The 57335-nt window shown below is 72.2% G+C and carries 45 protein-coding genes, 5 tRNA genes and 1 pseudogene (2 of these 51 running past the window's edge); 32 read left to right on the top strand and 19 right to left on the bottom strand.

Annotated elements, in window-relative coordinates; all coding sequences use genetic code 11:
* The 3 genes in view from CSC66_RS02060 to lolD are tightly spaced (at most 46 nt apart) and all read left to right on the top strand, a layout consistent with a single transcriptional unit that may run on beyond the window.
* Positions 1-179: the 3' end of a hypothetical protein gene (locus tag CSC66_RS02060; RefSeq protein WP_338016010.1), read on the top strand. The gene continues 199 nt to the left of window position 1, outside the view; only the last 179 of its 378 coding nucleotides appear in the window; its start codon lies beyond the left edge, outside the window; the stop codon is at positions 177-179.
* 46 nt (positions 180-225) lie between these two features.
* A complete protein-coding gene (locus tag CSC66_RS02055; RefSeq protein ID WP_162375698.1) occupies positions 226-1467 on the top strand; it encodes a lipoprotein-releasing ABC transporter permease subunit in 1242 nt (413 codons plus the stop codon).
* A complete protein-coding gene (gene lolD, locus CSC66_RS02050; protein ID WP_162375697.1) occupies positions 1460-2206 on the top strand; it encodes a lipoprotein-releasing ABC transporter ATP-binding protein LolD in 747 nt (248 codons plus the stop codon). Before CSC66_RS02055 ends, lolD begins: the two co-directional genes overlap by 8 nt.
* Before the next feature lie 174 nt (positions 2207-2380).
* Here the strand turns inward: lolD and CSC66_RS02045 are convergent, their stop codons facing one another.
* Together CSC66_RS02045 and CSC66_RS02040 are read right to left on the bottom strand one after the other, a co-directional pair.
* Positions 2381-2611 (bottom strand): PspC domain-containing protein, encoded by a 231-nt coding sequence (locus tag CSC66_RS02045; protein WP_162375696.1) that lies wholly within the window; start codon positions 2609-2611, stop codon positions 2381-2383.
* A gap of 131 nt (positions 2612-2742) precedes the next feature.
* Positions 2743-3030, bottom strand: coding sequence for an Rdx family protein (locus tag CSC66_RS02040; protein WP_162375695.1), 288 nt, complete (start codon positions 3028-3030; stop codon positions 2743-2745).
* 345 nt (positions 3031-3375) lie between these two features.
* Between CSC66_RS02040 and CSC66_RS02035 the strand changes: the two genes are divergently transcribed.
* The 13 genes from CSC66_RS02035 to CSC66_RS01975 all read left to right on the top strand — a co-directional run bounded on the left by CSC66_RS02035 (position 3376) and on the right by CSC66_RS01975 (position 16510).
* Entirely contained in the window at positions 3376-5745 is a 2370-nt protein-coding gene (locus CSC66_RS02035) for a DNA internalization-related competence protein ComEC/Rec2 (RefSeq protein ID WP_238394209.1), read from the top strand.
* A 297-nt stretch (positions 5746-6042) separates the two neighbouring features.
* Positions 6043-6738 (top strand): MotA/TolQ/ExbB proton channel family protein, encoded by a 696-nt coding sequence (locus CSC66_RS02030; RefSeq protein ID WP_202935578.1) that lies wholly within the window; start codon positions 6043-6045, stop codon positions 6736-6738.
* Positions 6739-6745: 7 nt separating this feature from the next.
* Positions 6746-7189 carry an ExbD/TolR family protein gene (locus tag CSC66_RS02025; RefSeq protein WP_162375693.1) on the top strand — a complete coding sequence of 148 codons (444 nt, stop codon included), beginning with the start codon at positions 6746-6748 and terminating at the stop codon, positions 7187-7189.
* The gene (msbA, locus tag CSC66_RS02020; RefSeq protein ID WP_162375692.1) at positions 7186-8934 is read left to right on the top strand and encodes a lipid A export permease/ATP-binding protein MsbA; all 1749 of its coding nucleotides are present in this window, start codon (positions 7186-7188) and stop codon (positions 8932-8934) included. The genes CSC66_RS02025 and msbA overlap by 4 nt, the downstream gene beginning before the upstream one ends.
* Before the next feature lie 22 nt (positions 8935-8956).
* On the top strand, positions 8957-9961 hold the full coding sequence (lpxK, locus tag CSC66_RS02015) for a tetraacyldisaccharide 4'-kinase (RefSeq protein WP_162375690.1): 1005 nt from the start codon (positions 8957-8959) through the stop codon (positions 9959-9961).
* A gap of 264 nt (positions 9962-10225) precedes the next feature.
* Complete coding sequence (gene kdsB / locus CSC66_RS02010) at positions 10226-11005, top strand: 3-deoxy-manno-octulosonate cytidylyltransferase (RefSeq protein ID WP_162375689.1); 780 nt, start codon at positions 10226-10228, stop codon at positions 11003-11005.
* Positions 11002-11505: a low molecular weight protein-tyrosine-phosphatase gene (locus CSC66_RS02005; RefSeq protein ID WP_162375687.1), complete on the top strand. Its 504-nt coding sequence runs from the start codon at positions 11002-11004 to the stop codon at positions 11503-11505. Before kdsB ends, CSC66_RS02005 begins: the two co-directional genes overlap by 4 nt.
* Complete coding sequence (locus tag CSC66_RS02000; protein WP_162375685.1) at positions 11502-12914, top strand: redoxin domain-containing protein; 1413 nt, start codon at positions 11502-11504, stop codon at positions 12912-12914. Before CSC66_RS02005 ends, CSC66_RS02000 begins: the two co-directional genes overlap by 4 nt.
* Positions 12911-14800 (top strand): excinuclease ABC subunit UvrC, encoded by a 1890-nt coding sequence (uvrC, locus tag CSC66_RS01995; RefSeq protein WP_162375683.1) that lies wholly within the window; start codon positions 12911-12913, stop codon positions 14798-14800. The genes CSC66_RS02000 and uvrC overlap by 4 nt, the downstream gene beginning before the upstream one ends.
* A gap of 10 nt (positions 14801-14810) precedes the next feature.
* Positions 14811-15449, top strand: a complete 639-nt coding sequence (pgsA, locus tag CSC66_RS01990) for a CDP-diacylglycerol--glycerol-3-phosphate 3-phosphatidyltransferase (protein ID WP_162375682.1) — start codon at positions 14811-14813, stop codon at positions 15447-15449.
* A 37-nt stretch (positions 15450-15486) separates the two neighbouring features.
* Positions 15487-15562: transfer RNA gene (locus tag CSC66_RS01985), tRNA-Gly, on the top strand.
* A gap of 122 nt (positions 15563-15684) precedes the next feature.
* Positions 15685-15758: transfer RNA gene (locus CSC66_RS01980), tRNA-Cys, on the top strand.
* 158 nt (positions 15759-15916) lie between these two features.
* Positions 15917-16510, top strand: coding sequence for a hypothetical protein (locus CSC66_RS01975; protein WP_162375680.1), 594 nt, complete (start codon positions 15917-15919; stop codon positions 16508-16510).
* 78 nt (positions 16511-16588) lie between these two features.
* On the opposite strand, the gene CSC66_RS01970 is transcribed toward CSC66_RS01975, so the two are convergent.
* Positions 16589-17602, bottom strand: a complete 1014-nt coding sequence (locus CSC66_RS01970; RefSeq protein ID WP_162375678.1) for a LacI family DNA-binding transcriptional regulator — start codon at positions 17600-17602, stop codon at positions 16589-16591.
* A 107-nt stretch (positions 17603-17709) separates the two neighbouring features.
* Between CSC66_RS01970 and CSC66_RS01965 the strand changes: the two genes are divergently transcribed.
* From CSC66_RS01965 to CSC66_RS01930, 8 genes are all read left to right on the top strand, one after another.
* Positions 17710-17793 (top strand) — tRNA-Leu (locus CSC66_RS01965).
* Between the two features lie 23 nt (positions 17794-17816).
* On the top strand, positions 17817-19112 hold the full coding sequence (locus CSC66_RS01960) for a nucleotide sugar dehydrogenase (protein WP_162375676.1): 1296 nt from the start codon (positions 17817-17819) through the stop codon (positions 19110-19112).
* 147 nt (positions 19113-19259) lie between these two features.
* Positions 19260-20894 (top strand): FMN-binding glutamate synthase family protein, encoded by a 1635-nt coding sequence (locus CSC66_RS01955; RefSeq protein WP_162375674.1) that lies wholly within the window; start codon positions 19260-19262, stop codon positions 20892-20894.
* 188 nt (positions 20895-21082) lie between these two features.
* A tRNA-Val gene (locus CSC66_RS01950) sits at positions 21083-21157 on the top strand.
* Positions 21158-21321: 164 nt separating this feature from the next.
* Positions 21322-23136 (top strand): sensor histidine kinase, encoded by a 1815-nt coding sequence (locus CSC66_RS01945; RefSeq protein WP_162375672.1) that lies wholly within the window; start codon positions 21322-21324, stop codon positions 23134-23136.
* Entirely contained in the window at positions 23133-23576 is a 444-nt protein-coding gene (locus CSC66_RS01940; protein WP_162375670.1) for a response regulator, read from the top strand. Before CSC66_RS01945 ends, CSC66_RS01940 begins: the two co-directional genes overlap by 4 nt.
* A 2-nt stretch (positions 23577-23578) precedes the next feature.
* On the top strand, positions 23579-25093 hold the full coding sequence (locus CSC66_RS01935; RefSeq protein WP_162375669.1) for an ATP-binding protein: 1515 nt from the start codon (positions 23579-23581) through the stop codon (positions 25091-25093).
* A 114-nt stretch (positions 25094-25207) separates the two neighbouring features.
* Positions 25208-30121, top strand: coding sequence for an alpha-2-macroglobulin family protein (locus CSC66_RS01930; RefSeq protein WP_202935574.1), 4914 nt, complete (start codon positions 25208-25210; stop codon positions 30119-30121).
* Between the two features lie 267 nt (positions 30122-30388).
* Here CSC66_RS01930 and CSC66_RS01925 read toward each other — a convergent pair whose 3' ends face one another.
* Complete coding sequence (locus CSC66_RS01925) at positions 30389-31684, bottom strand: alpha/beta hydrolase (RefSeq protein ID WP_162375665.1); 1296 nt, start codon at positions 31682-31684, stop codon at positions 30389-30391.
* 194 nt (positions 31685-31878) lie between these two features.
* Between CSC66_RS01925 and CSC66_RS01920 the strand changes: the two genes are divergently transcribed.
* Positions 31879-32670: an alpha/beta hydrolase gene (locus tag CSC66_RS01920; protein ID WP_202935573.1), complete on the top strand. Its 792-nt coding sequence runs from the start codon at positions 31879-31881 to the stop codon at positions 32668-32670.
* A gap of 680 nt (positions 32671-33350) precedes the next feature.
* Here the strand turns inward: CSC66_RS01920 and cspE are convergent.
* The 6 genes from cspE to CSC66_RS01890 form a co-directional block, all read right to left on the bottom strand.
* Positions 33351-33557: a transcription antiterminator/RNA stability regulator CspE gene (gene cspE / locus CSC66_RS01915; protein ID WP_052629532.1), complete on the bottom strand. Its 207-nt coding sequence runs from the start codon at positions 33555-33557 to the stop codon at positions 33351-33353.
* 142 nt (positions 33558-33699) lie between these two features.
* A complete protein-coding gene (locus CSC66_RS01910) occupies positions 33700-34440 on the bottom strand; it encodes an S-methyl-5'-thioinosine phosphorylase (RefSeq protein WP_162375663.1) in 741 nt (246 codons plus the stop codon).
* A 7-nt stretch (positions 34441-34447) separates the two neighbouring features.
* A complete protein-coding gene (locus tag CSC66_RS01905) occupies positions 34448-35032 on the bottom strand; it encodes a hypoxanthine-guanine phosphoribosyltransferase (protein WP_162375662.1) in 585 nt (194 codons plus the stop codon).
* A 40-nt stretch (positions 35033-35072) separates the two neighbouring features.
* Positions 35073-36071: a beta-N-acetylhexosaminidase gene (gene nagZ / locus CSC66_RS01900; RefSeq protein ID WP_162375660.1), complete on the bottom strand. Its 999-nt coding sequence runs from the start codon at positions 36069-36071 to the stop codon at positions 35073-35075.
* Between the two features lie 195 nt (positions 36072-36266).
* Positions 36267-36953 carry a DsbA family oxidoreductase gene (locus CSC66_RS01895; RefSeq protein ID WP_162375658.1) on the bottom strand — a complete coding sequence of 229 codons (687 nt, stop codon included), beginning with the start codon at positions 36951-36953 and terminating at the stop codon, positions 36267-36269.
* Positions 36954-37096: 143 nt separating this feature from the next.
* The gene (locus CSC66_RS01890) at positions 37097-37609 is read right to left on the bottom strand and encodes a CYTH domain-containing protein (RefSeq protein ID WP_162375798.1); all 513 of its coding nucleotides are present in this window, start codon (positions 37607-37609) and stop codon (positions 37097-37099) included.
* 172 nt (positions 37610-37781) lie between these two features.
* On the opposite strand from CSC66_RS01890, the gene CSC66_RS01885 reads away from it, so the two are divergent.
* Positions 37782-39848, top strand: coding sequence for a GGDEF/EAL domain-containing response regulator (locus CSC66_RS01885; protein ID WP_162375656.1), 2067 nt, complete (start codon positions 37782-37784; stop codon positions 39846-39848).
* 49 nt (positions 39849-39897) lie between these two features.
* On the top strand, positions 39898-41553 hold the full coding sequence (locus CSC66_RS01880; RefSeq protein ID WP_162375654.1) for an acyl-CoA dehydrogenase family protein: 1656 nt from the start codon (positions 39898-39900) through the stop codon (positions 41551-41553).
* Between the two features lie 93 nt (positions 41554-41646).
* Here the strand turns inward: CSC66_RS01880 and CSC66_RS01875 are convergent, their stop codons facing one another.
* The 4 genes from CSC66_RS01875 to CSC66_RS01860 are packed head-to-tail and all read right to left on the bottom strand — an operon-like array spanning position 41647 to position 45742.
* The gene (locus CSC66_RS01875) at positions 41647-43425 is read right to left on the bottom strand and encodes an ABC transporter transmembrane domain-containing protein (protein ID WP_162375653.1); all 1779 of its coding nucleotides are present in this window, start codon (positions 43423-43425) and stop codon (positions 41647-41649) included.
* Entirely contained in the window at positions 43425-44027 is a 603-nt protein-coding gene (locus tag CSC66_RS01870) for an IMPACT family protein (RefSeq protein ID WP_162375651.1), read from the bottom strand. Before CSC66_RS01870 ends, CSC66_RS01875 begins: the two co-directional genes overlap by 1 nt.
* 45 nt (positions 44028-44072) lie before the next feature.
* Positions 44073-45188 (bottom strand): hypothetical protein, encoded by a 1116-nt coding sequence (locus CSC66_RS01865; protein WP_162375649.1) that lies wholly within the window; start codon positions 45186-45188, stop codon positions 44073-44075.
* A complete protein-coding gene (locus tag CSC66_RS01860; protein ID WP_162375647.1) occupies positions 45185-45742 on the bottom strand; it encodes an RNA polymerase sigma factor in 558 nt (185 codons plus the stop codon). Before CSC66_RS01860 ends, CSC66_RS01865 begins: the two co-directional genes overlap by 4 nt.
* 192 nt (positions 45743-45934) lie before the next feature.
* Between CSC66_RS01860 and CSC66_RS01855 the strand changes: the two genes are divergently transcribed.
* The 3 genes from CSC66_RS01855 (at position 45935) to CSC66_RS17535 (ending at position 50907) form a co-directional block, all read left to right on the top strand.
* Positions 45935-48838, top strand: a complete 2904-nt coding sequence (locus tag CSC66_RS01855) for a bifunctional diguanylate cyclase/phosphodiesterase (protein WP_162375645.1) — start codon at positions 45935-45937, stop codon at positions 48836-48838.
* A 106-nt stretch (positions 48839-48944) separates the two neighbouring features.
* The gene (gene ispG, locus CSC66_RS01850) at positions 48945-50213 is read left to right on the top strand and encodes a flavodoxin-dependent (E)-4-hydroxy-3-methylbut-2-enyl-diphosphate synthase (RefSeq protein ID WP_162375644.1); all 1269 of its coding nucleotides are present in this window, start codon (positions 48945-48947) and stop codon (positions 50211-50213) included.
* Positions 50194-50907, top strand: a complete 714-nt coding sequence (locus tag CSC66_RS17535) for a phosphatase PAP2 family protein (RefSeq protein WP_162375642.1) — start codon at positions 50194-50196, stop codon at positions 50905-50907. The genes ispG and CSC66_RS17535 overlap by 20 nt, the downstream gene beginning before the upstream one ends.
* Positions 50908-50978: 71 nt before the next feature.
* Here the strand turns inward: CSC66_RS17535 and CSC66_RS01840 are convergent.
* The 3 genes and pseudogenes from CSC66_RS01840 to rnd form a co-directional block, all read right to left on the bottom strand.
* Positions 50979-52028: pseudogene (locus CSC66_RS01840) on the bottom strand (SGNH/GDSL hydrolase family protein); the annotation flags it as partial.
* 106 nt (positions 52029-52134) lie between these two features.
* Positions 52135-52210 (bottom strand) — tRNA-Ala (locus CSC66_RS01835).
* Between the two features lie 35 nt (positions 52211-52245).
* Positions 52246-53340 carry a ribonuclease D gene (gene rnd / locus CSC66_RS01830; RefSeq protein ID WP_162375638.1) on the bottom strand — a complete coding sequence of 365 codons (1095 nt, stop codon included), beginning with the start codon at positions 53338-53340 and terminating at the stop codon, positions 52246-52248.
* 90 nt (positions 53341-53430) lie between these two features.
* On the opposite strand from rnd, the gene CSC66_RS01825 reads away from it, so the two are divergent.
* Both CSC66_RS01825 and CSC66_RS01820 read left to right on the top strand, forming a co-directional pair.
* Positions 53431-55290 carry a formylglycine-generating enzyme family protein gene (locus CSC66_RS01825; protein ID WP_238394208.1) on the top strand — a complete coding sequence of 620 codons (1860 nt, stop codon included), beginning with the start codon at positions 53431-53433 and terminating at the stop codon, positions 55288-55290.
* A 16-nt stretch (positions 55291-55306) separates the two neighbouring features.
* Entirely contained in the window at positions 55307-56200 is an 894-nt protein-coding gene (locus CSC66_RS01820) for a M48 family metallopeptidase (RefSeq protein WP_162375636.1), read from the top strand.
* 182 nt (positions 56201-56382) lie between these two features.
* Here the strand turns inward: CSC66_RS01820 and phaR are convergent, their stop codons facing one another.
* Both phaR and phbB read right to left on the bottom strand, forming a co-directional pair.
* Positions 56383-56901: a polyhydroxyalkanoate synthesis repressor PhaR gene (phaR, locus tag CSC66_RS01815; protein WP_162375634.1), complete on the bottom strand. Its 519-nt coding sequence runs from the start codon at positions 56899-56901 to the stop codon at positions 56383-56385.
* Positions 56902-56987: 86 nt separating this feature from the next.
* Positions 56988-57335, bottom strand: the 3' portion of a protein-coding gene (phbB, locus tag CSC66_RS01810; RefSeq protein WP_162375632.1) for a beta-ketoacyl-ACP reductase. Its footprint extends 393 nt past the window's final position; only the last 348 of its 741 coding nucleotides appear in the window; the start codon falls outside the window, past its right edge — the gene reads right to left on this strand; its stop codon occupies positions 56988-56990.

Genomic DNA, 57335 nt, shown 5'->3' with positions numbered 1-57335 from the left:
ACGACTGCTGGGTACGGTGGCGAGGACCGCTGGCGTTCGTCCATGCCGTGCAAGCCGATGGCCGCCACGCGCGCCTGGTGTGGTGGCCGGACACGCTGCCGCCGCCGCTGCGGCGTGAACTGCGGCTGGCCGTCGCCGCGCGCGCCGCTTCGCGCGGCGACCGGGCGATGGCACCATAGCGGCCATCGACCGCCGGGGTGAGCCGGCAACGGACACCCTCGGCCCATGTTCAAACCCGTCCCCGTGGCCATCGGCCTGCGCTACCTGCGGGCCAAGCGCCGCAACGGCTTCATCTCCTTCATCTCGCTGGCCTCGATCCTCGGCATCGCCTTGGGCGTCACCGTGCTGATCACCACCATGGCGGTGATGAGCGGGTTCCAGAAGGAGATCCGCGACCGCCTGCTGCAGTTCGCCGCCCACGCGACCGTAGTCGCCGACGGCGTGCCGATGCAGGATTGGCAGCACGCGCTGGACGTGGCGGTCGCCGACCCGCGCGTGGCGGGCGCGGCGCCGTTCATCGAGACCGAGGCGCTGCTGTCGGGCCCGCGCAAGCAGCCGGCGATGGTGCGTGGCATCGTGCCGGCGCTGGAGGACCAGGTGTCGGTGCTGTCCGAGAAAATGAAGCGCGGCTCGGCCACCTCGCTGGCCGACGGCAGCTACAACATCCTGCTCGGCCAGGAGCTGGCGTTGTGGCTGGGCGTGGACGTGGGCGACCAGGTCACGGTGATGCTGCCGGAGTTCCAGGGCTCGCCGATGGGCGCGATGCCACGCTACAAGCGCTTCACCGTCAGCGGCGTGTTCGAGGCCGGCTACAACGACATCGATCGCGGCCTGGCCGTGGTCAACATGGCGGACCTGCAGCGGGTGCTGCGCATGGACGGCGCCAGCGGCGTGCGCTTGATGCTGCACGACATGAACCAGGCCTACGAGGTGGCGCGCGACCTGGCGCTGAAGCTGCCCGGCTACTACCGGGTCAGCGACTGGACCCGCGAGAACGCCAACCTCTACCAGTCGCTGAAGATGGAAAAGACGGTGATGGGCATCCTGCTGTCGCTGATCATCCTGATGGGCGCCTTCACCCTGGTGAACTCGCAGGTCATGCTGGTCACCGACAAGCAGGCCGACATCGCGATCCTGCGCACGCTCGGCCTGACCCCGGGCGGGGTGATGCAGGTGTTCATGGTCCAGGGCACGCTGATCGGCATCATCGGCACGGTGCTGGGCTTCATCGGCGGCGTGACCCTGACCTGGAACCTGGAACGGATCCTCGACGGCATCGAAGCGCTGTTCAACGTGACCCTGCTGCCGGAGGACGTGTACTACATCACCGGCCTGCCGACCGACATGCAGACCAACGACGTGGTCCTGACCCTGGTGGTGGCGCTGGTGATGAGTTTCCTCGCCACCCTGTACCCGGCCTGGCGCGCCGCGCGCACCCAGCCGGCGGAGGCGCTGCGCTATGAGTGAGAACCCCAACGCCACCGGAGCGGGCACCGTGCACGAATCCAGCGAGGCGCTGCGCGCCGAAGGCCTGGGCAAGACCTACGCCGAAGGCAGGATGAAGACCCACGTGTTCGACGGCCTGGACCTGCACGTGAACGCGGGCGAGACCGTGGCGATCGTCGGCGCCTCGGGCGTCGGCAAGAGCACCCTGCTGCACCTGCTCGGGGGCCTGGACACGCCCAGCGCCGGCGAGGTCTACGTGGCCGGGCAGAAGATGTCGACGCTGTCGGACGCGCAGCGCGGCCGCCTGCGCAACCGCGCGCTGGGATTCGTCTACCAGTTCCACCACCTGCTGCCGGAGTTCACCGCGCTGGAGAACGTGATGATGCCGGTGCTGCTGGCAGGCGGCGAAGTCGACGATGCGCGCGCGCGCGCCGGCGCGCTGCTCGAGGCGGTGGGCCTGGGGCATCGCCTCGGCCACAAGCCCGGCGAGCTGTCCGGCGGCGAGCGGCAGCGTGCGGCGGTGGCGCGCGCGCTGGTCAACCGTCCGGCCTGCGTGCTCGGCGACGAGCCGACCGGCAACCTCGACGAGAAGACCGCGGCCACGGTGTTCGAGCTGATGCTCGAGCTCAACCGCGCCCAGCGCACCAGCCTGGTCCTGGTCACCCACGACCGGCGCCTGGCGCGCCGGCTCGATCGGGTGCTGGAGCTGCACGAGGGCAAACTGCGCGAGCTGTCGCCGCACGACCTGCAGGCCGCCTGACTGTCCGGGCGGCGCCCCGATGCCGGGGTGGAACGCTTCGGCGGCAGTCCGCTTGCCAGGCGCCCGCGCTGCGACGGGGCCATCGCGCGTGGCCTGGCCCGAAGTCGCACGACGCTCCCGCCGCGTCCGCCGCAATCCTGGTAGCCGGGGAGCAGGCGGCCCGCGCCGGCATCGCTAGGGGGCCGGCTCGTCCGCCACCACCACCGGCGCCACGGGCGCGCGTGGCATCAGGATCCACAACGCCACGTAAGTCACCAGGCCACAGCCCAGGCCCACGGTGGTGGCGATGAACGCCACCCGCCACAGCCAGGAAGGCACGGGCGTGTGTTCGCCCAGGCCGCCGCACACCCCGCCGAACCATGCGTCGCGTCGCGACCGCTGCAGTTCCCTGAAATTCCACTCCATCGCCGCCTCCCGCCGGCGGCGTGGCGCCGGTCCGCAGACAGCGTGGCCGCTCGCGCGGCCGCCCGCCGTCGGACGATGCCGCGACGCGGCGTAGGAAACGGCGCATCGGCGTGCCAACCGCCGCGCACGCGTCAGCCCGGGCCCGCGTCCGAGCGATCCAGGTGGCCCAGTGGCCGCCCGGGTGCCACCCGGTCGCGCACGCGCCGCTTGAGTTCGGCGATGTCCGGGAAGCCGCCGTCGGCTGCCCGCGACCAGACCGCCGCCCCGTCGACCCGTACCTCGAAGATGCCGCCGTCGCCGGGGCATAACGAGAGCGAAGCGATCTCCCGCTCGAAGGTGGTCAGCAGTTCCTGCGCCATCCACGCCGCGCGCAACAGCCAGCGGCAACGGGTGCAATAGACGATCTCGATCCGGTGCATCAGGTCGGGTCCTCGGGGGCGTCGGCGGCCGCCGGCGCCTGCGACCCACGGCCGCCGCGCCCGATGGTCGCCGCGGGCCCGCCAGCGCGTCCAGTGGGAAGCCCGCGGAGAAGTCCGAGCCATCGGCACAGGCTTGTCCGATCGCCGGCGCCGGGCCGGCGGCGGCACGATGGAACACGACGGCTTCAGGGACGAAGCGGCGATGAACGATCCGGGCGAGGGCAGGAGTGCGGGCGTGTGGCCGTGGTTGGGCGATGGCTGCGGCCGGCGCCTGCCGGTCCGTGCGCCGCGGGCACGCACCAGGCGGCCGCAGGCGGGAGGCGCGCGGGAGGCCGGAGGGTGGTCGTGAGCGCCGCTGGCTCGCTCGACCATAGGTCGAGCGATCGCGCTACCGCGGCCGCCACGGTGCCGCCTGCCCTGGGCCCGGCCTGCGTGTGCGGCCTGCTCGCCGGAACGGTGACCTGCCTGTTCCTCCCCTGGCTGGTACCTGCGGCAGCGGGTGGGCTCCTGCTGCTCGCCGGCCTGGCCGGCTGGGCGGCGCGCTGGCGCGGACGCGCGTTGGCCGCGGGATTGGCAGGTGCCGGCTGGGTGGTGCTGCACGCCGGCTGGGCACTGGGCAGCTGGCTGCCGCCCGCCTGGGAGGGACGCGAGTTGAAAGTGACCGGCCAGGTGCTGGGCCTGCCATCGCACGAGGCCCGGCGGACCCGCTTCGAGTTCCGGATCGATGGGGACGCACCCGCCCCGGTCGCGGGACGGCGGGTGCGACTGGCCTGGTACGACGACTTCGGCGCGACCGGTCCTGGGCCGCGGCTGGGCCTGGAGCCGGGCGCGCGCTGGAGCTTCCCGCTCAAGCTCCGCGCGCCGCACGGACTGGCCAATCCCGGGGGCGCCGACGCCGGTCGCCACGCCCTGGCCCAGCGCATCGCCGGCACCGGCTACGTGCGCAACCCGCAACTGGCGCGCGAACTGGCGCCGGCAACGGGGCTGGATGCCTGGCGTGCGCGGATCGCCTCCCGGATCGACGCGCAGGTGCCAGCGGCCTCGTCGCCATTCGTGCGCGCGCTCGCGCTGGGCGATACCCGCGGCCTGGATGACGGTGACTGGGAAACGCTGCGCGCGGTGGGGCTCACCCACCTGGTCGCGATCTCCGGTTTCCATGTCGGCCTGGTCGCCGGGTTCTGCGCCTGGCTGGCGATGGCCGGGTGGTGGCTGTGGCCGCGGCTGGGCCTGTTCCTGCCGCGCCCGCATGCCGCTGCGCTGGCCGCGATGGCCGGTGCCGCCGGCTACGCGGCGGTCGCCGGCTTCGCCCTGCCGACCGTGCGTACCGCGCTGATGATCGCGGTGGTGGCCGGCGCGCGCCTGGCGCGCCGGCCGCTGGGCGCCTGGCAGGCGCTCGCCCTGGCGCTGCTGGCAATCCTGCTGTTCGATCCGCTGGCCGTGCTGCAGGCGGGCTTCTGGCTCAGCTTCGCCGGGGTGGCCTGGCTGGTCTGGTGCCTGCCCACCGAAGGCGGCCGCCGTTGGCTGCGCGATTTCCTCTCGGCGCAGGGCGTGGCCACCCTCGGCCTGTTGCCGCTGGGGGCGGTGCTGTTCCTGCAGGCGTCGCTGGCCGGACCGCTGGCCAACCTGCTTGCGGTGCCGTGGTGGAGCCTGGTGGTGGTGCCGCTGTCGCTGCTGGGCACGGCGCTGGAAGCCGTCCATGACGGCGCGGGAGCATGGGCCTGGCGTGCGGCCGGCGCGTGCTTCGCGCCGAGCTGGCAGTTGTTCGAACGCATGGCGGCCAGCCCCTTCGCCCTGTGGTGGCTGCCGGAGGCCGAAGCGTGGGCGCTGCCGGTGGCGTTGCTCGCGGCATTCTGGCTGATGTTGCCGCGCGGGGTTCCGGGCAAGGGCCTGGCGCTGCTGCTCTGGTTGCCGCTGCTGTGGCCGCCGCGGGAGCTGCCCGCCCCGGGTGGGGTCGAGTTGCACGTGCTGGACGTGGGGCAGGGGCTCGCGCTGGTGGCGCGGACCTCGCGCCACGTGCTGCTCTACGACGCCGGGCCGGCCGTGCACGATGGCTGGGATGCCGGTGAGCGGGCGGTGGTGCCGGCCCTGCGCGCGCTCGGCATCACCCGCGTGGACCGGGCGGTGCTCAGCCACGGCGACCTCGACCATGCCGGCGGCTGGCCCGCGATCCAGCGGACGCTGCCGACAGGGTCGTCGTCGGGGCCTGAAGGGGGCCCGGTGCAGGTGGATCGTCCCTGCAGGGCAGGAGAAGGCTGGGAATGGGATGGGGTGCGCTTCGCCTTCCTGCACCCCACCGCGCATTTCCCGTACCTGCGCAACGAGTCCAGCTGCGTGTTGCGGATCGAATCGGCCCACGGCGCAATGCTGCTCACCGGCGACATCGGCGAGGTGGTGGAGCGGCGCCTGCTGCGCGACCCGCGGCGCCTGCGCGCCGAGGTGGTGGTGGTCCCGCACCATGGCAGCGACGAATCGTCTTCCGGCGCCTTCGTCGCCGCCACCGGGGCACGCCTTGCTCTGGTCTCGGCCGGCCGCGGCAACCGCTTCGGGCACCCGCGCGAAGCGGTGGTCCGGCGCTGGCGCCACCACGGCGCCGAGGTGCTGGCGACACCGCGATCCGGTGCGATACGGGTCTGGCTCGACGCCGATGGCCTGTCGCTGCGGGAGCGCCGCGCCTGGCGTCGCCGCCTCTGGTATCCCGACGACCCGCCGCCCTAGCCGCCGATGCACAACCGGCCGTGCCTGCCCGGCCTTCGCCTGCGCGCCGTCGCCAGCTCCCGTGTCGGCGAACCCCGGAAGCCGCGCCGGATCGGGCCAGGCGACTGCCGGCGGACGTCCCATGTGGCGCCGCGCCCGGTCGCGGATGCCCGACGCGCCCCTGCCGCGGCGGCGCATGCGCCGTCCACGGTTAACGTGCGCCGGTCCTCAGCCCCGGCGCGCCGGGCTGGCGCCGGGGCCGTCTTTGCCGTCATCCTTACGCCTCGTCGATAGGGCCCGGTGCCGGAGGTGGTTCAGGTGTGGGAGCTGGTCAAGGCCGGTGGATGGCCGATGCTGCCGTTGCTGCTGCTGGGCGTGGCGGCCCTGGCGATCATCCTGGAACGGCTCTGGAGCCTGCGTCGCGCCGAGGTCATGCCGCCGAAGCTGGGCGAGGAAGTCCGCAACTGGGCCGCGCGCGGCCAGCTCGACCCGGCCCACATCGAGTCGCTGCGCCGCAACTCGCCGCTGGGCGCGTTGCTGGCCGCGGCCCTGGACGTGCGCCACAAGCCACGCGAGGTGGTCCGCGAGCGGCTCGAGGACACCGGCCGGCACCTGGTCTTCAGGATGGAAAAGTTCCTCAGCGCGCTCGGCACCATCGCCTCGGCCGGTCCGCTGCTGGGACTGCTGGGCACCGTGGTGGGCATGATCCAGATGTTCCTGGGCATCCTCGACCATGGCCTGGGCGACGTGAACCAGCTGGCCGGCGGCATCGGCAAGGCGCTGGTGTGCACGGCGACCGGCATGATCATCGCGGTGCCGGCGCTGATCTTCCACCGCTTTTTCCGCAGCCGCATCGCCGGCTACGTGATCGAGATGGAGCAGGAGGCCACGGCACTGCTCGATGCCCTGGACACCGCCCGCCCGGCGCCGCAGGTGTCGCCGGCCGCGGCCGCGCAGGCGGCGGCCCGCGTGGCCGGCGCGCGCCCGGCGCCGCCCGCACCGGCCCGCGGCTGAGCCTGCCATGCGCATCCGCGACCAGCGCGCCTACGACGAGCCCGGGATCGACCTGGTCCCGCTGATCGACGTCATCCTGGTGCTGATCATCTTCTTCGTGATCACGACCACCTTCGACGTGCGCTCGACCCTGCAGCTGCAGTTGCCGGTGGCCAGTCCCCAGGCACCGCCGCCGGCGCGCACGCTCAACATCATCGTCAACGCCGACGGGCGCTACTTCGTCGGCGAGCGCGAAGTGCTGCAGACCGGGATCGAGGCGGTGAAGCAGGCGATCGTGGAGTCGGCCGGCGAGGACCGCGAACTGCCGGTGATGCTGCGCGCCGACGCGCGCACGCCCTACCAGGCCGTGGTCACCGCGCAGGACGCGCTGGCGCAGCTGGGCTTCCGCCGGATCGCCATCGCCACCGCTCCGGAGACGACATCCGCGGCGTCGCCGGAGCCGCAGCCTTGAGCGACCGGCATCCCCCGGTCTGGCCGATCTACCGGCGCCTGCTGGGTTACACGGGCCGCTACTGGCCGTTCCTGGCCGCGGCGCTGGTCGGGATGGTCATCGAGGCGATCGCCGGCGGCAGCTTCGTGCGCCTGATGAAGCCGCTCACCAACAATTTCGTCGAACCCTCGGCCCGCGACGCGGTGTTGCTGCCGCTGGCCATCGTCGGCCTGTTCGTGCTGCGCAGCCTGGCCACGTTCGTCACCGACTACGGCATGGCCCGGACCGGCCGCAGCGTGGTGCGCGACCTGCGCGAGCAGGTCCTGGCCAAGTACCTGCGCCTGCCGTCGACCCAGTTCGACGCCGAGTCCACGCCGGTGATGGTGAGCCGGCTCAATTTCGACACCGAACAGGTCACCCAGGCCAGCTCGGACGCGCTCAAGACCCTGGTCACCGACAGCCTGACCATCGCCTACCTGCTGGGGTTGATGCTCTGGGCCAGCGTCAAGGTGACCATCGCCATGCTGCTGGTGACGCCGCTGATCGGCGTGATCGTGTGGTACGTGGGCAAACGCTACCGCCGGATCAGCGGCGGCATCCAGGATGGCATGGGCCGGATGGCGGCCAGCGCCGAGCAGTCCCTGTCGGCGCAGCAGGACGTCAAGATCCATGGCGCGCAGGCGCTGGAGATCTCCCGCTATGCCGCCCTCGCCAACCGCATCCTCGGCCTGAACATGAAGGTCGAGAGCACCCGCGCCGGCGCCTCGGCGATGACCCAGCTGCTGGCGGCGCTGGCGCTGGCGGCGATTGTCTGGGTCGCCGCGCACGAGGCCCAGGAGGGGCGGCTGGACGCCGGCGATTTCGTGATGCTGATGACGGCGATGATGGCGATCATCCCGTCGCTGCGGCGGATCACCAGCGTGCAGACCGCCATTTCCCGCGGGGTGGCCGCGTCCGAGCGCCTGTTCGCGATCCTCGACGCCGAGGAGGAGGCCGACGCCGGCACGCGCACCCTTGGCCGAGCGCGTGGCGAGCTGGTGTTTGACCGCGTGAGCCTGCGCTACCGCGACCAGCCCGGTTTCGCCCTGGACGACATCAGCTTCACCGCCAAGCCCGGCACGGTCACCGCGATCGTCGGCCGCTCCGGCAGCGGCAAGACCAGCCTGGTGCGGCTGGTGCCGCGCTTCTACGAGCCCAGCAGCGGCCATATCACCCTCGACGGGGTGGAGCTGCACGACTACCGCATGGCCGACCTGCGCCGGCAGATCGCCCTGGTCGGGCAGAAGGTGATGCTGTTCGATGACACCGTGGCGGCCAACATCGCCTATGGCGCCGAAGCCAGCCGCGAAGCGATCCGCGCGGCGGCCGAGGCCGCCAACGCCTGGGAATTCATCGAGCGGTTGCCGCACGGCCTCGACACCCACATCGGCGAGAACGGCGCGCTGTTGTCCGGCGGCCAGCGCCAGCGCCTGGCGATCGCCCGGGCGATCCTGCGCGACGCGCCGATCCTGATCCTTGACGAGGCGACCGCCGCCCTGGACAACGAGTCCGAGCGCCTGGTCCAGGATGCGCTGCACCGGCTGATGCCCGAACGCACGACGCTGGTCATCGCCCACCGTCTTTCCACCATCGAGCATGCCGACCAGGTGCTGGTGCTGGACCACGGGCGGCTGGTCGAGCGCGGCAACCACGCGCAGTTGCTGGCCGCGGGGGGACTGTATGCCCACCTGCATGGCGCGCAGTTCCGCGAGCGCGGCGCCGGATGAGGCCGGGGGCGAGGCGGACGGCATGAACAAGGGGGCTCCACGGACACCAGGCTGGTGGTTCGGCGACGCCGCGGTGCCCGCGTGGGCACGCCTGCTGGCGCCGCTCTACGCCGGCGTGACCGCACTCAGGCGGCGGCTGTACCGCCGCGGCCTGCTGCGGCAGCGCAGGGCCGAGGTGCCGGTGGTGGTGATCGGCAACCTGGCCGCCGGCGGCGCCGGCAAGACCCCGTTGACGATCGCGGTGGTGCAGAAGCTGCGCGAGGCCGGCTGGCGGCCGGGCGTGGCCAGCCGCGGCTACGGCCGGCGCGACGATGCGACGCCGCTATGGGTCACCGCCGAGACCCTGCCGCAGGACGGCGGCGATGAACCGGTGCTGGTCGCGCGGCGCCTGCCGGTCCCCGTGCGCGTGGACCGCGACCGCGCCGCGGCCGCGCGCGCGCTGGCCGAAGCCGGCTGCGACATCGTCGTCTGCGACGACGGCCTGCAGCACTACCGCCTGGCGCGCGACATCGAGATCGAGGTGATCGATGGCAGCCGCCGCTACGGCAACGGCCGGATGCTGCCGGCCGGACCGCTGCGCGAGCCGGTCGAGCGCGGTCGCTGCTGCGATTTCCGCGTGGTCAACCTGGGCCATGGGGCCGGGCAGGGCGGCACCGGCTTCGGCGAGTGGCCGATGCACCTGCAGGCGCGCGCCGCGCTGCCGATCGCCGGCGGGCGCCCGCGCGCACTGGCCTCGTACATCGGCATCCGCGTGCATGCGGTGGCCGGCATCGGCAACCCGCAGCGGTTCTTCGACATGCTGCGCGCGCTGGGCGTGGGCGTGGTGCCGCACGCGTTCGCCGACCACCATGCGTATCGCCCCGAGGACCTGCAGTTCGGCAACGACCTGCCAGTGCTGATGACCGAGAAGGATGCGGTCAAGTGCGCCCCGTTCGCCGATGCGCGCTGTTTCGCCGTGCCGGTCGACGCGGAACTGCCCGCGGCCTTCTGGGTGGCGCTGCTGGACCGGCTCGACCGGCTTCGCTGACAGGCCCTCTGCTGCGGGCAAGAGGGGAGAATCCGAGAGGGGAATCGGCGCCCGACCGAGCCCCTGGTCGCCGGCGCATTGCCGGCCCTCGTCGTTCCTTCGGTGGATTCTGCCGGGCAGGTTCTGCAGCGGATGTGTCGTGGCACCCGCCGCCCGGGGGCCGATGTGGGCCCGTGCCCCCGGAAGGCGGCGCGCCAGCGCCGCCCTGGCGGGGGGAGGCCCGCCGCCACGCCCCTACAATGCCGCTTCGCCATGGAGGATCCGATGGACCCGCAGATCGATTTCGTCGTCGCCGTGCCGGCGCGCTATGCGGCCAGCCGCCTGCCCGGCAAGCCGCTGCGCCTGCTCGGCGGCGAGCCGCTGGTGCTGCACGTGGCCCGGCGCGCGCTGGAGGCCGGCGCGCGCGAGGTGTGGCTGGCCACCGACGACGAACGCGTGGCCGCGGCGGTCGCCGGCACCACGGGCGTGCGCGTGGCGATGACGTCGCCGGCCCATGCCTCCGGCACCGACCGCCTGGCCGAGTGCGCCGCGATCGCGGGCTGGGACGACGATACCGTGGTGGTGAACCTGCAGGGCGACGAGCCCTTCGCCCCGGCCAGCGGTATCACCGAAGTGGCGCGCGCACTGGTCGGCAGCGGCGCGCCGATGGCGACCCTGGCCGAGCCGGTGGCGGAGGTGGAAACCCTGTTCGATCCGAACACGGTCAAGCTGGTCCGCGCCGCGTCCGGCGATGCGCTGTATTTCAGCCGGGCGCCGCTGCCCTGGCCGCGCGATGCCTTCGCCCGCGACCGCAGCGTGTTGCCGGCCGGCGGCCACTGGCTGCGCCACATCGGGATCTACGCGTACCGTGCGGGTTTCCTGCAGGTGTTCGCGCGGATGCCGCCGGGCCGACTGGAACAGGTCGAGTCGCTGGAGCAGTTGCGGGTGCTGGAAGCCGGGCACCGCATCGCGGTCGCGCTGGCGCCGGCACCGTTCCCGCCGGGGGTCGACACGCCCGAGGACCTCGATCGCGCCGAGGCGCGCCTGCGCGGCGCCGCCGCATGAGTGCCGGGCCGACGCGCCTGCTGGTGGTATGCCTGGGCAACATCTGCCGTTCCCCGCTCGCCGAAGGCGCGTTGCGTGCCCGCATCGAAGCGTCGCCGCTGGCCGGGCGGGTGATGGTCGATTCGGCCGGCACCGGCGGCTGGCACGCCGGCGAGCCGCCGGACCGCCGCGCGATCGCCTGCGCGCGCGGGCATGGCGTGGACATCGCCGGCCTGCGCGCGCGCCAGTTGCGCGCGCGCGACTTCGAGGACTTCCACTGGCTGCTCTGCGCCGATGCCGACAACCTGCGCGACGTGCGCGCCCTGGCGCCGCCAGGAGCACGCGAGCGCACCGCGCTGCTGCTGGACTGGGCCGGTACGGTGCCGCATGGCGAGGTGCCCGACCCGTACTACGGCGACGGCAGCCACTTCGAAGGGGTCTGGCAACTGGTCGATACGGCGGCACGGGCGGTCGTGGACCGCCTGTCCGCGCGGCCGGCGTCCGGCATAATCAGGCCATGAACGCGGCCATCCTCCAGGAACTGCCCCGCGAACTGCCCTGGCTCAACGCCCCGGCGGCCTCGCTCCACGAGTTGCGCGGCCGGCCGGTCGTGCTGGCCTTCGTCAACGCCGCCTCGGCCTGGTGCGCGCAACGCCTGGCCGAGCTGGCGCAGTGGCAGGCGCGCAATCCCGGCCGCCTGCAGGTGCTGGTGGTGCAGGTGCCGCGCTTCGACAGCGAACGGGTGCCGCAACGCTCGCTCAAGCTGCTGCGCCGGCTGGGGGTGGCATCGCCGGTCCTGCTCGACGCCGACTGGGCCGCCTGGCAGCGCTACGGCATCGAGGCCTGGCCGACGCTGCTGCTGGTCGATGCCGACGGGCGCGAGCGCGAACGCATCGTCGGGCTGGGCGGGGACATGGAGCGGGCGCTCTTCGCCCTGGTGGAGGGCCTGCCCCCTCCACTCGAGGAGGACCTGACCACGTCCGAGACCGCGCCCGAGCCGCGCCTGACCCTGCGTTTCCCGGCGGGCATCGCCGCCAGTGCCGACCGGCTGTACATCGCCGACAGCGGCCACCACCGCATCCTCGAATGCAGCCACGGCGGTCGCATCCTGCGCCAGTTCGGCCTGGGGACCGCCGACTTCATGGACGGCCCCGGCGACCAGGCCGCGTTCCACCGCCCGCAGGGCCTGGCCCTGGAGCGGGAGCAGCTGTTCGTCGCCGACACCGGCAACCATGCGTTGCGCCGGATCCAGTTGCGCACCGGGCAGGTCGACACGCTGTGCGGCAACGGCCGCCCGGGCGATCCGGTCGAGGGTCCGGTCAATCCGGCCGCGCGCGGGCCGCTCAACCACCCGCTCGCGCTGGCCGTGGCCGGCAACCAGGTGCACATCGCCAGCGCCGGCGACAACCGCATCTGGAGCTGCGACCTCGGCCGCACCGAGCTGCACCTGCGCGCCGGTTCCGGGCGCCTGGACGTGCGCGACGGCAACGCGATGATGGCCGCGTTCGCCCAGCCGGCGGGCCTGGCCGCGGTGCAGCAGGCGCTGTACGTGTGCGATGCGCTGGGCTCGGCGGTGCGCTCGCTGCAGTTGCGCAACGACCTGGTGCAGACCCTGGTCGGGCAGGGGCCCTGGGAGTTCGGCGACGCCGATGGTCCGCGCTCGAGCGCGCGCCTGCAGCACCCCCTGGGAATCGCGCTGAGCGCCGATGCGCCGCTGCTGTGGATCGCCGACAGCGGCAACGGGATGCTGCGGACCCTGCGCCTGGGTGGCGGCGAATTGAGCACGGTCGAACTGCCGCGACGCCTGCACGGGCCCACCGGGCTGGCGATCGCCGGCGGTGCGGTCTGGATCGCCGAGACCGACGCCCACGGCATCCTGCGCTACGACATCGCCGGCGGCACCCTGGAAGACGTGTCGATCAGCGAATGAGCGAGGCGGTGGGCGATGCGGCGGCGGGCGGGTTCGACGGCAAGGCGTTCGTCGCGCAGCTGAGTACCGCCCCGGGCGTGTACCGCATGTACGCCGCCGACGGCAGCCTGCTCTACGTGGGCAAGGCCGGCGCCTTGAAGCGCCGCGTCGCCAGCTACTTCGGCAACACGCCCAAGACCGCGCGGATCCACGCCATGGTCGCGCAGGTGGCGCGGATGGAGGTCACGGTCACCCGCACCGAGGCCGAGGCGCTGCTGCTGGAGAACCAGCTGATCAAGTCGCTGGCGCCGCGTTACAACGTCTCGCTGCGCGACGACAAGAGCTATCCGTACGTGCTGCTCACCCAGGAACGCTGGCCCCGGCTGGCCTTCCATCGCGGGCCGCGCGCGGTGCCAGGGCGCTATTTCGGTCCTTACGCCAGCGCCGGCGCGGTGCGCGAGACCATGGACCTGATGCACAAGCTGTTCCGCCTGCGCAGCTGCGAGGACAGCGTGTTCCGCAACCGCAGCCGGCCGTGCCTGCAGTACCAGATCGGGCGTTGCAGCGCGCCCTGCGTGGCCCTGGTGGAGGCCGACGCCTATGCCGAGTCGGTGCACCGCGCCTCGCTGTTCCTGGAGGGCCGCAGCGACGAGCTGGGCGAGGAACTGGCCGGGGCGATGGAGGCGGCCAGCGCGCAGCTGGAGTTCGAGCAGGCCGCGCGGCTGCGCGACCTGCTGGCCACGTTGCGCGGCCTGCAGGCCCGGCAGTACGTGGACGGCCACGCGGCCAACCTGGACGTGCTGGCCTGCGCGATGCAGGGCAGCGCCGCCTGCGTGCTGCTGCTGGCGTTCCGCGACGGGCGCAACCTGGGTACGCGCGCGTTCTATCCGCGCACCAACGGCGAGGACAGCGCCGAGGAAGTGCTGGCCGCGTTCGTGTCGCAGTACTACGCCGAGCAGCCGCCCCCGGCCGAGATCGTGCTCGACCGCGCCATCCCCGACGCGGAGCTGATCGAACTGGCGCTGGCCGAGGCGGCCGGACGCAAGGTGGCGCTGAAATCCAGCGTGCGCGGCGAACGTGCCGGCTACCTGGACCTGGCCCGGCGCAACGCCCAGCTGGCCCTGGCCACCGAGCTCGCGAGCCGTGGAGCGCAGCAGGCGCGCAGCGAAGGGCTACGCGACCTGCTCGGCATGGCCGAAGTGCCGGCGCGGATCGAATGCTTCGACATCAGCCATACCCTGGGCGAAGCCACGGTGGCTTCTTGCGTGGTGTTCGACCCGGCCGGCCCGGTGCGCAACCAGTACCGCCGATACAACATCAGCGGGATCGAACCGGGCGATGACTACGCGGCGATGCGCCAGGCGATCGAGCGCCGTTTCCGGCGCGCGCTGGAGGCCGAGGCCGCTGGCGGGCCGGGGCCGGCGGCCGCCAACGCCGTGCTCCCCGACGTGCTGCTGATCGACGGCGGCGCCGGGCAACTGGCGCAGGCGCGCGAGGCGCTGGCCGACCTGGGCGTGGAGGGCGTGCTGCTGGTCGGCGTGTCCAAGGGCGAGCAGCGGCGCGCCGGCGACGAGACCCTCGTCCTCGCCGATGGACGCGAACTGCGCCCGGGCGCCGCCTCGCCGGCGCTGCAGTTCATCCAGCAGGTGCGCGACGAGGCGCACCGCTTCGCCATCACCGGCCACCGCGGCCGGCGGCAGAAGGCGCGCACGACCAGCCGGCTGGAAGACATCCCGGGCATCGGCCCGCGCCGTCGCGCCGCGCTGCTGCGCCACTTCGGCGGGCTGGGCGGGCTGAAGGCGGCGGGCGAGGAGGAAATCGCACGGGTCGAAGGCATCAATGCCGCGCTCGCCGCGCGCATCTACGCTACCCTGCACGGGCTGGCGCCCCCGGCCGCGAACGGATAGACCCCTCTCGATGAAGTTGACCATCCCGACCTGGCTGACATTGCTGCGGATCCTGCTGATCCCGGTGCTGGTGGTGGTCTTTTACCTGCCGTACAAATGGACCAACTTCGCCTCCGCGGCGGTGTTCATCCTGGCCGCGGTCACCGACTGGCTGGACGGCTGGATCGCGCGCCGCTACCACCAGTATTCGGCGTTCGGCGCCTTCCTCGACCCGGTCGCCGACAAGCTGATGGTGGCCGTGGCCCTGTTCCTGATCGTGCAGGGACACCCCACGCCCTGGATGGCGTTCTGGGCCTCGGTGATCGTCGGTCGCGAGATCGCGGTGTCGGCGCTACGCGAGTGGATGGCCGAACTGGGACAGCGGGCGACGGTGAAGGTGGCTACGATCGGCAAGATCAAGACCGTCGCGCAGATGGTCGCGCTGTCCTGCCTGCTGTACGCGATCAATCCGCGCCATCCCCTGCATCCGGGCACCGACATCTGGCTGGGCGAGCAGATTTTCCACCTGGGCGACTGGCTGCTGGCCGCGGCCGCATTGCTGACCCTGTGGTCCGGCGTCCAGTACCTGCATGCGGCCTGGCCGGCACTGCGCGCCGACGAAAAGGCGGCCACGGAACGGGCCCGCGAAGAAAAGCGGAAACATGGTTGACAGCGTCGCCCGAATCCCTAAAATGCGCGTCTCCCAAGCGGGAATAGCTCAGTTGGTAGAGCGCAACCTTGCCAAGGTTGAGGTCGCGAGTTCGAGTCTCGTTTCCCGCTCCAGACACACGATCCTGCCGTAGCCGCCGGCTTCGGACAGGGCCGAAACCAGACCCCGGCAACGGGGTTTTGTTTTGTCGGGCCGGCGCCAGCGTTTACACTGCGGCGGCGGCCTTGCGCCATCCGGCCTGGTGGCAGAGTGGTTATGCAGCGGACTGCAAATCCGCGTACGCCGGTTCAATTCCGACCCAGGCCTCCATCCGGTACTCCCATCTGGCCCGCGCAAGCGGGCCAGGTGCTTCCCGGGCAATGGGCCGGCCCGCTCACCGCCGCATGCCAGGTGCCCAACGCCGGCTTAACGCACGACTGCCGATCCTCGGCCCGTCCGCACTCCCGCGGCGTGCCTGGAGTCCCGTCATGCGCTGGACCCGCTTCTCGTCACCGCTCGCCATCGCCACCGTGCTTGCCCTGTCCGCCTGCAGCAGCACCCCGGCCGACACGGCGGCCCGTGCGCCGGTCACCCTGAGCTCCGAGCAGGTGACCCTGGAAGGTTCGATCACCCGGGTCGACCGCGCCAACCGGATGGTTACGATCCGCGGCAGCGAGGGAGCCGAGTTGGACGTTTACGTGGATGACCAGGTCCGCAATTTCGACCAGCTCCAGGTTGGCGACCGGGTCGCGCTGGACTACCACCGCGCGGTCGCCGCGCAGATCGAGCCGGCGGGCAGCGCCCAGGTCGGCACGACGGTGGAGCAGGGCGGCAGCCGCGCCGGGGCCGGCAGCCGGCCGGGCGGATCGGCTTCCGAGACCGTCACCCTGGTGGCCGAGGTCCTGGCCGTCGACGCGGCCGCCAGCACCGTGACCCTCAAGGGACCGCGCGGCAACGTGGTCACCCTGGAGGTGCTGCGCGAAGACCTGCGTGCGGCCCTGGCGAGGATCGAGGCCGGGGACCTGCTGCGGGTGACCTTCAGCGAAGCGGTGGCGGTGGACATCCGCCCGCGTCCGCAGTGATCCGATAGCGGCGACGCCGCCCTGCCGGGTCCGCGTTCGCGTGGCCCGGTTCGACCTGGGGCCGGATGCCGTGCCTGCTCAGCGCCGTTGCGGCACCGGCCCGGTCGAGTGGCGGATCTGCAGCTGGTAGGGCAGGCGGACAATGCCGCCCGCACCGTGCCCGCTGATCTCGTCCAGCAACTGGCGCGCGGCGATCCGGCCCATGTCGCGGCTGGGCTGGCGGATGGTGCTCAGGCTCGGCCACACCTGGCGCGACATCGGCGTGTCGTCGAAGCCGAACACCGACAGCTGGTCGGGCACGGCCAGCCCGCGCGCGGCCGCTTCGTAGATCACGCCGCAGGCGGTGTCGTCGTTGGCGCCGAAGATCGCGGTGGGCGGGTCGTCCAGGTCCAGCAGCCGGCGTGCGCCGGCGATGCCGGATTCGAACGAGAACTCGCCTTCGATCACCAGCGCCGGATCCGGTTCGATCCCGGCCTGGTTCAGGCCGTCCAGGTAGCCGGCCAGCCGCCAGGCGCGCGCGCCGTGGCTGCGATGGCCGGTGATGTGGGCGATGCGCCGGTGCCCGAGCGCGACCACGTGGGCCATCATGTCGGCCACCGCCGCGCGCTCGTCCAGGGTGGCGCCGATGCGCGCGTTGTTGCGCTTGGCCGAGATGCCGGCGTAGCGCACGTCCAGTTCGCGCAGGCGGCGGAGCAGGGGCAGGTCGTCGGTCAGCGGCGGGGTCAGCACTAGGCCGTCGGGCCGGTACTGGTTGACCAGGCCCTCGACCGATTCGACGTGGCCACGGCGGCCGAAATCGACGGGGCGCAGGGTCAGGCCGTAGTGGGCCTGCTCGCAGGCGGCCAGCACGCCTTCGATGATCTCCATGATGTAGTTCGACGACGGATTGTCGTAGAGCAGCGAGATCAGGTACGAGCGCCGGCCGGCCAGGCTGCGCGCGGAAGAGTTGGGGCGGTAGCGCAGCTGGCGCGCGGCTTCCTCGACCCTGAGCCGGGTCTCTTCGCGCACGTTGGGCTCGCGGTTGAACACCCGCGAGACGGTCTTCATGGAAACGCCCGCCGCCGCGGCGACGTCCTCGATCCTGGCCCGCATGCGTCCGCATTCCCTTGGCCCGTCGGCTGGTCGCGGGCCGTCGGCATCATAGCAACGCGGGCCGGCCGCGGTACGTCCCCGAGTCGATGGCACAATGCACGCGCCATGCCCGGGTGGTGAAACCGGTAGACACAGGGGACTTAAAATCCCCCATCCGAAAGGGTATGCGGGTTCGACCCCCGCCCCGGGCATTCCCGAACCAGCCAGGAGTTCCATGCCTGCCGCATCGATCGTGCCGCTGCCCGCCGAGGATGCCCGCATCGCGGTGATCGGCCTGGGCTACGTCGGCCTGCCACTGGCGGTGGCCTTCGGGGCCGTCAGGCCGGTGGTCGGTTTCGACATCGACGCGCGCCGGGTGGCCGAACTGGCAGGCGGGGCGGACCGGACGCTGGAACTGGATGCCGCGGAAATCGGCGCAGCCGCGCATCTGCGCTTCAGCAGCGACCCCGCCGACCTCGATGGCTGCGGCATTTTCATCGTCGCAGTGCCCACGCCGATCGACGCCTCGCACAACCCGGACCTGGCGCCGCTGCGCGAAGCCAGCATGCTGGTGGCGCGCGCATTGCGGCGCGGCGCACTGGTGATCTACGAGTCCACGGTCTACCCGGGCACCACCGAGGAAATCTGCGTGCCAATCCTCGAGCAGGGTTCCGGGTTGCGTTTCGGCATCGATTTCAGCTGCGGTTACAGCCCCGAGCGGGTGAGTCCGGGCGACCGCCAACGGCGGCTCGCCGATATCCGCAAGATCACTTCGGGCTCGACGCCCGAGGCGGCCGCCGTGGTCGATGCGCTCTACCGCCAGGTGATCGCCGCCGGCACCTTCCTCGCACCTTCCATCCGCGTGGCCGAGGCAGCCAAGGTGGTGGAGAACATCCAGCGTGACGTGAACATCGCGCTGGTCAACGAGCTGGCGCTGGTCTTCGACCGCCTGGGCATCGACACCGGCGATGTGCTGGAGGCGGCTGGCACCAAGTGGAACTTCCTGCCGTTCCGGCCCGGCCTGGTCGGCGGGCACTGCATCGGCGTGGATCCCTACTACCTGCTGCACAAGTCCGAGAGCCTGGGCTACCACCCCGAGCTGATCCGCACGGCGCGCCAGGTCAACGAACGGGTAGGGGCCCATGTCGCCGGACGGGTGCGGGCGATGCTGGCCGAGCGGGGCGTCGGGGCCGAGGGCGCGCGGGTGCTGGTACTGGGCGTGACCTTCAAGGAGAACTGCCCGGACCTGCGCAACAGCCGTGCGCTCGACCTGGCGCTGCAGCTGGCCGCGGGCGGTGCGCGCGTGGATGCCTGCGATCCCTGGGCCGACCCGGAAGAGTCGGCACGGCTGGGCGTGCCATTGCGGCGGGTGCCTGAAGCCGGCGCCTACGATGCGGTGGTGCTGGCGGTCGCGCACGACGAGTATCGCGGTTACGACGCCGCCCGGGTGCGCTCGCTCGGTCGGCCCGGTGCGGCGGTCTACGACGTCAAATCCGTCTGGCCGCGCAGCGCAGTGGACGACCGACTCTAGCGGCGTGGACCCACGCCGCGCGGGTCCGTGCTCGCCCGCGCCGGTCGTCGGCTGCATCACCCCTCCCCAGGGCGTGTGCTCCCCTGGAGGGCATCACGACCCGACCCCGCTAGACTGGGGGCCGCCACGCCATTCGCGGGAGACGGGATGAGCCGCTATTCGGCCTATATCGCCAGTTGGATAGTGCTGCTGGCGTCGATACCACTGGCGCTGCGCTGGCCCGGCTGGTGGTGGGGCGTGGCGTCCGGCGGGCTGCTCGTGGTGCTGGGCACCTGGGACCTGCTGCAGACCCGGACCACGCTGCGCCGGAACTACCCGATCCTGGCCCATTTCCGCTATGGACTCGAATCCGTGGGCCCGGAGATGCGCCAGTACTTCATCGAAAGCGACACCGCCGAGGCGCCGTTCTCGCGCCAGCAGCGCACGCTGGTGTACCGGCGCGCCAAGAACGTGATGGACGTGGTTCCGTTCGGTTCGCTGCAGGACCCGTACGCCGTGGACTACGAATGGATCAACCACTCGCTGGCGCCGACCCGGATCGCGAGCCACGACTTCCGGATCGTGGTCGGCGCCGGCCGCACGCAACCCTACGCGGCCAGCGTGTTCAACATCTCGGCGATGAGCTTCGGTTCGCTGTCGGCCAACGCGATACGCGCGCTCAACGAGGGCGCCCGGCGCGGCGGCTTCTACCACGACACCGGCGAGGGCTCGATCTCGCCGTACCACCTGGAGAACGGCGGCGACCTGGTCTGGGAAATCGGCTCGGGCTACTTCGGCTGCCGCGACGCTGGCGGCCGCTTCGATCCGGTCCGCTTCGCCGAGCAGGCCGCGCGGCCGCAGGTGCGGATGATCGAGGTCAAGCTGTCGCAGGGGGCCAAGCCCGGGCACGGCGGGGTCCTGCCTGCGGCCAAGGTCAGCGCCGAGATCGCCGCCACCCGCGGCGTGCCGGTGGGCGTGGAGTGCGTGTCGCCGGCCAGCCATTCGGCCTTCTCCACGCCGATCGGCCTGCTGGAATTCGTCGCCCGCCTGCGCGAGCTGTCGGGCGGCAAGCCGGTCGGCTTCAAGCTGGCGATCGGCCATCCCTGGGAATGGTTCGGCATCGCCAAGGCCATGCACGAGAGCGCGTCGCTGGCGCCGGACCTGCTGCCGGACTTCATCGTCGTCGACGGCGCCGAGGGCGGCACCGGCGCGGCCCCGGCCGAGTTCATCGACCACATCGGCGTGCCGATGCACGAGGCGCTGCTGCTCGTGCACAACACCCTGGTCGGCCTGGGGCTGCGCGACCGGGTGCGGGTGGCGGCCGCGGGCAAGATCACCAGCGCCTTCGACATCGCGCGCACCCTGGCGCTGGGCGCGGACTGGTGCAACGCGGCGCGCGGCTACATGTTCGCGCTCGGCTGCATCCAGTCGATGAGCTGCCACACCGACCGCTGCCCGACCGGCATCGCCACCCAGAACCCGCACCGCTGGAAGCACCTGGACCCGGCCGACAAGGCCGCCCGCGTGCGCAATTTCCACGACAACACGCTGCGCGCGCTGCGCGACCTGCTGTGCGCCGCAGGCCTGGTCCACCCCTCCGACCTGGGCCCGGAACACATCCTGCGCCGGGTATCGCCGGTGGAGATCCGGTCGCTGGCGGCGCTGTACCGCTACCTGCGCCCGGGCGAGCTGCTCGAGCACATCCCCGGGCATGCGGTCTTCCACGACTTCTGGGCCGAGGCGCGCAGCGACGCGTTCCAGCCGCCGGCCCGGGTGGACGCCCTGCGCCGGAGCAAGGCCTGACCGGGCAGGCGTCTCCATACCCGGCGGCCGTCAAGTCAGCCAGACCGGTGGCGCAGGCTGGCTGGAAGTGGGCCGGGCTACCCCTTTGCGCCAGGCGTTCGCGATGGCCGTCCGCCGGCGTTGACCGGATTGCGGCGTCCATTTAACATGCGCACCCCGCATCGAGCGATGCGGATACCCAAGATTTCGGGCGGTTAGCTCAGCGGTAGAGCATTGCCTTCACACGGCAAGGGTCACAGGTTCGATCCCTGTACCGCCCACCAGGTCAGAGAAGCCGGCTTCACAGCCGGCTTTTTTTCATGTCCGGGACGCGCCCGCGCTTCGCCTTCACATGCCTTCACGCGGCTGGCCTTAACAAACCCCGCCCGCTGCAGGCATGATCCTCCGTTGACCGGCCGCCGGGCGGCCCCTATTGCAGAGGCCGATCTTGCAGGACCGAGTCACCCACTCCTATGTGCGCTGGCGCCTGCCGCTGCTGGTGTCGGCGGTCGTCCTGATCCTGCTGGTGCCGTTCCTGCTGATCCGCCAGTGGACGGCCGGGAGCGAGGAGGCCGACCGCTGGGTCCGCCATACCCAGGAGGTCGAGGCGGTCGCGCGGGGGCTGGAAGCGTTGATCCGGGAAATGGACTCGCTGGGGCTGGCGATGAGCGTGGGCGGCCGCAATCCCGTTCTGAGCGGGCGGCTGGAGGAGGCGATCTCGCGGATCGACCCGCAACTGCAGCAGCTGACCGCGATGACTCGCGACAATCCCGAGCAGCAGGTGCTGATCGGCCGGCTGCAGAGCATGGTGATACGCCGGGTGGACGTCGCCCGTCGGCTGGCGATGGGCGTCGCCCCGGCCGAGCGCGATCGGCTCGTCGACGAGCTGTACGGCCAGTACGCCGTGCGCCAGTTGTTCAGCGACTTCCTCGGCAACGAACGCGGCCTGCTGGCCGAGCGCAGCGCCTACGCGGAACTGCAGCGGACGCGCGTGCGCCAGCTCGGCCTGGCCGCGCTGCTGGCCCAGCTGGCGCTGATGGGCGCGGTGATCTACCTGCTGTACCGCATGGAGCAGCGGCGCACCGCCTCGGAAGAGGAGCTGGTGCGCGCCAGCGGCAGGGCGCTGGCCGTGGTCCAGACCGTGCGCGAGCCGATCGTGCTGCTGGACGCCAACCTGGGAGTGCTCATGCACAACACCGCCTTCGCCGAGCTGTACGCGGGCGAGGACGGGCAGATGCCCGAGCGCCTGGACGAGATCGGGCACGGCGCCTGGCGCGACCCGGTCATCCGCCAGCGCCTGACCGAGGTGCTCAGCCGCGGCCGCGAGCTGTGGGATTTCGAGCACGTGCAGCGCACCTCCGACGGCGTGAGCCGGACGATGCTGCTCAACGCGCGGCGCATGCAGCTGCCCGACCGCGAGGACGAGGTGGTGCTGATGACGGTCAGCGACATCAGCGCGCAGAAGGCGGCGCAGCAGCGGATCGGCGACCTCAACCGGCAGCTGGAGGGCAAGGTCGAGCAGGTGACCGAAGTCAACCGGGAACTTGAAGCGTTCAGCTATTCGGTGTCGCACGACCTGCGTGCGCCCCTGCGCCATGTGGCAGGATTCGCGGACAAGCTTTCGCGCCACCTGGGGGAAGGACTCGACGAGAAGGGCGCCCACTACCTCGAGGTGATCGGGGGTTCGGCCCGGCGCATGTCGTCGCTGATCGACGACCTGCTGGTCTACTCGCGTCTGGGCCGCCACGCGATGAAGCTGCAGGCGGTGGACATGCAGTCGCTGGTCCAGGAAACGCGGGCGGTGCTCGACGCGAACCGCGAGGCGGATGCCGGGGAGGGCATGGCCTCGCACCGGATCGAATGGCGCATCGCGCCGTTGCCCGTGGTGATCGCGGACGAGAACATGATGCGCCAGGTCTGGCTCAACCTGCTCGGCAACGCGGTCAAGTACTCCGCGCGCAGCGAGCCGGCCATCGTCGAGGTGGCGTGCGAGACCACGCCTGCCGGCGAGCTGCACTTCAGCGTCCGCGACAACGGCGTCGGCTTCGACATGGAGTACGCCGGCAAGCTGTTTGGCGTGTTCCAGCGGCTGCACAAGGCCAGCGACTACCCCGGCACGGGCATCGGCCTGGCCAGCGTGCGCCGGGTGGTCGCGCGCCATGGCGGCCGGGTCTGGGCCGAATCCGCCCCGGGCCAGGGCGCCACGTTCCATTTCGTCCTGCCCGCGCAGGACGCCACCTCCACGAACGAGATCCTTGCATGAGCGCGATCCGCACCATCCTGCTGGCCGAAGACAGCCTCGCCGACGCCGAAATGGCGGTCGATGCGCTGCGCGAGGCGAACCTGGCCAACCCGATCGTCCACGTCGAGGACGGGGTCGAGGCGATGGAGTACCTGCACCGCAAGGGCCGCTTCGCCGACCGTTCCGACGAGGACCCGGCGGTGCTGCTGCTGGACATCAAGATGCCGCGCATGGACGGGCTGGAAGTGCTGCAGCGCATCCGCGCCGACGAGCGCCTGCGCAGGATGCCGGTGGTGATCCTCTCGTCCTCGCGCGAGGAGAGCGACCTGGTCCGCAGCTGGAACCTGGGCGTCAACGCCTACGTGGTCAAGCCGGTGGACATCGACCAGTTCTTCGCGGCCGTGAAGACCCTGGGCAAGTTCTGGGCGGTGATCAACGAACCGCCGGTGGGCGAAGGTTGAACATGGCGCCACTGCGGGCGATCAGCAGCGACGCGCGCTTCCGGGTCCTGTTCGTCGAGGATTCGCCGGAGGACGCGGAGTTGCTGCAGATGCAGCTGGAAGAGGCCGGCCTGGCCGCGGACTACCTGCGGGTGGACGACGAGAAGGGCCTGCGGCATGCGCTGGCGGACTTCGATCCGCATATCGTCCTGTCGGACCTGTCGATGCCCGGCTTCTCCGGGCACGAGGCGCTGCGGATCGTGCGCGGGCAGGCGCCGGGGCTGCCCTTCATCTTCGTCTCGGGCACGATCGGCGAGGACGTGGCGGTCGCCGCGCTGCGCGAAGGCGCCAACGACTACATCCTCAAGCACAGCAGCGCGCGCCTGCCGGCCGCGGTGGAACGCGCGCTGCGCGAAGCCCGGACCGAGGCCGAGCGCGCGCGCGTGGAAGCCGAGCTGATGCGCAGCCAGCGGCTGGAAAGCCTGTCGCTGCTGGCCGCGGGACTCAGCCACGACCTGCGCAACATCCTGCAGCCGCTGCTGATCGTGCCGGACCTGATCGCCCAGCGCAGCGAGGACCCGCGCCTGCACCAGCTGGCCAAGGTCGTGGCCGAGTGCGGCCGGCGCGGGCACGAGATGGCCGAGTCGATGCTGTCCTTCGTGCGCGGTTCGCGACGCGCCAGCGAGCGCTTCCGGCTGGCCGACCTGTTCCATGCGGTGCAGCTGCTGCTCAAGGGCAGCCTGCCGCGCACGGTCGAACTTGAGGTGGAGCTGGCCGACCCCGAGCTGGTCCTCGACGCGAACTACACCGAGCTGCAGCAATGCCTGCTCAACCTGTGCCTCAACGCGATCCAGGCCATGCCCGCCGGCGGGCGCCTGGAACTGTCGGCGGCAGAGGCCGACGGGGGCGTGCGCGTGGTGGTGGCCGACACCGGCAACGGGATGGACGCCCATACCCGGGAGAACCTGTTCACCCCGTTCTTCACCACCAAGCCCGGCGGTACCGGCCTGGGGCTGGTGTCGTGCAAGCGCATCATCGAGAGCCTGGGCGGCCGCATCGGGGTAGACAGCGCGCCGGGCCAGGGCACGCGTTTCGAGCTGTGGCTGCCTGCCGCGGTGGACGAGTCCGGCCCCGAGGTCGAGGAGGCGCCGGTCACGGTCCTCGGCCAGGGCGAGCGGATCCTGCTGGTGATCCGCGAAGGCTCGCGCATGAGCCTGATCGGCAACGCCCTGGTCAGCCAGGGCTACCGGCCGGAACTGGCGACGGATGGCGCCGCCGCGCTGCGGCGCTGGGCGGAGACCGGTTCGGCCGACGTGGTCCTGGTCGACAGCGGAATCGAGCTGTTCCCGGCCGAACGGCTGCTCTCCACCATGCACGAGTCCGGCTACGAGGGACCGGCGATCGTGATCGAGGACGAGGATGCGCCGCTCGACGCCTCGCTCGTGCCGGCGACGATGCCGTTGCTGCGGCTGACGCAGCCGCTGGGGATGCACCGCCTGTTCGAGGCGGTCGCCGAGGCCTTGCGCGGGCGCGGATGACCTGACGCGCCGGGTCTTGGCCGGTGCCGCCTATACTCGCTGCAACGCGGGCAGGGAGTGCGGCGCATGGCGGCGACGGTGGGCAGGGGGAACGGGGGCCGGTTCTCCGGCGGGATGGTGGCGGGATGCCTGGCGCTGTTGCTCGCCCTGGCCGGGTGCAGCCGTGATCCCGGCGGGCAGCTGCCCGAGGCCGGTGGCGAGAAGCTGCAGGCCAAGCGCGAGCAAGTCAGCGGTTTCGGCCTGGTCCGTGCCTGGCCGGACCAGCACGAGGGCAGCCTGGCGCTGGCGCTGGAATTCTCGCGGCCCCTGGTCGGCACCCAGGAGTTCGACCGGCTGCTGACGGTCGAGCCGGCCGGTTCCGGGGACAGCGGCTGGTCGCTGTCGGACGACGGCAGGACCCTGCGCTACCCCTACGTGGAGCCGGCGCGCGACTACACCGTGACCGTGGCCGCGGGCCTGCTGGCTGCCGATGGCAGCCGCCTGGCCGCACCGCTGAAAAAGACCGTGCACACCGGCGAGCTGGATCCGGTGGCCGGCTTCGCTTCGCAGGGCAGCGTGCTGCCGGCGCGCGACAGCCGTGGCCTGCCGGTGGTGTCGGTGAACGTGCCGGAGGTGGACGTCGAGTTCCTGCGCGTGCGCGAGTCCGAACTGCCGCGCTTCTTCGCCCAGTTCCAGCGCGGCGGCCGTCGTGGCGGCTGGGAGCTCGACCGCGACTACGGCGACGAGGCGCCGCTGCGCGACCTGGCCGAGCCGGTCTACCTCAACCGCTTCGTCCTGGGCGGCGAGCGCAACGAACGCGTGCTCAATTACCTGCCGCTGCAGGAGATCGCCGAGCTGCAGCAGCCGGGCCTGTACTTCGCGGTGCTGCGCCGGGTCGGGCAGTTCAGCGACCAGTACGACACCGCGTTCTTCACCGTCAGCGACATCGGCCTGCATGCGCGCGCCTATCGCGACACCGTGTTCGTGCATGCCGCCTCGCTGCACGATGGAGCGCCGCTGAGCGGGGTGGAGTTGCGCGTGCTCGATGCCAGGGGCGAGGCGCTGCTGAAGTCGGCCACCGACGGCCATGGCAACGCGCTGCTCGAATACACCCTGGACGCCGGCCACGTGCTGGTGGCGCGCCGCGGCAAGGACGTGTCCCTGCTCCCGTTCAACCAGCCGGCACTGGACCTGTCCGAGTTCGCGGTGGGCGGGCGCGCGCAGGCCGCGTTCGACGTGTTCGCCTGGTCCGGGCGCGACCTCTACCGCCCCGGCGAGACGGTGCGGATCAGCGCGCTGCTGCGCGACGACGACGGCCGGGCACTGCCGCTGCCGGCGGGCGGCCGCGGCCAGCCGTTGTTCCTGCGGCTCAAACAGCCGGACGGCCGCGTGTTCCGCGAGACGCGGCTCGACCCGGGTGCGCAGGGCTACTACGCCTTCGAGCAGGCGATCCCGGCCGACGCGCCGACCGGGCGTTGGCAGGTCGAGTTCCGCACCGACCCGGCCGGCAAGGACGTGGTCCAGGGCATGACCCTGCGGATCGAGGAGTTCCTGCCCGAGCGCCTGAAGCTCGAACTGTCCACGCCGAAGGAGCAGGCCACCCTGCGCCCGGGCGAGCCGCTGAAGCTGCAGGCCGATGCGGCCTACCTGTACGGCGCGCCGGCGGCGGGCAACCGTTTCACCGCGAAGATGGCGCTGGCCGTGGCTCGCGAACCGCTCGATGGACTGCCGGGCTATTCCTTCGGCGACCCGACCGTGGAACTGCCGAAGGAGCCGCGCGACGTGCTCGACCAGGCGTTCGATCCGCGGGGACGCATCGAGGCCTCGCTGCCGTTGCCGGAGGAAGCGACGCGCGCCGCCACGCCGGTGCTGGTGACCCTCGCCGGCAGCGTGCACGAGAGCGGTGGCCGCCCGGTGAACCGGAACCTGCAGCGCGTGCTGTGGCCTGCGCCGGCGCTGGTCGGGGTGCGTCCGCTGTTCGACCCGGACGACGGCGCCGATGCCAACGCCAGCGCCCGCTTCGAACTGGTGCGCGTGGACGCGCAGGGCCGGCCGGAACCGGCGGGCGGGCTGAAGGTCACGCTGGTGCGCGAGCTGCGCGACTACCACTGGCGCTACCAGGACGACGGCGGCTGGGACTACGACTTCACCCGCCGCTTCGAGAACGTGGAAACGCGCACGCTCGACGCTGGCGCGACCGCGGCCCGCTTCGATTTCCCGGTGGAGTGGGGCGAGTACCGGGTCGACGTGCTCGACCCCTCGACCGGCCTGACCATGCGCTACCCGTTCCGCGCCGGCTGGAGCTGGGGCGACGACAACCGCGGCCCCGATGCGCGCCCGGACAAGGTCAAGCTGGCCCTGGACCGCACCGCCTATCGTGCCGGCGATACGCTCAAGGTGACCGTGACCCCGCCGCATGCCGGTCGCGGCGTCCTCATGGTGGAGAGCGACCGCCTGCTCTACGTGCACGAGATCGAGGTGCGCGGCAAGGACGGCAAGGCGTCGGGCACCTTCGAGGTCCCGGTCACCGAGGATTGGGAGCGACACGACGTCTATGTCACCGCGCTGGTGTTCCGCGGCGGCTCGGCGACCAGCCAGGTGACGCCGGCGCGCGCGGTCGGCGTGGCCCACGTGCCGATGCGGCGCGACGACCGCAGGGTCGCCGTGGGGCTCAAGGTCCCGGCGCAGATGCGGCCGCAACAGGACCTGCCGGTCACCGTCAGCGCGCCGCAGCTGGCCGGGCGGCAGGCGCACGTGACCGTGTCGGCGGTGGACGTGGGCATCCTCAACATCACCCGTTTCCCGGTCCCGGACGCCAACGCGCATTTCTTCGCCCAGCGCCGGCTGGCCACCGATGCCTATGACGTCTACGGACGCGTGATCGAGAGCTTCGACGGCGGCAGCGCGCGGATGCGGTTCGGTGGCGACCTGGCGCTCGACGCGCTGCCGCAGGCGCGGCGGCCGACCGCGCGGGTGCAGACCGTGGACCTGTTCTCCGGGCCGGTGGCGCTGGACGCGCAGGGCAATGCGCGGCTGAAGCTGCCGCTGCCCGACTTCAACGGCACCCTGCGGGTGTCGGTGCTGGTCTATGCCGACGACCGTTACGGAAAGCGCGACGGCGAGGTGCTGGTGCGCGCGCCGGTGGTGGCCGAAGCGGGCATGCCGCGGGTGCTGGCCCCGGGCGATCGCGGCACGGTCAGCCTGGACCTGCAGAACTTCAGCGGCAGCGCCGGCGAGTTCCGGGTGCGCGTGGAAGGCGAGGGTCCGCTGGCCGTGGGCGAGGGCCAGCGCCGGCTGCGGCTGGAGGACGGCGCCAAGGCCACGCTCGAGTTCCCGCTGCTCGCGCAGCCGGGCAATTCCGTGGCGCAGGTGCGCGTTCGCGTGGACGGCGGCGGCTACGCCGTTGACCGGCGCTACGACCTGCCGGTGCGCGCGGCCTGGCCGGGCGTCCTGCGCGCGCAGACGCGGGTGCTGGAGGACGGCGCGCCGCTGGTGCTCGATGCCGCGCTGGCCGATGGCCTGATCGCCGATACCGTCGACGTGCGCCTGCGGGTGACCGCCACGCCGCCGATCCCGTTCGCCTCGGCGCTGCAGGGCCTGCTCGACTATCCCTACGGCTGCGCCGAACAGACCACCAGCAAGGGCTATGCGGCGCTGGTGATGGATCCGCAGACCGCACAGCGGCTCGGCGGCCCGGTGCTGGACGCACCGGCACGGCGTGCGCGCATGGAAGGTGCGTTCGGCCGCCTGGCCGCGATGCAGACGGGCAACGGGCACTTCTCGCTGTGGGGTGGCGAGGGCGACGCGGAGCCGGCGCTGACCCCGTACATCGTCGACTTCCTGCTCGACGCGCGCGAGGCCGGCTTCGCCGTGCCCGATGGCGTGCTGCAGAAGGCGCTGGACCGGCTCTCCGAAGACCTGCTGTCCGGTGGCGCGCAGTTCTACGGCCGCGACCACCGCGAACACCTGCGCTTCGCCAACCGCGCCTACGCCGGCTACGTGCTGGCTCGGGTCAACCGCGCCCCGCTGGGCACCCTGCGCGCGATGTACGACCAGGAGAAGGGCAGCAGCCTCACCGGCCTGCCGCTGGTCCAGCTGGGCCTGGCCTTGGCCCTGCAGGGCGATGGCAAGCGCGGGGCGGCGGCGATCGCCGACGGCTTCGCCCGCGATCCTGAGCAGCGGCCGCCGTGGCTGGGCGACTACGGCAGCCGCATTCGCGACGACGCGCTGATGGTGGCGCTGCTGCACGAGCGCGGCAGGGCCGAGGCGAAGTACGACGCGCGCGCTGTCGACCTGGCCCGCGCGCTGCAGGCCCGCCGCGACGACCAGGGCCGGATGTGGCTCAGTACCCAGGAGCAGATGGCCGTGGCCCGGCTGGGACGCGCGCTGGACGCCGGCGACGGGCGCAAGCTCGGCGGGCGGCTGCTGGCCGGTGGCGACGCGCAGGTGCTGCAGCCGGCGGCCAGCCTCACCCGCCGGCTCGACCATGCCGCGCTGGCGCGCGGCCTGCGGTTCGAGCCCGGGGGCGGCCCGTTCTACGCCAGCATCGAGGTCGCCGGCATCCCGCAGAAGCCACCGGCCGAGGACCGCCGCCAGGTGGGCGTGGTCCGCGACTGGTTCCTGACCGACGGCACGCCGTGGAAGGGCGGTGCGCTCGAGGAGGGCCAGGTGCTGGTGGCGCGCTTGACCGTGCAGGCCCAGGAAGCGATGCCCGATGCGCTGGTCACCGACCTGCTGCCGGCGGGCCTGGAGGCCGAGAACCTCAACCTGGGCGACGCCGCGCAGTGGGACGGCGTGGGCATCGAGGGCGTGGCGCTCGCCGACCGCGCCGGCCAGGCCGACCTGCGCCACGAGGAGTACCGCGACGACCGCTACGCGGCGGCGCTGGCGCTGGGCCAGGGTACGACCGCGCGGTTGTACTACCTGGTGCGCGCGGTCACTCCGGGCACCTACACGGTGCCGCCGCCGCAGGCCGAGGACATGTACCGGCCCACCCTGCGCGGCACCGGCGTGGCACGCCCGGCGCAGGTGACGGTGACGCCCCCCTGAGGGCGGGTGGCATCGCCGGCCAGGAGGCGGGGCATTGCCCCGCCGATGGTCCCGCCTGGTCGTGGAGCGGGGGTGTGCCGCTGGAGCGCCTGTCATCCGTAGAGCGGGGCTTGCCCCGCTGATAGGCTGGCCGGGCGGTTGGGCAGCGGGGCAAGCCCCGCTCTACGACGCTTGTAGCGTGGGCAGCGGGGCAAGCCCCGCTCTACGGCGCCTGCAGCGTGGGCAGCGGGGCAAGCCCCGCTCTACGCTGCAGCACGGCGACGGGCCCTACTGCGTCGAGGTCTTCTCGTCCTGCTGCGCCTGCGCCGCAGCGGTGCGGACAAGTCCGTCCATGACCGCGTCCAGCCGCGTCTCGTAGTCCTGCGGGAATGTCCAGTACTGCAGGCCGGCCTCGCTGCGGTTGCGCTGCAGTCCACGCTGTCCGGGCTCGAAGTGGAACAGCATCTTCAGCAGCACGTCGCTGCTGACCCACGGGTGGTCGTACCAGAACACGTGCGAGCGCCGGTCCATGCCGGGCAGGTCGCCGGCGCGCGCCGAGATCAGGTCGAAATCGAGGCGCTGCGATGCCTCGACCATCCACTGCGCATCTTCCGGGCCGAGTTCGGACGGGTCGGGCCGGCCGGCGCGCGAGCCGCGCTGGTGCAGGCGCGACAGCACCAGCACGGAGTCGCGCATGTTCACCGTGACCGTCACCCGGCGCGGATACCCGTGGTAGGCCTGCAGCTCGCCGACGAACCGGCGGAAATCGGCGTCCGGCGCGGGAAAGTAGACCTCGCCCAGGCGCACCGACGCCGGGTCGTAGCCGGGCGCCGGCGTGCCCAGCAGGGCCAGGCCCGGCGAGGCGACCATCGCCCCCGAACTGTAGGCGATCACGTTGATGTGGCGCGCACGCGTGTGCCTGGCCAGCATCCGCACCAGTTGCGCGAAGGCCGGGGCGGTCTCGCCGGCCTTGGACACGTCGTGCGAGAACCGCATGAAGTTTTCCGCCGACGGCCACAGGAACGACAACACCACGGAGTTCCGCCCGGTGAAGTGCCGGTACTGCGCCGCCTGCGCGGTGGCCCGGCCGACGCTGGTGTTGGCGCCATGCACGTAGATGGTCAGGTCAGGATCGGCCGCCTGCGCGAGGGCCTCGTCGATGCGTCGGAAATACGCCAGTGCCGCCTCGCCCGGTGCGTCGACGCTGCCGCCCAGCGGCACCGTGGCCTGCGGGTCCATCGAGTTCACCAGCAGTTGCGGGCGTCGCTCGGCCGAGGCCTGGGTGGACTGCTCGTAGAGCCAGTCCCAGCTGCGGCCGCCGCCACCGATGTCCAGGGTGGCCACGCCCATGCGCAGCTCGTCGCCGGGGAAGACGGTATACGCCGGCGCGGCGGACGGGCCGAATGCCAGCCGGTTGGTCGCGTAGAACACCTCGATCTGGCTGCTCCTGTCGAGGTGCGCGTTGGCCGCGAACAGGTTGTGCTCGCCGTTGAGGAAGATCGCCGGCGCCGGCATCAGGCGCACCGGTGGCTGGCAGGCGCTGAGCAGGAGCAGGCAGGCCAGGCATAAGGCGAAGCGGATCATCGCGGAACCTCGGCGGCTGGTTGGAGCAGGGCGTCGTTCTTCCCGCGGCCGAGGCCACGACGGCCACGCCCGTCCCCGTTCGGCCCGTTGTAGCAGAGCGCCGCTGCGGACGAAGCCGTTGCCATCCCCCCGGCGTCCGGCCGGCACCGCGGATATAAAGTGCCGGCAAGGCAAGCGGGACGAGGGAGCGCGGCATGCGCAGCAAGCGTGTTTGGAGCCATGCATGTTGCTTCGTGTTCGGCTGCGCGGCGCTGCTTGCGATGGCATCCGCCTACGCCGCGCCGCCGGCTGCAGCGGATCCGGAGCTGGCGCCCGTCGAGGGCCAGTGCGTGGTCCTGCTGCACGGCCTTGGCCGGACCCACCGCTCGATGGCCAGGATCGAGGCGGTCCTGCGCCAGGCCGGCTACGCCACCGTCAACATCGACTATCCGTCGCAGAGCCAGACCATCGAGGTGTCGGCGCGCGACGCGATCCCGCACGGGGTCCGGGCGTGCCGCCAGTCCGGTGCGCACACGATCCATTTCGTCACCCACTCGATGGGCGGGCTGCTGCTGCGCTACTACCTGCAGTCCGGCGCGGTCGACGGATTGGGGCGGGTGGTGATGCTCGGCCCGCCGAACCAGGGCAGCGAAGTGGCCGACGCGCTGGCGGGCACCGCGCTCTATGACCGGATCAACGGCCCGGCCGGGGCGCAGCTGGTGACCGGGCCGGAGGGGCTGCCGGCGCGGCTGGGGCCGGTGGACTTCCCGCTCGGCGTCATCAGCGACAACGAGCAGACTGCGATCGACAGCGTGCTGGCGAGCCGGATCCCCGGCGAGAACGACGGCAAGGTGGCGGTGGAACGGGCCAGGGTCGAGGGGATGCACGACTTCCTGGTGCTGCCGGTGAACCACACCTTCATGGTGGTCAACGACGTGGTCATCGGCCAGACGCTGCAGTTCCTGCGCCATGGCGCGTTCCTGCACGAAGAGGCGCAGGGGCCATGACAGCGGCGCTGCTGGGCAACAGCGACGACGAACAGGCTGGTCGTCGCTTGGCCCGGACCGGCAGCAAATGGCGAAGCAGACCGCACTGCCATGGCTTCGGTGCCTGCACCTTTGTAGGAGCCGGGGAGTCCGGACATGCGTCCGTGTAAGGGCGCCCGCGACGCGACGCCCTCGGCACAGGCGGCGCTTTCGTGATGCCGACGCCGGTGTCGCCGGCAAGCTGTGCTCCTACAGAGCAGCGAGCAGCCATGGCCGCAAGTTCGCCGATCGAAGCCATGCCCATCACGCCGCCCGAGGACGTCGGCCTGCCGGGGTATGGCGCAAGTGGCACATGGATGTGCCACGGCCCCTCGTAAAGGCAGGATGCCGTCCCGAGGGGTAAGCCATACCCCGGCAGGACGGCGGCCCCCGCCGGTGCCGCGCTCTCCCCGGCCGGCGTCTGTTACAGCCAGCGCCCTACCTCAGCCTGCGCCGGCCTCAGCCAGTGCTCTGCGACAGCCAGCGCCCGCCGCAGCCAGCGCCCTGCTCCTAGCGGATGCACCCGCAGGCTCAGCGCTTCTGGTGCGAGAAGTGAAGCCGATCCAGCCATCCGGACAGAGACCATCCGTACCTTGAGGAACCCCATAAAAAAAACCCCGCCATGCGGCGGGGTTCCCTGCGTGCGACTGCGCGGTGCGCGGTCAGTCGAGCGGGGTGATGTTCGATGCCTGCGCACCCTTCGGGCCCTGGGTGACCTCGTAGCTCACCCGCTGTCCTTCCCTGAGGGAACGGAAGCCCTTGGAGTTGATCGCGGAGAAGTGTGCGAACACGTCCGCGCTGCCATCTTCCGGCGAAATGAAGCCGAATCCCTTGGCGTCGTTGAACCACTTGACGGTACCGTTGGCCATGATGCTGCGAAGTCCTTGATTGACGGATGCGCGGCGGCTGCCGCGAGGCGGAGTATGCAAATGTGGAACGCCGCTGACAATCCGTGCACCGGACGGTTGCCGGCGTTACCGCTAACGCGGCCGCGGCCGCGGCCGCGGCCGATCAGCCGCGCGCCAGTTCGCCGACCAGTTCCGGCAGCCCCGCCGAGGCGGCGGCGACGTTGTCCAGCACTTCGGCCAGGGTGATCTCCTGCGCGTCGCCGCACCCGGCCGCCCAGTTCGCCACGATCGCCAGGCAGGCATATTCCAGCCCCAGTTCGCGTGCCAGCGCCGCCTCGGGCATGCCGGTCATGCCGACCAGGTCGCAGCCATCGCGGCGCATGCGCGCGATCTCGGCATTGGTTTCCAGCCGCGGCCCCTGGGTGGCGCCGTAGCAGCCGCCATCGACCACGCGCACGCCGGTGACCCGCGCCGCCGCCAGCAGCTTGTGCCGGAACATCGGGCTGTACGGATGGCCGAAGTCCACGTGCAGCGCCTCGCCTTCGCCATCCCAGAAGGTGGACTCGCGCCCCCAGGTGTAGTCGACCAGCTGGTCCGGGCAGGCCAGTACGCGCGGGCCGTAGGCGTCGGTGATGCCGCCGACGGTATTGAGCGCCAGCACCCGGTGGGCGCCAGCCTGCTTGAGCGCGAACAGGTTGGCGCGGTAGTTCACCTTGTGCGGCGGCAGCGCGTGGCCTTCACCATGGCGGGCCAGGAAGGCGATGCGCACCTCGCCCAGCCGACCGATCCGCAGGGGACCGGAGGGAGCGCCGTACGGTGTGTCGATCTGGCGGGCTTCCTCGTCCTCCAGCGTCGCCAGGCGGTAGACGCCGGTGCCGCCGATCACTGCCAGCGCGATGTCCATTCCCGGCTCAGTCCTTCAGCGCGTAGATGCCGGGCAGGTTGCGGCCCTGCTCGTGGTAGTCCATGCCGAAGCCGAACACGTAGCGGTCGGGCAGGTGCAGGCCGACGTAGTCGGCCTTCAGGCCGGCCACGCAGCGGTCGTGGTCTTTGACCGTCAGCGCGGCGATGCGCACGTCGGTGGCGCCCTGCTCGATGCACCAGCGGCGCACCTCGGCCAGGGTGTGGCCCTCGTCGAGGATGTCGTCGGCGATCAGCACCCGGCGGCCGTACAGCGACGTGGCCGGCCGGTGCTTCCAGACCAGCTCGCCGCCCTGGTTGGTGCCGCGGTAGCGGGTCGCGTGCAGGTAGTCGAACTGCAGGTCCAGGCCGCGCGCGCCCAGTGCCAGCGCCAACTGGCCGGCGAACGGCAGGGCGCCGTGCATCACGGTCAGGAACACCGGCACGAAGCTGTCGCCCAGGCGGTGCGGCGGCACGTCGCCGATGTAGTCGCGTGCGATGGCGTCGGCCATGGTCGAGATGGCCGCGTCGATGGCGGGTCGGTCGACCAGGAGGTCGGATTTTTCCAGGACTTCGGCGATCAGCAGTTCGGACATCGTAGGGGGCTACCGGAAAGTGGGAAGGGAAGGAGGGGCGTCACGCCGCCGATGCCGGCAGCCGCGCCTGCGCAGCGCCGTAGCGTGCGTCCGCGAGCAGGCCGTCCCAGCCGAGCGCGCCGCGGCCGAGCAGGCCGGCGAGGGCGGCGGTGTTGAGGGCACGGCCCTCGACCGCGCGCAGCGACTCCTCGACCAGCTCGGGGTGGCAGACCAGGACCACGTCGCAGCCGGCATCCAGGTGCGCGTCGATGCGCGACCGGACCCCGCCGGCGGAAAACGCGGCGGCCATGCCGATGTCGTCGGAAAAGACCACGCCGCGGAAACCCATCTCCGCGCGCAGGATCTCCTCGATCCAGCGCCGGGAATAGCCGGCCGGCTCCGGCGCCACCTGCGGATAGGCCACGTGCGCCATCATCACCGCGTCGGCGCCGGCCTCGATGCCGGCGACGAAAGGCACCAGGTCTTCGGCGCGCAAGGTATCCAGCGGGCGCGGATCGACCGCGTCGTCGAAATGGGTGTCCTCCAGCACGGTGCCGTGCCCGGGGAAGTGCTTGAGCGTGGCGGCCATGCCGACGCTGTGCATGCCGCGCACGTAGGCGCGGGTGAATGCGGCGACGACCTGCGGATCGTCGCTGAAGGCGCGATCGCCGATCGCGCGGTTGCCGCGGGCCAGGTCGACCACCGGCGCGAAGCTCAGGTCCACGCCGCTGGCGCGCACTTCGCTGGCCATCAGCCAGGCGTGTTCCTCGGCCAGGGCGAGGGCGGCCTGCGGGTCGCCGGCGTACAGTTCGCCGAAGCGCTGCAGCGGCGGCAGGTCGCTGTAGCCGTCGCGGAAGCGCTGCACCCGTCCGCCTTCCTGGTCCACGCAGACCAGCTGCGGCCGCGGCGCGGCGGCACGGATGGCGGCCGACAGGTCGGCCACCTGGTCGCGCGAAGCGAAATTGCGCTTGAACAGGATCACGCCGGCGACGGCATCGTGCTGCAGCCAGTCGCGCTCCTGCGCGGTCAGTTCGGTGCCGGCGACGCCGATCACGAGCATGCGTGGGAACTCCGTATCACGCGCGGACCGCGCGCCGGGGCATTGTCGCAGATGCGGGCATTCATGGCGGCACGGCCCGGATGCCGGATGATCGCCGCCTCGGCATTGCAGGAGCCGATTCATCGGCGACACGGGCGTCGGCACGGTGGCGGCGTCGCCTGTGCCTGCGGCGTCGCGTCGACGATGAATCGGCCCCTACACGGAGCAGCCGTCCGGGCCGCAGGCCTCGCCGGCGGCGGTGGCCGCTGCCGACCCGGCCATGGCCTGGCGCAGCGCCTGGGCGAACACCTCGGGCGCCTGCCCACCCTGGACCGCATGGCGGCCGTCGATGACGAAGGTCGGCACCGCGCGGATGCCCATCGCCTGGGCCTGGGCCAGCTCCGCGCGGACCTCGGCCAGGCCTTCGTCCGAGTCGAGGCAGGCGCGGATGCGTTCGGCCGCCAGGCCGCCGGCGGCGCCGGCCTCGACCAGCGTCGCCGGATCGGCCAGGTTGCGGCCCTCGGCGAAGTGGGCGCGGAACAGGGCCTCGCCGACTGCCCCTGCGTCGCCCTCGCGCGCGGCCAGCCACATCAGCCGATGCGCGGGCAGGGTGGTGACCCGCACCTGGCCACGGCTGAAGTCCATCGGCAATCCCTCGGCGCGTGCCGTGGACTGGGTGTACGACAGGATCTGCTCGGTGCGCTCGGGACCGCCGAACTTGGCCGCGTAGGCCTGGCGCAGCGGCACCGGATCGGTGCCGGCGTCGGGGTCGAGCTGGAAGGGGTGCCAGTGGACCTCGACCGCGGGCGCCCCCGGGCCCAACAGGTCCAGGCCGCGCTGGAAGCGGTGCTTGCCGATCCAGCACCAGGGGCAGACCACGTCGGACCAGATGTCGATTCTCATGGACGGGACAATGGGGGCGCGAGGCGCCGCGGGCAAGCCGGTGCACCGGTCCTGCCGGAGCCGGCCGTGCCGGCGAGGCGATGGCGCCGGCGCGGGCGACGCCGTCGTGGTTCCGCTGCCGCTGTCGCCGCCGCGCCGGGCGGCTACCGGGAGCCGTCGCGCTCGGCAGGGGACCATTGCGAATACGGGCGTCCGGCCAGGGCCAGGTTGTAGTAGCGCGGCGAGTCGGTGACCTCTTCGCCGAGCCAGGCCGGGCGGACGAAGGCCTCGTCGGCCGAATCCAGTTCGAGCTCGGCCACCACCAGCCCGGCGTTGGCGCCTAGGAACTCGTCGATTTCCCACAGGTGGCCGGCGTGGCGCACGTAGTGGCGCCGCTTCTCCACCAGCCCGCCGACGCACAGCGCGAGCAACTGGCGTGCGTCCTCCACCGGCAGCGGGTAGTCGAATTCCTGCCGGGTATGGCCCAGCTCGCGCGACTTCAGGTTGAGGAAGGCGCGGTCGCCCTCGATCCGCACCCGCACCGAGGCCTTCTGCGTGCCGCCCTCGACCGCGCCCAGGTCGTTCAGGTACCCCTGCGCCATCGCCTGCACGCGCTCGGCGCCGGCGCGCCAGCCATCGCCGGCGACCAGGAACTTGCGTTCGATCTCGATGCCCATCTTGCCGCGACCCGTGCCTGCCAGGCCGGCCATGGTAGTGCGCGCGGCCGCATGGTGCAGCCGCCAACGGCGTCGGCTTTCACGCGGCGCGGCATGGACGCTCCGGCGGGCATCGTGTATTAAACCGGTTGCCGCGCCCCCCGGCGCCCGACAGGTTCCCTGGCCCTTACGCATGCAGAAAGACACCGCGATCCGCCTGCTCATCGTCGACGACCGCGTGGAAGACGCCGAAGCGATCGTCAGCACCCTGCGCAACGGCGGCATCGCGGTGCGGCCCCTGCGGCCGCAGAACGCCGCCGAACTGGCGCACATGGTGACCAGCCAGGCGGTGGACCTGGTGGTGGCGGTCGACTCGGCGGCGATGCCGCTGGACCAGGTCCGCGCCCAGGTGGCCGCCAGCGGCAAGGACCTGCCGCTGCTGCTGATGGTCGACCGGATCGACGAGGCCGCGGTGCTGGGCGCGCTCGGCGGCGGCGCGCGCGCGCTGGTGCTCAAGCACCGGCCCGAGCACCTGCTGGAAACGGTCCGCCGCGAATGGGCCGACCTCGACGCGCGGCGTGGCCTGCGCCGGCTGGAGGCGCAGCTGCGCGAGACCGAGCGGCGCTGCGATTCGCTGATCGCCTCCTCGCGCGACCCGGTGGCCTACATCCACGAAGGCATGCACATCCGTGCCAACGACGCCTACCTGGAGATGTTCGGGTTCGAGGCGTTCGACGAGGTCGAGGGCATGTCGCTGCTGGACCTGGTCGGTCCGCAGCACATCGACGGCTTCAAGCAGCTGCTCAAGTCCCTGTCCAAGGGCGAGCCGCCGCCGCCGGAGTACCTGATGGAGGCGCGCCACGTCGACGGCAGCACCTTCCCGGCCAAGCTCGAGTTCGCCACTGCCACCTACGAAGGCGAGCCGTGCGTGCAGGTGGTGTTCCGCCGGCGCGAGGAACTGGACCCGGAGCTGGCGCGCGAGGTCGAGGAACTGCGCCGCCGCGACCAGGTCACCGGCCTGCTCAACCGGCCCACGTTCATGCACCTGCTCGAGGACGCGGTGGCCGCGGTCGGCCGCGATGGCGGCCAGTACGGCTTCCTGCTGGTCGAGCCCGACCACTACGCGCGCCTGCTGCCGGACATCGGCCTGGACTCGGCCGATGCGCTGGTCGCGGCGCTGGCCGAGCGCGTGCGCAGCACGATCGATGCCAACGTCAAGGCCGCGCGCTTCGGCGAGCACAGCTTCGCCCTGCTGCTCGAGGGCAACCACGCGCGGACCCGCGCGGCGGCCGATGCGTTGCGCGATGCATTCGCCACCCATGTCTTCAGCGTGGGCGCCCGCTCGGTGACCGTGACCGCGAGCATCGGCGGCGTGCAGGTGGGCGAGAAGATCGCCAGCGTGCCGCAGATCCTGTCGCGGGCGAACCAGTGCCTGGGTGCGGCGGTCGAGCTCGGCGGCAACACGGTGCAGGTGTTCGACCCGGGCGCGGCCGACCGCGCGGAGGAAGAGCGCGTGGCGCTGTGGGTGACCCGCATCCGCGAGGCCCTGGTCGGTGAAGGCTTCGTCCTGCACTACCAGCCGGTGATGAGCCTGCAGGGCGAGCCGGGCGAGCTCTACGAGGCGCACCTGCGGGTCGACGCCAACGGCGAGCTGGTCACCCCGTCGGGCTTCCTCGGCATCGCCGAGGAACATGGCCTGCTCGGCGAGATCGACCTGTGGGTGGTGCGCCACGCCATCGCCACGCTGGGCGAGCGCGAGCGCGCCGGCCGCCAGACGCGCATGCTGGTCCGGATCAGCCCGGCCTCGTTCGCCAGCGCCACGATGGTCGACCTGATCCGGAAGGAGCTGGCGGCCCATGGCGTGCCGGGCGAGCGCCTGTGGCTGGAGGCGCCGGAAGCCAAGGTGTTCACCCACCTGCGCAACGCGCAGCAGTTCCTCGCTGCGGTGTCGCCACTGGGCTGCCGGGTCGGCCTGGAGCAGTTCGGCTCCGGCCTGGACTCCTTCCAGTTGCTGGCCCACTTCAAGCCTTCGTTCCTCAAGATCGATCCGGGCCTGACTGCCGAGATCGGCCGGCCAGGGGAAGCGCAGGACAAGGTCCGCGAGATCACCGCCCGGGCGCGCGACGAGGGCATCGCCACCCTGGCCGAGGACGTCGACGACGCGCAGGCATTGAGCCAGCTGTTCAGCGCGGGCGTCGACTACGTCGCCGGTGGATTCGTCGCTCCGGTGGGGGCGGCGATGAACTTCGACTTCAGCTGACCGCGGCAGCGGCGTCGAAGCCGCCGGCCGCGTCGGGAGGAGGGACGCCATGTCCGAACCATCCGCGCAGGACCTGCCGCCGTTCGAGACCCATCGCGTGGGCCCGGTGCCGCCGGCGTTCGAGCCGCGCGACCTGTGGGCCGATGACATCGCCCTGCGCGAGGGGGTGGCCCGCGGTGGCGCCGACGGATACCGCGATGGCCTGCAGGGCTATGCGCGCCTGGCTGGCGACGAGCTGTACCGGCTGGGCTTTGACGCCAATCGCGATCGGCCGCGCCTGCGCACGCATGACCGCCACGGCCAGCGCATCGACACGGTGGAATTCCACCCGGCCTACCACCGGCTGATGGAACTGGCCAAGGCGCATGGCGTGGCCGGCCTGTCCTGGCACCGGCCCGGCGCCGGCGCCCACGTGGCCCGCGCCGCGCTCAGCTACCTGCACCACCAGGTCGAAGCCGGCACCAGTTGCCCGCTGACCATGACCCACGCCGCCGTCCCGGTGCTGCGCCGCGAACCGTCGCTGCGCGACTGGGCCGACAAGGCGGCTGCGCCGCATTACGACCCGCGGGACGTGGCGGCGAGCGAGAAGGCCGGGATCACCCTGGGCATGGGCATGACCGAGAAGCAGGGCGGTTCGGACGTGCGCGCCAACGCCACCACCGCCACGCCGCTGGCGTCCGGCGATGGTTATGCGCTGGTCGGGCACAAGTGGTTTTTCTCGGCGCCGATGTCCGACGGTTTCCTGGTCCTGGCGCAGGCGCCCGGCGGCCTGACCTGCCTGTTGATGCCGCGGCGCCTGCCGGACGGGGCGAAGAACGCGTTCCGGCTGATGCGCCTGAAGGACAAGCTCGGCGACTGGGCCAACGCCTCGTCAGAGGTCGAGTTCTGCGGCGCGCTGGCCTGGCGTGTGGGCGAGGAGGGGCGCGGGGTGGCCACCATCATCGAGATGGTGATGCTGACCCGCCTGGACTGCATGCTCGGCGCTGCGGCGGAGGTGCGGATGGCGCTGGCGCAGGCGCTGCACCACGCGCGCCACCGGGTCGCGTTCGGCCGGCCGCTGGCGGCGCACCCGCTGATGGCCAACGTGCTGGCCGACCTGGCGATCGAGTCGGAGGCGGCCACCGCCCTGGCCCTGCACGTGGCCGCGCTGGTGGATGCGGCGCCATCGGATCCGCACGCCGCCGCGCTGGCGCGGGTGGCCACCGCCGCCGGCAAGTACTGGCTGTGCCGGCGCGCGCCGGCGGTGGTCAACGAGGCCCAGGAGTGCCTGGGTGGCGCCGGGTACGTGGAAGAATCGATCCTGCCGCGGCTGTACCGGCAGGCGCCGCTCAACTCGATCTGGGAGGGCAGCGGCAACATCCAGTGCCTGGACGTGCTGCGCGCGCTGTCGCGCGAACCCGCGTGCGCACAGGCCCTGCAGGCGACGCTGGCACGCGCTGCGGCGCGCCACCCGCTGCTCGAGCACGAAGCCGCGCGCCTGGGCGCGGGCTTGGCGGGCGGCGGCGAGGGCGTGGAGGCGCAGGCGAGGGCGCTGGTCGAACGGCTGGCGCTGGTCCTGCAGGGGGCGGTGCTGCTGGAAGCAGGCAGCCCGCTGGCGGAAGCGTTCCTGCGCAGCCGGCTCGGCGGCGAGCACGGGCAGGCGCTGGGCACGCTGCCGGTGGACATCGACTTCGGCCCGATCCTCGCCCGCGCCCTTCCGCGGTAGGCGGGCGTGTTCCGGTTCGCCGCGGAAGCAGCGGGGCAAGCCCCGCTCTACGTCCGCTCCGGGTAGGGCCGGGCTTGCCCGGCTGCCCCCGCCTCAATCCAGGAACTGCAGCCGCGCCAGCTCCGCGTACAGGCCGCCCTGCGCGAGCAGTTGCTCGTGGGTGCCTTCGGCGATGATCCGGCCCTGGTCCATCACCACGATCCGGTCCGCCCGCAGCACGGTCGCCAGGCGATGGGCCACCACCAGGGTGGTGCGGCCGCGCATCAGGTTCTCCAGCGCGTGCTGGACCGCGCGTTCGCTCTGCGCGTCCAGCGCGCTGGTCGCCTCGTCCAGCAGCAGCACCGGCGCGTCCTTCAGCAGCGCCCGGGCGATCGCCACGCGCTGCTGCTGGCCGCCGGACAGGCGCGAGCCGCGCTCGCCCAGCTCGCTGGCGTATCCCTGCGGCAGCGCCTCGAGGAAGCCGTCGGCCTCGGCCGCGCGTGCGGCGGCGCGCACCTCCGCGTCGCTGGCCTCGAGCCGGCCATAGCGGATGTTGTCCATCGCGCTGGCGGCGAACAGCACCGGTTGCTGCGGCACCAGCGCCACGCGGGCGCGGACGCAGGCCGGATCGGTGTCGCGCAGGTCGATGCCATCGAGCCGCACGCTGCCCGACTGCGGGTCGTGGAAGCGCAGCAGCAGCGACAGCACGGTGCTCTTGCCGGCCCCGGAGGGACCGACCAGGGCCACCGTCTCGCCGGGGCGCACGTGCAGGTCGAACCCGTTCAATGCCGCGGCATCGGGACGTTCCGGATAGTGGAACACCACCTCTTCGAAGCGGATCTCGCCGCGCAGCGGCGCCGGCAGCGCGACCGGCCGCGCCGGTGCGGCCACCTGCGGCTGCTCGTGCAGCAGCTCGGAGATCCGACCCATGCCGCCGGCGGCGCGCTGCAGTTCGTTCCAGACCTCGGCCAGCGCGCCGACCGAGCCACCGCCGATCAGGGCATAGAGCACGAACTGGCCCAGCGTGCCGGCGCTCATCGTGCCGTCGATCACCTGGTGCGCACCGGACCACAGCACCAGCACGATCGCACCGAACACCAGCACGATCGCCGCGGCGGTGACCGCCGCCTGCGCACCGATGCGGCGACGCGCGGTCGCCACGGCCACCTCCAGCGCCTTGCCGAAGCGCGCCTGTTCGTAGGGTTCGCGTGCGTACGCCTGGACCGTGCGCACGGCGCCCAGGGTCTCGGCGGCCAGGGCGTTGGCATCGGCCACCCGGTCCTGGCTGGCGCGCGATGCCTTCTCCAGGCGCCGCGCGCCCAGCACGATCGGCAGCACCGATAGCGGGATCCCGACCAGCGAGTAAGCCGCCAGGTGCGGGCTGGTCACGAACAACATGACCAGGCTGCCGACCACGGTGACGCTGCTGCGCAGGGCCACCGACATGGTCGTGCCGATCACGCTGCGCAGCAGTTCGCTGTCGGCCGACAGCCGCGAGACCAGCTCGCCGCTGCGGCTGCGGTCGTGGAAGGCCGGGTCGAGGCCGATCAGGTGCGCGTAGAGCTGGCCGCGCAGGTCGGCGACGACCTTTTCGCCCAGCAGTGACACGAAGAAGAACCGCGCCGCCGTGGCTGCCGCCAGGACCACCGCCACCACGAACAGCAGGCCGAAGGCCAGGTTGATCTGGCTGCCGCCGCCGAAGCCGTGGTCGATCATGTAGCGCACCGCCACCGGCAGGCTGAGCGTGGCCGAGGAGGACACCGCCAGCGCCAGCAGCCAGGCGAAGAACAGGCCGCGGTGGCGACGCACGAACGGCCATAGCGTGCGCAGGCTGCCCAGCCGGCGCAGGCGTCCTTCGCGTTCGCCGGTGACCTCGGCAGCGGGCTGGTCCATCAGTGGATCTCCACGGAAACAGGGGTGGTGAAGCGGACCCGGTCGCGGGTCGCATCGCGCAGGCGCGCCTGCAGGGCCTCGACCCTGGCGGCGGGCAGGCTCAGCGACAGGTGGGCGCCATCGGCCTCGAACCGCTCGCCGGTTTTTTCCGCCGCATGCGCCGCCAGGGCGACATGGACCGCGCCCAGGTCCTCGAACGCGCAGGCCAGCTCGAGCGCGGCCATCGCCACCAGCGGGCGGCGTTCGGCCAGGCGCAGGCATTCGGCAGCGGTTCCACCATAGGCGCGGACCAGGCCGCCGGCGCCGAGCTTGATCCCGCCGTACCAGCGGGTAACCACCACGGCGACGCGGTCGCAGCCCTGGCCATCGATCGCGGCCAGGATCGGCCGGCCACCGGTGCCGGCCGGCTCGCCGTCGTCGCTGGAGCGGTACTCCTGGCCGATCCGCCAGGCCCAGCAGTTATGGGTCGCCTCCGGCTCGGACGCGCGTGCGATGAACGCCATCGCCGCGGCGGGGGCGTCGACCGGGGCGGCATGGGCAAGGAAGCGGCTGTGCCGGACTTCGAGCGCGTGGGTGGCCGGGGCGGCGAGGGTGTCGGTCATTCCGCGCGCATTGTACCGGCACGCCCGGCCGGCCCCGGGAGCGGATCAGGGCAGCAGGGGCCGCAGGTCCGCCGGCACCGGTTCCTGCGGATGGACCTCGAGGAAACGCGCCAGGCTCGCGCGCGCCAGTGCGGTCTCGCCGCGGCCGCTGCGTTCGCGGATGCGCTGCAGCCACTGCGATGGCGGCAGGCGTGCATCGTCGTCGACCACGTTCGCCGCTGCGGTGATCGACAGGTCGCCCGCCTCGGCCGCGACGGCCACCGGCGGGTCGGGAGCGAATCCGCCGCCATGTTCGTCCGGACGGGCGCCCGCCGCCGCGGGCGCCGGCGCGGCACGGACGGAGACCGGTGCCGGCGGGGCGGGCGGCGAGGGTTGCTGGGAGACGGCGGTGGCACGCGGCTCGGCTATCGGTGCGGGCGGCGGCGGCGGCGGCGCCATCGCCTGGCGGGCGGCTTTCTCGGTGCGCTGGGTCGAACGCTGCACGGCGGCAGCCGTGGCCGCCTGGTGCGCACGTGCCCGTTCGGCTTCGCTCGCGGCCAGCGCCTCGGCCTGGCGGCCGGCCTTTTCCTGGCGCTGTGCGGGGCGTTGCATCGCGGCGGCCGTGGCGGCCTGCGTGTCTTCGGAGTGGGCGTCGGCGCCGGCTTCGGCCACTGCCGCAGTGGCCGATGCCTCGGCCTGGCGCCCTGCCTTCTCCTGGCGTTGCGTCGTCCGCGCGCCTGCAGCGGCGACCGCTGCATCGTGTTCCGCAGGGGCAGGGCCGGCTTCGGCGTCGGTTGCCGCCATGGCAGGCGCGGTGGCGGCAGGCGCTGGCGCCCGGGCGACCGGCGCCTGCGCAGCATCGCCGGCTGGCTTCGCCGACGGGGCGGTCGCCGGCGCGATGGCGGGCAGGGGCGGCTCGCGCAACTGCCAGGCGACTCCGACCGCCAGCGTCACCGAGGCCGCCAGTCCCAGCGCCACCGGCCAGCCACGGCGTGGCCGCCGCGCGGCGCCGGACCGGTGCGGCGCGCGGCCGGCGGCCGGCGGCGGCACGCCGAGCGATTCGCGCGCGGCGGCGAGAATGCGCGCGTCCACTGCCGCATCCGGTGCGACGGCATCGTCGCCGGGCAGCAGGCGCGCCAGCGCGCGCTCTTCGTGGTCGAGGGGGTCGTGGCGTGGGTTCATGGATTCAGCCTCGCGCGCAGCTTGTCCAGCGCGTAGCGCAGCCGCGATTTGACGGTTTCCCGGCCGACGCCCGTGATCCGGCCGATCTCTTCCAGGCTCAGCTCCTGTTGCAGGCGCAGGAGCACGGCCTCGCGCTGCTCGTCGGGCAACTCGTCCAGGGCCTGCTGCAACCGCTGCCGCTGCTCGTGCTGCTCGGCCACCGAACCGGGATGCTCGGGGTCGGCCAGGGCGGCGGTGCGCAGTTCGGCGTCCAGTGGTGCCGGCGGACGGTGGCGCTGCGCGCGCCAGTGGTCGTTGAGCCGGTTGTGGGCGATCCGGTAGAGCCAGGTCGCGAACGCGGCCTCCGGCCGCCAGGTGGCACGGGCGGCGATCACACGCTGCCACACGTCCTGGTAGAGCTCCTCGGCCAGCGGCCGGTCGCGAAGCTGGGCCAGCAGGAAGCGGAACAGGGGGCCGCGGTGGCGGCCGTAGAGGACCTCGAACGCCGAGGCGTCGCCGGCTGCCCAGGCGAGCATCAGCGCGTCATCGGTGGTGGCGGCCACGGGCTGTTCCATGGCCGACAGACTACGGGCCGCGGCGGGCGACGCAAGCGGGCGGCGTCGGGTCCGGGTCGGGCGGGCGTGGGCCCGGGCGTGGGGCGGGGTCATGCCTTCGACCAACGTCCGGGCGGACCTGCCGGGGTTATTGGACGCAGGCCGTCGCGCCGCCGCGCTATGCTGGCGCCGTGGGGTGGCCGTCGGGGATGCATGAGTCCAGCAGGCACAGTTGAGAGCGCACCGCAGGCGCCAATCGCGGCAGCCGGTCCGCGCACGCCGCTGGAGCGCGCGGTGGTGGCGCTGCGTGCGCTGCTGCCGGCGACGGCGCAGCTGGCGGTGGGCTGGCGCGACGCCACCCTGGGCAGCCATTTCCTGATGGAGCCGGTGATGCAGGCCGGCCCGGCGCGGCGGCTCGAGCTGGCGCTGGTCGAGGCGGGATCGCTGGGCAACGAGCCGGACACGCTCTCGCTGGCCTGGCACGACGCCGAGGATGCGCGACTGTCGCTGGTGGCGCGGCTCGGCGGTCCCTTCGATCCGGCCGCGCGCGAGGCCTGGCTGGCGACGGCGCGGACGCTGCTGGAATCGGCGCTCGAGGCCACCCGCGCGCAGGCGCGGATGGAAGCGCTGGAGAAGTCGCGGCAGTTGCAGCAGGCGCTGTACGAGATCGCCGAGCTGGCCAGCGCCGAGGTCGAGATGGGCGAGATGCTGCACCGGCTGCACGCCATCATCGGCTCGCTGATGTACGCGCCCAACTGCTACATCGTCACCTACGACGAGGAGCGCGAGTCGCTGCGCTTCATCTACTTCGCCGACGAGGCCGACGACTACCAGCCGGACCCGGACCACGAGTGGACCGAGTCGGACATGCCGCACAGCCTGACCTTCGCCCTGCTGCGCCACGGGCGCGCGCTGCGCGGGCCGTCCAACCTGATCCGGCGGAAGCTGCAGGTCGAGTACAGCGCGATCCAGGGGCCGGACAGCCAGGACTGGCTGGGCGTGCCGATGAAGCGCGGCGAACAGGTCTGCGGCGCGATCGTGGTGCAGAGCTACGACCGCCCGGCCAGTTACACCGACGAGGACCGCGCACTGCTGGGCTACGTGGCGCAGCACGTGCTCACCACGCTGGACCGCCGCCAGGCGCAGGTCGAGCTCGAGCGCCGCGTGCACGAGCGCACGGTCGAGCTGCAGCACGCCAACCGCGAACTGCAGGAGGAGGTGGTCGAGCGGCAGCGCGCCGAGCGCCTGCAGCACGCGCTGTTCCGCATCACCGAGATGGCGATGAGCTCAGAGTCGCTGGAGCAGTACTACGCCAAGGTGCACGCGGCGGTGGACGAGCTCATCTACGCGCGCAACTTCTACATCGCCCTGCTCAGCGACGACCAGCAGTCGATCGAGTTCGTCTACTCGGTCGACGAGAAGGGCGACCACCGGCCCGCACGGCGGCTCAGCAACGGCCTGACCGAGTACGTGCTGCGCATCCGCGAAGCCCTGCTCGCCGACCGCTGCGACATCGACCGCCTCGCCGCCGCCGGCGAGATCCACGAGTACGGGATCCAGGCCTGGAGCTGGCTGGGCGTGCCGCTGCACCGCGACGGCGAGGTGGTCGGGGTCCTGGCAGTGCAGAGCTACACGGCCGACATCCGGTTCAGCGCCGACGACCAGCGCCTGCTGACCTTCGTCGCCCACAACATCAGCAACGGCCTGGCCCGGCAGCGTTCGCAGGAGCGCCTGCGCGCGGCCCACGCCGAGCTGGAGCGGCGCGTCATCGAGCGCACTACCGAGCTGGAGGAGGCCAACGAGCAGCTGGTGGCGCAGATCGGCGAGCGCATGCGCGCGGAGGAGCGGCTGACCCACCAGGCCCTGCACGACACCCTCACCGGGCTGCCCAACCGCGCCTACCTGCTCGACTGCATGGCCAGCGCGATCGAGCGGGCGCAGTTCGGCGATGGCATGCCGTTCGCGGTGCTGTTCCTGGACCTGGACCGCTTCAAGCTGGTCAACGACAGCATCGGCCACGCCGCCGGCGACGAGCTGCTGGTCGAGGTGGCCAAGCGCATTGTTTCCGCGATGCGCGCCGAGGACGTGGTCGCGCGCCTGGGCGGCGACGAGTTCGCGATCCTGGTCAGCTGCCCGGACGGCGGCGACAGCGTGCGCGACCTGGCGCCGCGGCTGCTGGCGCTGATCGGTCGGCCGCTGTGGGTGGCCGGGCGCGAGCTGTTCCCGTCGGCGAGCATGGGCATTGCTCTCTGGCACCCGCGCTACAACACCGGCGAGGAGCTGCTGCGCGACGCGGACGCGGCCATGTACCGGGCCAAGAACGAAGGCCGCGACCGCTACGCGATCTTCGACGAGGACATGCGCGAGCAGGCGGTGCGCAGCCTGGACCTGGAAGCGGACCTGCGCCGGGCGATCATCAGCCGCGACTTCCTGCCGTACTACCAGCCGATCGTGCGCCTGGAGGACGGCGAGGTGATCGGCCACGAGGCGCTGCTGCGCTGGCAGCACGAGCGCCGCGGCCTGCTGGCGCCGGCCGCGTTCATCGCCCTGGGCGAGGAGAGCGGGCTGATCGAGCAGGTCGACTGGCTGCTGTACGAGCAGGTCATCGGCGAGCTGGCCCGCGGCGGCAACGGCTACGTATCGGTGAACGTCTCGCCGCGCCATTTCCGCTCGCCGGATTTCGCCGACCGCCTGCTGGGCCTGCTCGAATCGGCCGATGCCGACCCGGCACGGCTGCGGGTGGAGATCACCGAGGTCGCGCTGCTGGACGACGCGCCGCGCACGCTGCGCATCCTCAACACCCTGCGCGAACACGGCGTGCAGGCGCAGCTGGACGATTTCGGCACCGGTTTCTCGGCGCTGTCCTACCTGCACCGCTTCCCGATCTCCGGACTGAAGATCGACCGCAGTTTCGTGGCCGGGCTGGACGAGGACGGCGGGCGCCAGGAAAGCCTGGCCCTGGTGCGCGCGATCCTGGCCCTGGCCGGGACCCTGGGCATCGAGACGGTGGGCGAGGGCGTGGAGACCGACGCCCAGCGCGACACCTTGCTGGAACTGGGGTGCAATTGCGGGCAGGGCTTCCTGCTCGGGCGCCCGGCGGCCCGACGGCTGTCCTGAGCCGGCGGGCGCCGGCCCGCCGCGGCGTCCGCGCGTGCGGGGGCGGCCGGCCGCCGGCGCGCACACGGTTGGGGCGTCGTTGCCGCGGCCCGTCTAGAATGCGTGCATGCAGCACGACGCCATCACCCGACCCACGCCTCCCGCCTCGGCCGCGCCCTGGCCGCGCCGTCCCACCCGCCAGGTCATGATCGGCGGCGTCGCCGTCGGCGGCGGCGCGCCGGTGGTGGTCCAGTCGATGACCAATACCGACACGGCCGACGTGACCGGGTCGGTCAGGCAGGTCGCCGAGCTGTGGCGGGCCGGTTCGGAGATGGTGCGGCTGACGGTGAACACGCCCGAGGCGGCCGCCGCGATCCCGCGCATCCGCGAGAAGCTGCTGATGATGGGCGTGGACGTGCCCTTGATCGGCGACTTCCACTACAACGGCCACCAGCTGCTGGCCGGCGAGCCGGCGTGTGCCGAGGCGCTGGCCAAGTACCGGATCAATCCCGGCAACGTCGGCTTCGGCAAGAAGAAGGACACCCAGTTCGCCTCGATCATCGAGAAGGCGATCGAGTACGGCAAGCCGGTCCGGATCGGCGCCAACTGGGGCTCGCTGGACCAGGCCCTGGCGGCGCGGCTGATGGACGAGAACCATGCCCGCGCCGAACCGTGGGATGCCGGCCGCGTGCTGCGCGAAGCGCTGATCCTGTCGGCGCTGGAGTCGGCCGACCGCGCCGTGGAACTGGGCCTGCCGGCCGAGCGCATCGTGCTCAGCTGCAAGGTCAGCGGCGTGCAGGAACTGATCGCGGTCTACCGCGACCTGGCCGCGCGCAGCGACTTTGCGCTGCACCTGGGCCTGACCGAGGCCGGCATCGGCAGCAAGGGCATCGTCGCCTCGGCGGCGGCGCTGTCGGTGCTGCTGCAGGAGGGCATCGGCGACACCATCCGCATCTCGCTCACGCCCGAGCCCGGCCAGTCGCGCACCGCCGAGGTGGTGGTGGCGCAGGAACTGCTGCAGACCACCGGGCAGCGCGCGTTCACGCCGATGGTCACCGCCTGCCCGGGCTGTGGCCGTACCACCAGCACGTTCTTCCAGGAACTGGCCAAGACGGTGCAGGAACACGTGCGGGCGAAGATGCCGGAATGGCGCATCTCGCACCCCGGCGCGGAGAACCTGTCGCTGGCGGTGATGGGCTGCGTGGTCAACGGCCCGGGCGAGTCGCGCCACGCCGACATCGGCATCTCCCTGCCGGGCACCGGCGAGGCGCCGTCGGCGCCGGTGTTCATCGACGGCGAAAAGAAGGTCACGCTCAAGGGCGAGAACATCGCCACCGAATTCGTGGCCCTGATCGACGAGTACGTCGAAAGCCGGTATGCCCGGAAAGCCGGCTGAGCCGCTCTCGCGCCTGTCGTCGCTGGCGGCGGTGCTGCGCGGCAACCTGGCCCTGCTGGGGCTGCTGTTCGTCGGCCTGCTGTTGCCGCTGTGGGTGTTCGCCGAACTGGCCGACGAGGTCCACGAGCTGGAGGCGATGGTCCTCGACGATGCGCTGCTGCTGTGGCTCCAGCAACGGGCCGGCCCCCGGCTGGATGCGTTCTTCGTCTTTGTCAGCCGCGTCGGCTATGCCTGGGGCGTGATCCCCGCCGACATCGCGCTGTGCCTGGCGCTGCTGGTGGCGCGGCGCTGGCGCGAGGCCAGCTTCGCGATCGTCGCCCTGGCCGGATCCGGCCTGCTCAACCTGGGGACCAAGGCGTTCTTCCGCCGCGACCGGCCATCGCTGTGGGAATCCATCGCGCCGGAGAGCAGCTTCAGCTTCCCCAGCGGCCATGCGATGGGCTCGATGACCCTGGCCGCGGTCGTCGTCCTGCTGGCCTGGGGCACGCGCTGGCGCTGGCCGGTGCTGGTCCTGGCGCTGGCGTTCACCGGCCTGGTCGGCCTGTCCCGGCTGTACCTGGGCGTGCATTACCCGTCCGACGTGCTCGCCGGCTGGGCGGCGGGACTGGCGTGGACGGCCGGTGTGTACCTGGTGCTGTTCCGCCAGCGGCGGCCGTGGGGCGATGCGTCACGCTGGACGCTGCCGTCGTCCTGAGCGGTGGGGTGCGGCGACCGCGGCCAGCCGACCGCAAGCGCGTCCAGGTGCCGGACCAGCGCATCGGCGATGCGCGCGTGGTCGGCCAGCGAGGGATGCCAGTGGCAGCCGCCCATGTCCAGGCCGGCCACCGGCAGGAAGCTGACCGCCCGCTCTCCGCCCTCGTGCAGGCGGGCGACCACGCGCTCGACCTGTTCGCGGATCTCGCCTTCGGCCCGGTCGGTGGCCCACAGCACGAAGTGCGCGCCGGGGTAGCGCGAGCGCAGGGAACGCACGAAGGCGACATAGGCGCGCTGGTAGTCGGCGTGCAGCGCGGGCCGGTCCGGCCAGCGCTCGCCGGGCCGCAACGGCGTGGAGAAATCGTTGGTGCCCAGGGCGATGACCACCACCTGCGGCTGCCATCCGTCGCCGCCGGTGTCGGCCGTGCCATGGTCCAACAGCCGCCACGGCCAGGCCTGCGGCAGGGTGTCGCCGGGCCCGCCGCCGTAGTTGCGCACGACGCCGCGGCCGGAGATCGCGTTCACCCGGTAGTCGGCGTCGTAGTGCCGTGCGACCCGGGGACCGAAGGCGCGGGTGTTGTCGGTGCTGGCCCATACCTGTGCCTCGCTGCATTCGCGCTGGGTCGACAGGTTGCCGTAGCCCACGGTGTGCGAGTCGCCGATGAATTCGATCCGGCGCGCGCGCGCCGGCACCGGCAGGGCGCGGCTGCCGGGCGGCAGGAAGAAGCCGTCGAAGCGGTTGGGCCCGGCCTGGCTTTCGGTCGCCACCTCGATCCGCACTTCGTGCGGCCCATCGTCGAGTCCGTCGATGCGGTAAGCGCCCGGCTCCGGGCGTTCCAGCGTCGCCACCGGCGCGCCATCGACCCGTAGGTGCAGGATCACCTCGCCCGGGCCGGTGGCGAAATCGAGCCGCCGGCCTTCGAAGCGGGTTTCGAAGTACAACCCGGGCCACTGGTAGGCCAGCATGCCGCCTTCCCTGGCGACGGTGCGGCCGCTGTGTACCGCAGGCGTGGGCGTGGCGCCATCGGGCAGCGCCGCCAGGCGCGCGACCGTGGCGGGCGCGGCCGCGGCCGGCAGGATGCCGGAGGCGGCCAGGAGCAGGAGGAAGGCGTGCGGTCGCATCTGCATGTTCGCGGAAGGGGACCCCGATCTTAGCCAGCCGGCGTGCGGCAGCGGTCCATTGCGGGCAGGAATGAAAAAGCCCCGCCGGAGCGGGGCTTTGGAAATATGGTGGAGCCAGGGAGGATCGAACTCCCGACCTCGTCATTGCGAACGACGCGCTCTCCCAGCTGAGCTATGGCCCCACGGTGCGACAGGACACCTGTGCGAGGCGGGAATTCTAGCCTGCACCGGCCTTGGGTGCCAACAGGGGGGCCAGTGCGGGTTCCAGCTCGTGGCGCCGCCAGCCCTGCAGCGCCGGTGGCCACTGTCCGCCTTCCAGCAGCGCCTCCAGGTAGCGGCGGGAGGCGAGCACGCCATCGGGCAGGCCCAGCTCCGCACTGCGGCGGGCGACGGCATCCTGCAGGCGCTTGATCGCGTTGCGGTCCGCCTCCGGCGCCGGCGCCGGCATCGCCGCCTCGTCGGGCAGCGGGGTGACCAGCGCCTGCCAGATCGCGTCGGCCAGGCGTCGGGGCGATTTCGGGGTGGCGTCCAGCTGGCGCTTCAGGGCGTCGCCGTCGGCGGGCGGGTCGCGCGCCAGCAGGACCGCCAGTTCGTTGTCGAGCACCCAGCTGCGCGGGTGGTCCTGCTCGCGCGCGTAGCGGTCGCGCCAGCGCAGCAGCCGCAGCAGGCGCCGCTGCCCGTCCCCGTCCAGGAACTGCGCGGCGCGCAGCGACAGGTGCGGCCAGGCTTCGCCTTCCTCGCGCGCCGCGTTGGCCAAGGTGCGCTCCATGTCTTCGGCCAGCCATCGGCTGCGGCCGAGCGCGTCCAGGCGCTCGATGGTGGCCGCGTACAGCGCGTCGAGGTGGCGCACGTCGTCGGCAGCGTACTCCAGCTGGGCCGCGCTGAGCGGGCGGCGCAACCAGTCCGAGCGGGTTTCGCCCTTGGGCAGCGTGATGCCGGCCACCTGGCCGACCAGCTTCTGGTAGCCGAGCCCGCTGCCGATGCCGGCCAGCGCGGCGGCGACCTGGGTGTCGTACATCGGCCGTGGCAGGGTGTCGCAGGCGCACTTGAACGCGATGAGGTCCTCGCTGGCACTGTGCATGACCTTGAGCACGCCGGGCGCATCGAGCCAGGCGGCGATGGCGGCGGGCATGTCCGGCACCAGCGGATCGACCAGCAGGATTTCCGCTCCCACCGCCATCTGGACCAGCGCCAGTCGCGGCCAGTAGGTGCGTTCGCGGATGAATTCGGTATCCAGCCCGATGCGGGGCGGGGCGCTTTCCAGCCGGCGCAGGAGCTCGGCGGGCTGGTCGATCCAGAGGGGTTCTGACACGTCGGTTCCGGTTGGCGTTCGTTTGCCTGCGTGGGCTGCGATAGCCTAACGTCAAACCGCCGTCGGCGGCCGGAACGGAAGGGAGGGGCCTTGCGCGCGAGTGGGCAGCTGCTGTTGTGGACGGGCCTGCTGCTGGCGGCCTGCGCCTGCAGTCGCGCGCCCCAGGCAGCCGCTCCGCTGCCCGCCGAGCAGGCGGCGGAGGCGGGCGTGGAGCGCCCGAGCGTCACGGTCAGTGGTGACGAAAGCCTTGCGGTGGTCGGGGTCTGGAGGCCGCCGGCGGTCGCCCTCGGCGAACGCGACCGTCGTCTCTGGCGCGACCAGGCGGCGCAGGCGCTCGAGGACGGGCGCCTGTTCGAGGACGCCGATGCGGCAGTGCCGATCTACCTGGCGCTGCTGCAGGCCGATGCGGACGACCGGGCGGCGCGCCGTGGCCTGGAGCGCGCGCGCGCGCGGGTGCTGGCCGAGGCCGGTGATGCCCTGGCCGGGTCGGCGACCGATCCCCAGGCGCTGGCCCGCAGCGAACAACTGGCCGCGGTGGCACGCGTGCTGGCACCGGAGGATCCGCAGGTGCAGCAACTGCAACGCGACGTCGATGCCGCCCGGCGCCTGTCGGCGCTCGTTCGCGCCGGCGACGAAGACCTGCGCGCCGGCCGCCTGGGCGAACAGGGCAACGGCGCGCTGGCCTATTTCCGCGACGCGCTGGCGCTGCGGCCGAACGATCCGCGGGCGCTGCAGGGACGGGCCGCGGTCGAGAGCGCGGCGATCGGCCGGGCCGAGCAGGCCACGGCAAGCCTGGACTTCGGCGGCGCCGAGCGCTGGCTCGGCCACGCACAGGCGGTGCGCGAGGACGAGGCCGGCGCGGTGGCCGATGCCCGTGCCCGGCTCGAGGCCGCGCGCAATGCGCGCATCCTGGCGCTGCGCGACGCCGCGCTGCATGACCTGGTCCGCGGCGACGGCCTGCGCGACGCGCGTGCGCGCCTGGCCGAGATCCTGCAGATCGCCGCACACGGTGATCCGGTCGCCGCGCAGCTTCGCCAGCGGATCGACCTGGCCACGCATTACGGCGCCTTCCGCCCAGGCCAGGTCTTCACCGACGCCTTGCGCGACGGCAGCCGCGGGCCGCAGATGGTGGTGGTGCCGCACGGTGCGTTCCGGATGGGCGCGCTGGACACCGAGCCCGGCGCCAGCGACGCCGAGCGGCCGGCGCATTACGTGCGCTTCGACCGCGGCTTCTCGATGTCGCTGACCGAGGTGACCGTGGCCGAGTTCGGTCGCTTCGTCGCCCAGGCGGGCGCGCGGCCGCGTGCCACCCGCCGCGGCAACTCGATCGTCTACGACGAGCGCAGCGGCAACTTCGCCCGGCGCAGTGGCGCGGACTGGCGATCAGGCTACGACGGCCGCCCGGCCGACCCGGACGATCCGGTACTGCACGTGAGCGTGCGCGACGCCGAGGCCTATGCGGCGTGGCTGTCGGAGCAGACCGGCCGCCACTACCGCCTGCCCAGCGAGGCGGAGTTCGAATACGCACTGCGTGCCGGCAGCCAGGGCCGCTTCCCCTGGGGGGACGCGGCCGTGCCGCCGGCAGGCTCGGGCAACTTCGCCGGCGGCAACGACGTTTCACCCAGCGGCCGGACCTGGAACAACGCCTTCATCGGCTTCGGTGACGGCTACTGGGGGCCGGCGCCGGTCGGGCGCTTCCAGGCCAATGCATGGGGCCTTCACGACCTGGCCGGCAATGTCAGCGAATGGGTCGCCGACTGCTGGCACGCCAGCTACCGGCGGGCGCCGGCCGATGGTGCGGCCTGGTTCAATCCCGGCTGCCGGTCGCGGGTGATCCGCGGCGGCGTCTGGTCCGGTTCGCCGGAACAGACGCGCTCGGCCTGGCGGGCCTCGATGGACTCGGACATGACCAACGCGCGCATCGGCTTCCGCCTGGTGCGCGGCATCTGACAGAAGGAGTGGAGCGATGCGCAACGATCCGTTCGGCCAGTCCGGAGGCCAGGCGCCGCGCCGCCGTGGCGTCGGCCTGGGCAGCCTGCGCTGGCTGATCCTGCTCGGTTTCCTGGTCTACGGCGGCTGCTATTACTTCACCAACCGCACCGAGGATCCCTACACGGGCGAGACCGTGCTGATCGACGGCTCGATCGGCCCGGACGAGGAGCGGGCGATGGGCCTGCAGGCGTACCAGGAGATCCTCTCGCAGGAGCGGCCGCTGCCGAAGAGCGATCCGACCACGCAGCAGGTTGCCGCGATCGCCCAACGCCTGATCGCCAAGGTGCCGGAGGTTACGGCCGAACTGGCCGCCGAGCACGGCATGGCCGCGCCGGAGCACTGGCGCCAGTTCGAATGGGACGTCAACGTGATCCCGTCCGACCAGGCCAACGCGTTCTGCCTGCCGGGCGGCAAGATGGCGGTCTACACCGGGCTGATCCCGGTGGCGCAGACCGAGGACGCGATGGCGGTGGTGATGGGGCACGAGATCGCCCACGCGCTGTTGCGGCACGGCGCGCAGCGGATGAGCCAGCAGAAGCTGGCGCAGATCGGGCAGATGGCAGGCGCGGCCAGCGGCATGGATCCGCAGCAGCAGCAGATGGTGATGGCGGCGATGGGCTACGGCTACCTGCTGCCGTACGCGCGCACCCACGAGACCCAGGCCGACGAGGTCGGCCTGATGCTGGCGGCGGCGGCGTGCTACGACCCGCAGCAGTCCATCGGCCTGTGGGAGCGCATGAGCCAGTCGTCGGGCGGGGAGGCGCCACCGGAGTTCGCCTCGACCCATCCGAACCCGGGCACGCGGATCCAGACGCTGCAGTCGCTGATGCCCAAGGCCATGGAATACCGCCAGAAGTTCTGCCGGTAAGGCGGGGCTGGTCCCTGCAGGGAAGGATGTAGAGCGGGGCTTGCCCCGCTGCACGGGCGTCGGGCGCCGGTCGCCTGGCTTAGCCGCAGGGCAGCGGGGCAAGCCCCGCTCTACGCGGCCCGGGTCCGATCCGGGCCCTCGTGGCGCGCGAGGGAAGCGCGGCAGGCCGCGCCTGGCGGACTTCAGCGCCGGGGCTTGCCGCTGGTGCCGCTGCCGCGCTCCGGTTCGCCGCGCGTTCCGGCGCCGGTGCCGGTGGGCCGGCCCAGGTTGCCCGCCAGGCCGCGCTGGAATTCCTGCCACAGTTCCAGGTTGCGCTCGGTGAGCTGGTTCATCGCCGTCCACGGCGTCTGCCCGAGCAGGTTGCCCATCTGCTGGCGGAAGGTCTGCTGCTGCTCGAGGAACAGCGTCATGCTGCGCTCGAGGTAGTTGCCCATGAAGCCCTGCAGCGAGTCGCCATAGAAGCGGATGATCTGGCTCAGCAGCTGGGTAGACAGCATCGGTTCGCCGTCCTGCTCCTGCTCGGCGATGATCTGCAGCAGTACTGAACGGGTCAGGTCCTCGCCGCTCTTGGCGTCGCGGACCTCGAACGATTCGCCGTCGAGGATGAGCTGGCGCACGTCCTCGATGGTGATGTAGCTGGAAATCTCGGTGTCGTAGAGCCGGCGGTTCGGGTACTTCTTGATGATGCGGGTGGCGGCCATCGGGCGCTCGCGGACTGGACTTCAAGAGGGGCCGAGCATGGCGCACCGCAGCAGCGCATGCAACTGCCGCAGGTCCGGCTTGACCCTCACCAGCCCATGTGGTGGCCGCCGTTGATGTCGAGGTTGGAGCCGGTGATCCACGCGGCCTGGTCGTCGACCAGGAACCCGACCGCATAGGCGATCTCCTCGGGCTTGCCCAGGCGCCCGGTCGGGATGTCGGCGGCGATCTTGGCGCGCACCTCTTCCGGGACGGCCATGACCATGTCGGTGGCCACGTAGCCGGGCGAGACCGTATTGACGGTGATGCCCAGCTTGGCGTTCTCGCGCGCCAGCGAAATGGTGAAGCCGTGCATGCCGGCCTTGGCCGCGGCGTAGTTGGCCTGGCCGTACTGGCCCTTGAGGCCGTTGATCGAGCTGATCTGGATGATCCGCCC

It is taken from the genome of Pseudoxanthomonas kaohsiungensis (genome assembly GCF_010211765.1).
Classification (GTDB): Bacteria; Pseudomonadota; Gammaproteobacteria; order Xanthomonadales; family Xanthomonadaceae; genus Pseudoxanthomonas; species Pseudoxanthomonas kaohsiungensis.
This window is presented reverse-complemented; position numbering and strand designations above follow the sequence as displayed.

Bases quoted from the DNA above. Each gene is read 5' to 3' on its own strand.
- CSC66_RS02000 (WP_162375685.1), top strand. From the start codon at position 11,502: ATGAACGCGGCCATCCTCCAGGAACTGCCCCGCGAACTGCCCTGGCTC.
- CSC66_RS01925 (WP_162375665.1), bottom strand. From the start codon at position 31,684: ATGATCCGCTTCGCCTTATGCCTGGCCTGCCTGCTCCTGCTCAGCGCC.
- nagZ (WP_162375660.1), bottom strand. From the start codon at position 36,071: ATGCTCGTGATCGGCGTCGCCGGCACCGAACTGACCGCGCAGGAGCGC.
- CSC66_RS01935 (WP_162375669.1), top strand. From the start codon at position 23,579: ATGGCGCCACTGCGGGCGATCAGCAGCGACGCGCGCTTCCGGGTCCTG.
- CSC66_RS01820 (WP_162375636.1), top strand. From the start codon at position 55,307: ATGCGCAACGATCCGTTCGGCCAGTCCGGAGGCCAGGCGCCGCGCCGC.
- CSC66_RS01895 (WP_162375658.1), bottom strand. From the start codon at position 36,953: ATGAGAATCGACATCTGGTCCGACGTGGTCTGCCCCTGGTGCTGGATC.
- CSC66_RS01855 (WP_162375645.1), top strand. From the start codon at position 45,935: ATGAGTCCAGCAGGCACAGTTGAGAGCGCACCGCAGGCGCCAATCGCG.
- CSC66_RS02040 (WP_162375695.1), bottom strand. From the start codon at position 3,030: ATGCACCGGATCGAGATCGTCTATTGCACCCGTTGCCGCTGGCTGTTG.
- CSC66_RS02055 (WP_162375698.1), top strand. From the start codon at position 226: ATGTTCAAACCCGTCCCCGTGGCCATCGGCCTGCGCTACCTGCGGGCC.
- uvrC (WP_162375683.1), top strand. From the start codon at position 12,911: ATGAGCGAGGCGGTGGGCGATGCGGCGGCGGGCGGGTTCGACGGCAAG.
- CSC66_RS01940 (WP_162375670.1), top strand. From the start codon at position 23,133: ATGAGCGCGATCCGCACCATCCTGCTGGCCGAAGACAGCCTCGCCGAC.
- kdsB (WP_162375689.1), top strand. From the start codon at position 10,226: ATGGACCCGCAGATCGATTTCGTCGTCGCCGTGCCGGCGCGCTATGCG.
- ispG (WP_162375644.1), top strand. From the start codon at position 48,945: ATGCAGCACGACGCCATCACCCGACCCACGCCTCCCGCCTCGGCCGCG.
- CSC66_RS01955 (WP_162375674.1), top strand. From the start codon at position 19,260: ATGAGCCGCTATTCGGCCTATATCGCCAGTTGGATAGTGCTGCTGGCG.
- lolD (WP_162375697.1), top strand. From the start codon at position 1,460: ATGAGTGAGAACCCCAACGCCACCGGAGCGGGCACCGTGCACGAATCC.
- CSC66_RS01870 (WP_162375651.1), bottom strand. From the start codon at position 44,027: ATGACCGACACCCTCGCCGCCCCGGCCACCCACGCGCTCGAAGTCCGG.
- CSC66_RS01905 (WP_162375662.1), bottom strand. From the start codon at position 35,032: ATGTCCGAACTGCTGATCGCCGAAGTCCTGGAAAAATCCGACCTCCTG.
- phaR (WP_162375634.1), bottom strand. From the start codon at position 56,901: ATGGCCGCCACCCGCATCATCAAGAAGTACCCGAACCGCCGGCTCTAC.
- pgsA (WP_162375682.1), top strand. From the start codon at position 14,811: ATGAAGTTGACCATCCCGACCTGGCTGACATTGCTGCGGATCCTGCTG.
- CSC66_RS01920 (WP_202935573.1), top strand. From the start codon at position 31,879: ATGCGCAGCAAGCGTGTTTGGAGCCATGCATGTTGCTTCGTGTTCGGC.
- CSC66_RS02045 (WP_162375696.1), bottom strand. From the start codon at position 2,611: ATGGAGTGGAATTTCAGGGAACTGCAGCGGTCGCGACGCGACGCATGG.
- CSC66_RS01885 (WP_162375656.1), top strand. From the start codon at position 37,782: ATGCAGAAAGACACCGCGATCCGCCTGCTCATCGTCGACGACCGCGTG.
- CSC66_RS01865 (WP_162375649.1), bottom strand. From the start codon at position 45,188: ATGAACCCACGCCACGACCCCCTCGACCACGAAGAGCGCGCGCTGGCG.
- CSC66_RS01960 (WP_162375676.1), top strand. From the start codon at position 17,817: ATGCCTGCCGCATCGATCGTGCCGCTGCCCGCCGAGGATGCCCGCATC.
- CSC66_RS01890 (WP_162375798.1), bottom strand. From the start codon at position 37,609: ATGGGCATCGAGATCGAACGCAAGTTCCTGGTCGCCGGCGATGGCTGG.
- CSC66_RS01875 (WP_162375653.1), bottom strand. From the start codon at position 43,425: ATGGACCAGCCCGCTGCCGAGGTCACCGGCGAACGCGAAGGACGCCTG.
- CSC66_RS02025 (WP_162375693.1), top strand. From the start codon at position 6,746: ATGCGCATCCGCGACCAGCGCGCCTACGACGAGCCCGGGATCGACCTG.
- CSC66_RS01910 (WP_162375663.1), bottom strand. From the start codon at position 34,440: ATGGACATCGCGCTGGCAGTGATCGGCGGCACCGGCGTCTACCGCCTG.
- CSC66_RS17535 (WP_162375642.1), top strand. From the start codon at position 50,194: ATGCCCGGAAAGCCGGCTGAGCCGCTCTCGCGCCTGTCGTCGCTGGCG.
- CSC66_RS01970 (WP_162375678.1), bottom strand. From the start codon at position 17,602: ATGCGGGCCAGGATCGAGGACGTCGCCGCGGCGGCGGGCGTTTCCATG.
- CSC66_RS01860 (WP_162375647.1), bottom strand. From the start codon at position 45,742: ATGGAACAGCCCGTGGCCGCCACCACCGATGACGCGCTGATGCTCGCC.
- CSC66_RS02005 (WP_162375687.1), top strand. From the start codon at position 11,002: ATGAGTGCCGGGCCGACGCGCCTGCTGGTGGTATGCCTGGGCAACATC.
- CSC66_RS01975 (WP_162375680.1), top strand. From the start codon at position 15,917: ATGCGCTGGACCCGCTTCTCGTCACCGCTCGCCATCGCCACCGTGCTT.
- CSC66_RS01930 (WP_202935574.1), top strand. From the start codon at position 25,208: ATGGTGGCGGGATGCCTGGCGCTGTTGCTCGCCCTGGCCGGGTGCAGC.
- lpxK (WP_162375690.1), top strand. From the start codon at position 8,957: ATGAACAAGGGGGCTCCACGGACACCAGGCTGGTGGTTCGGCGACGCC.
- cspE (WP_052629532.1), bottom strand. From the start codon at position 33,557: ATGGCCAACGGTACCGTCAAGTGGTTCAACGACGCCAAGGGATTCGGC.
- CSC66_RS01880 (WP_162375654.1), top strand. From the start codon at position 39,898: ATGTCCGAACCATCCGCGCAGGACCTGCCGCCGTTCGAGACCCATCGC.